Annotated in this window: 47 protein-coding genes (1 of these 47 running past the window's edge); 19 read left to right on the top strand and 28 right to left on the bottom strand. The window is 71.5% G+C overall.

Annotated features, from left to right (window positions below):
* A protein-coding gene (locus ADX84_RS05975; protein WP_049568755.1) for an HNH endonuclease family protein crosses the window boundary here: on the bottom strand, positions 1-544 show its 5' portion. The gene continues 113 nt to the left of window position 1, outside the view; 544 of the gene's 657 nt are visible here — the first part of the coding sequence; its start codon is at positions 542-544; the stop codon falls past the left edge of the window.
* 529 nt (positions 545-1,073) lie between these two features.
* Here ADX84_RS05975 and thpD point away from each other — a divergent pair.
* Positions 1,074-1,979, top strand: a complete 906-nt coding sequence (gene thpD / locus ADX84_RS05970) for an ectoine hydroxylase (RefSeq protein WP_234003851.1) — start codon at positions 1,074-1,076, stop codon at positions 1,977-1,979.
* 51 nt (positions 1,980-2,030) lie between these two features.
* On the opposite strand, the gene ADX84_RS27025 is transcribed toward thpD, so the two are convergent.
* The 4 genes from ADX84_RS27025 to ychF form a co-directional block, all read right to left on the bottom strand.
* Entirely contained in the window at positions 2,031-6,326 is a 4,296-nt protein-coding gene (locus ADX84_RS27025; protein WP_053107253.1) for a TcpE family conjugal transfer membrane protein, read from the bottom strand.
* Positions 6,327-6,344: 18 nt separating this feature from the next.
* Positions 6,345-6,668, bottom strand: coding sequence for a hypothetical protein (locus ADX84_RS05960; RefSeq protein ID WP_049568747.1), 324 nt, complete (start codon positions 6,666-6,668; stop codon positions 6,345-6,347).
* Positions 6,669-6,747: 79 nt separating this feature from the next.
* Complete coding sequence (locus tag ADX84_RS05955) at positions 6,748-7,713, bottom strand: conjugal transfer protein (RefSeq protein WP_049568744.1); 966 nt, start codon at positions 7,711-7,713, stop codon at positions 6,748-6,750.
* Between the two features lie 677 nt (positions 7,714-8,390).
* Complete coding sequence (gene ychF / locus ADX84_RS05950) at positions 8,391-9,476, bottom strand: redox-regulated ATPase YchF (protein ID WP_049568742.1); 1,086 nt, start codon at positions 9,474-9,476, stop codon at positions 8,391-8,393.
* Between the two features lie 203 nt (positions 9,477-9,679).
* Here ychF and ADX84_RS05945 point away from each other — a divergent pair, with 203 nt between their 5' ends.
* Entirely contained in the window at positions 9,680-10,651 is a 972-nt protein-coding gene (locus ADX84_RS05945) for an FkbM family methyltransferase (protein WP_049568739.1), read from the top strand.
* Between the two features lie 9 nt (positions 10,652-10,660).
* Here the strand turns inward: ADX84_RS05945 and ADX84_RS05940 are convergent, their stop codons facing one another.
* Positions 10,661-11,359 (bottom strand): alpha/beta fold hydrolase, encoded by a 699-nt coding sequence (locus ADX84_RS05940; RefSeq protein ID WP_049568737.1) that lies wholly within the window; start codon positions 11,357-11,359, stop codon positions 10,661-10,663.
* Between the two features lie 260 nt (positions 11,360-11,619).
* Between ADX84_RS05940 and ADX84_RS05935 the strand changes: the two genes are divergently transcribed.
* Together ADX84_RS05935 and ADX84_RS05930 are read left to right on the top strand one after the other, a co-directional pair.
* Positions 11,620-12,978: a DNA recombination protein RmuC gene (locus ADX84_RS05935; protein WP_049568735.1), complete on the top strand. Its 1,359-nt coding sequence runs from the start codon at positions 11,620-11,622 to the stop codon at positions 12,976-12,978.
* 191 nt (positions 12,979-13,169) lie between these two features.
* On the top strand, positions 13,170-13,736 hold the full coding sequence (locus ADX84_RS05930) for a DUF6542 domain-containing protein (RefSeq protein ID WP_049568732.1): 567 nt from the start codon (positions 13,170-13,172) through the stop codon (positions 13,734-13,736).
* A 105-nt stretch (positions 13,737-13,841) separates the two neighbouring features.
* Here ADX84_RS05930 and ADX84_RS05925 read toward each other — a convergent pair whose 3' ends face one another.
* From ADX84_RS05925 to ADX84_RS05915, 3 genes are all read right to left on the bottom strand, one after another.
* Positions 13,842-14,084, bottom strand: a complete 243-nt coding sequence (locus ADX84_RS05925) for an exodeoxyribonuclease VII small subunit (RefSeq protein ID WP_049568729.1) — start codon at positions 14,082-14,084, stop codon at positions 13,842-13,844.
* A gap of 2 nt (positions 14,085-14,086) precedes the next feature.
* Positions 14,087-15,424 carry an exodeoxyribonuclease VII large subunit gene (xseA, locus tag ADX84_RS05920; protein WP_049568727.1) on the bottom strand — a complete coding sequence of 446 codons (1,338 nt, stop codon included), beginning with the start codon at positions 15,422-15,424 and terminating at the stop codon, positions 14,087-14,089.
* Positions 15,425-15,578: 154 nt separating this feature from the next.
* Complete coding sequence (locus ADX84_RS05915; RefSeq protein ID WP_049568725.1) at positions 15,579-16,235, bottom strand: hypothetical protein; 657 nt, start codon at positions 16,233-16,235, stop codon at positions 15,579-15,581.
* Positions 16,236-16,530: 295 nt separating this feature from the next.
* Between ADX84_RS05915 and ADX84_RS05910 the strand changes: the two genes are divergently transcribed.
* Positions 16,531-17,502 (top strand): 4-hydroxy-3-methylbut-2-enyl diphosphate reductase, encoded by a 972-nt coding sequence (locus ADX84_RS05910; RefSeq protein WP_199776484.1) that lies wholly within the window; start codon positions 16,531-16,533, stop codon positions 17,500-17,502.
* A 392-nt stretch (positions 17,503-17,894) separates the two neighbouring features.
* On the opposite strand, the gene ADX84_RS05905 is transcribed toward ADX84_RS05910, so the two are convergent.
* Entirely contained in the window at positions 17,895-18,494 is a 600-nt protein-coding gene (locus ADX84_RS05905; protein WP_049568718.1) for a DUF4245 domain-containing protein, read from the bottom strand.
* Positions 18,495-18,820: 326 nt separating this feature from the next.
* Positions 18,821-19,432 (bottom strand): TetR/AcrR family transcriptional regulator, encoded by a 612-nt coding sequence (locus ADX84_RS05900; protein WP_049568817.1) that lies wholly within the window; start codon positions 19,430-19,432, stop codon positions 18,821-18,823.
* Positions 19,433-19,821: 389 nt separating this feature from the next.
* Here ADX84_RS05900 and glpX point away from each other — a divergent pair, with 389 nt between their 5' ends.
* Both glpX and ADX84_RS05890 read left to right on the top strand, forming a co-directional pair.
* Positions 19,822-20,847, top strand: a complete 1,026-nt coding sequence (glpX, locus tag ADX84_RS05895) for a class II fructose-bisphosphatase (RefSeq protein ID WP_049568715.1) — start codon at positions 19,822-19,824, stop codon at positions 20,845-20,847.
* A 151-nt stretch (positions 20,848-20,998) separates the two neighbouring features.
* The gene (locus tag ADX84_RS05890; RefSeq protein WP_369801057.1) at positions 20,999-22,753 is read left to right on the top strand and encodes a hypothetical protein; all 1,755 of its coding nucleotides are present in this window, start codon (positions 20,999-21,001) and stop codon (positions 22,751-22,753) included.
* A gap of 72 nt (positions 22,754-22,825) precedes the next feature.
* Here the strand turns inward: ADX84_RS05890 and ADX84_RS05885 are convergent, their stop codons facing one another.
* Together ADX84_RS05885 and ADX84_RS05880 are read right to left on the bottom strand one after the other, a co-directional pair.
* The gene (locus ADX84_RS05885) at positions 22,826-23,647 is read right to left on the bottom strand and encodes an ABC transporter permease (protein WP_049568710.1); all 822 of its coding nucleotides are present in this window, start codon (positions 23,645-23,647) and stop codon (positions 22,826-22,828) included.
* Entirely contained in the window at positions 23,644-24,573 is a 930-nt protein-coding gene (locus tag ADX84_RS05880; RefSeq protein ID WP_049568708.1) for an ABC transporter ATP-binding protein, read from the bottom strand. Before ADX84_RS05880 ends, ADX84_RS05885 begins: the two co-directional genes overlap by 4 nt.
* Positions 24,574-24,981: 408 nt before the next feature.
* On the opposite strand from ADX84_RS05880, the gene ADX84_RS05875 reads away from it, so the two are divergent.
* The 5 genes from ADX84_RS05875 (at position 24,982) to ADX84_RS05855 (ending at position 30,105) form a co-directional block, all read left to right on the top strand.
* A complete protein-coding gene (locus ADX84_RS05875) occupies positions 24,982-25,365 on the top strand; it encodes an RNHCP domain-containing protein (protein WP_049568705.1) in 384 nt (127 codons plus the stop codon).
* Complete coding sequence (locus ADX84_RS05870; protein ID WP_049568702.1) at positions 25,362-25,802, top strand: RNHCP domain-containing protein; 441 nt, start codon at positions 25,362-25,364, stop codon at positions 25,800-25,802. Before ADX84_RS05875 ends, ADX84_RS05870 begins: the two co-directional genes overlap by 4 nt.
* 119 nt (positions 25,803-25,921) lie before the next feature.
* A complete protein-coding gene (locus ADX84_RS05865) occupies positions 25,922-26,491 on the top strand; it encodes a DUF1707 domain-containing protein (RefSeq protein WP_049568699.1) in 570 nt (189 codons plus the stop codon).
* A gap of 143 nt (positions 26,492-26,634) precedes the next feature.
* On the top strand, positions 26,635-28,026 hold the full coding sequence (locus ADX84_RS05860) for a class II fumarate hydratase (protein ID WP_049568696.1): 1,392 nt from the start codon (positions 26,635-26,637) through the stop codon (positions 28,024-28,026).
* Positions 28,027-28,209: 183 nt separating this feature from the next.
* Positions 28,210-30,105, top strand: coding sequence for a serine/threonine-protein kinase (locus ADX84_RS05855; protein ID WP_049568693.1), 1,896 nt, complete (start codon positions 28,210-28,212; stop codon positions 30,103-30,105).
* 77 nt (positions 30,106-30,182) lie between these two features.
* Here ADX84_RS05855 and ADX84_RS05850 read toward each other — a convergent pair whose 3' ends face one another.
* Together ADX84_RS05850 and ADX84_RS05845 are read right to left on the bottom strand one after the other, a co-directional pair.
* On the bottom strand, positions 30,183-30,830 hold the full coding sequence (locus tag ADX84_RS05850; RefSeq protein ID WP_199776483.1) for a lytic transglycosylase domain-containing protein: 648 nt from the start codon (positions 30,828-30,830) through the stop codon (positions 30,183-30,185).
* 58 nt (positions 30,831-30,888) lie between these two features.
* On the bottom strand, positions 30,889-31,587 hold the full coding sequence (locus ADX84_RS05845) for a lytic transglycosylase domain-containing protein (RefSeq protein WP_049568687.1): 699 nt from the start codon (positions 31,585-31,587) through the stop codon (positions 30,889-30,891).
* Between the two features lie 434 nt (positions 31,588-32,021).
* On the opposite strand from ADX84_RS05845, the gene ADX84_RS05840 reads away from it, so the two are divergent.
* Positions 32,022-36,932 carry an SCO7613 C-terminal domain-containing membrane protein gene (locus ADX84_RS05840; RefSeq protein ID WP_049568684.1) on the top strand — a complete coding sequence of 1,637 codons (4,911 nt, stop codon included), beginning with the start codon at positions 32,022-32,024 and terminating at the stop codon, positions 36,930-36,932.
* Positions 36,933-37,195: 263 nt separating this feature from the next.
* Here the strand turns inward: ADX84_RS05840 and ADX84_RS05835 are convergent, their stop codons facing one another.
* The 3 genes from ADX84_RS05835 to ADX84_RS05825 all read right to left on the bottom strand — a co-directional run bounded on the left by ADX84_RS05835 (position 37,196) and on the right by ADX84_RS05825 (position 40,327).
* The gene (locus tag ADX84_RS05835) at positions 37,196-38,554 is read right to left on the bottom strand and encodes a PhoH family protein (RefSeq protein ID WP_049568681.1); all 1,359 of its coding nucleotides are present in this window, start codon (positions 38,552-38,554) and stop codon (positions 37,196-37,198) included.
* 306 nt (positions 38,555-38,860) lie between these two features.
* Positions 38,861-39,622 (bottom strand): isoprenyl transferase, encoded by a 762-nt coding sequence (locus tag ADX84_RS05830; RefSeq protein WP_049568677.1) that lies wholly within the window; start codon positions 39,620-39,622, stop codon positions 38,861-38,863.
* A 93-nt stretch (positions 39,623-39,715) separates the two neighbouring features.
* Entirely contained in the window at positions 39,716-40,327 is a 612-nt protein-coding gene (locus ADX84_RS05825; protein ID WP_049568674.1) for an RNA polymerase sigma factor, read from the bottom strand.
* 314 nt (positions 40,328-40,641) lie between these two features.
* On the opposite strand from ADX84_RS05825, the gene ADX84_RS05820 reads away from it, so the two are divergent.
* On the top strand, positions 40,642-42,009 hold the full coding sequence (locus tag ADX84_RS05820; protein WP_049568670.1) for a serine/threonine-protein kinase: 1,368 nt from the start codon (positions 40,642-40,644) through the stop codon (positions 42,007-42,009).
* An 88-nt stretch (positions 42,010-42,097) separates the two neighbouring features.
* On the opposite strand, the gene ADX84_RS05815 is transcribed toward ADX84_RS05820, so the two are convergent.
* From ADX84_RS05815 to mca, 5 genes are all read right to left on the bottom strand, one after another.
* Positions 42,098-44,131 carry a thioredoxin domain-containing protein gene (locus ADX84_RS05815; RefSeq protein ID WP_049568667.1) on the bottom strand — a complete coding sequence of 678 codons (2,034 nt, stop codon included), beginning with the start codon at positions 44,129-44,131 and terminating at the stop codon, positions 42,098-42,100.
* Positions 44,132-44,175: 44 nt separating this feature from the next.
* Positions 44,176-45,180: an ornithine cyclodeaminase family protein gene (locus tag ADX84_RS05810; protein ID WP_049568663.1), complete on the bottom strand. Its 1,005-nt coding sequence runs from the start codon at positions 45,178-45,180 to the stop codon at positions 44,176-44,178.
* 95 nt (positions 45,181-45,275) lie between these two features.
* Positions 45,276-45,974: a GntR family transcriptional regulator gene (locus tag ADX84_RS05805; protein ID WP_049568660.1), complete on the bottom strand. Its 699-nt coding sequence runs from the start codon at positions 45,972-45,974 to the stop codon at positions 45,276-45,278.
* 83 nt (positions 45,975-46,057) lie between these two features.
* Positions 46,058-46,342, bottom strand: coding sequence for a hypothetical protein (locus ADX84_RS05800; RefSeq protein WP_049568657.1), 285 nt, complete (start codon positions 46,340-46,342; stop codon positions 46,058-46,060).
* 5 nt (positions 46,343-46,347) lie between these two features.
* Entirely contained in the window at positions 46,348-47,226 is an 879-nt protein-coding gene (gene mca / locus ADX84_RS05795; protein ID WP_049568654.1) for a mycothiol conjugate amidase Mca, read from the bottom strand.
* A 156-nt stretch (positions 47,227-47,382) separates the two neighbouring features.
* Here mca and ADX84_RS05790 point away from each other — a divergent pair, with 156 nt between their 5' ends.
* Positions 47,383-47,799: a DUF4307 domain-containing protein gene (locus ADX84_RS05790; protein ID WP_049568648.1), complete on the top strand. Its 417-nt coding sequence runs from the start codon at positions 47,383-47,385 to the stop codon at positions 47,797-47,799.
* Between the two features lie 148 nt (positions 47,800-47,947).
* A complete protein-coding gene (gene greA, locus ADX84_RS05785) occupies positions 47,948-48,448 on the top strand; it encodes a transcription elongation factor GreA (RefSeq protein ID WP_049568645.1) in 501 nt (166 codons plus the stop codon).
* Between the two features lie 129 nt (positions 48,449-48,577).
* Here greA and ADX84_RS05780 read toward each other — a convergent pair whose 3' ends face one another.
* Together ADX84_RS05780 and ADX84_RS05775 are read right to left on the bottom strand one after the other, a co-directional pair.
* Positions 48,578-49,939 carry a hypothetical protein gene (locus ADX84_RS05780; protein ID WP_049568643.1) on the bottom strand — a complete coding sequence of 454 codons (1,362 nt, stop codon included), beginning with the start codon at positions 49,937-49,939 and terminating at the stop codon, positions 48,578-48,580.
* Between the two features lie 132 nt (positions 49,940-50,071).
* Positions 50,072-51,226, bottom strand: coding sequence for an FIST N-terminal domain-containing protein (locus ADX84_RS05775; RefSeq protein ID WP_199776481.1), 1,155 nt, complete (start codon positions 51,224-51,226; stop codon positions 50,072-50,074).
* A gap of 192 nt (positions 51,227-51,418) precedes the next feature.
* Between ADX84_RS05775 and ADX84_RS05770 the strand changes: the two genes are divergently transcribed.
* Positions 51,419-52,840 (top strand): sigma 54-interacting transcriptional regulator, encoded by a 1,422-nt coding sequence (locus ADX84_RS05770; RefSeq protein ID WP_049568813.1) that lies wholly within the window; start codon positions 51,419-51,421, stop codon positions 52,838-52,840.
* Positions 52,840-53,994 (top strand): VWA domain-containing protein, encoded by a 1,155-nt coding sequence (locus tag ADX84_RS05765; protein WP_049568637.1) that lies wholly within the window; start codon positions 52,840-52,842, stop codon positions 53,992-53,994. The genes ADX84_RS05770 and ADX84_RS05765 overlap by 1 nt, the downstream gene beginning before the upstream one ends.
* Positions 53,995-54,026: 32 nt before the next feature.
* On the opposite strand, the gene ADX84_RS05760 is transcribed toward ADX84_RS05765, so the two are convergent.
* A complete protein-coding gene (locus ADX84_RS05760) occupies positions 54,027-54,836 on the bottom strand; it encodes a GntR family transcriptional regulator (protein WP_049568634.1) in 810 nt (269 codons plus the stop codon).
* A gap of 8 nt (positions 54,837-54,844) precedes the next feature.
* Positions 54,845-55,576, bottom strand: coding sequence for a GntR family transcriptional regulator (locus ADX84_RS05755; protein WP_049568630.1), 732 nt, complete (start codon positions 55,574-55,576; stop codon positions 54,845-54,847).
* Positions 55,577-55,876: 300 nt separating this feature from the next.
* Here ADX84_RS05755 and ADX84_RS05750 point away from each other — a divergent pair, with 300 nt between their 5' ends.
* Complete coding sequence (locus ADX84_RS05750; RefSeq protein ID WP_049568627.1) at positions 55,877-56,122, top strand: hypothetical protein; 246 nt, start codon at positions 55,877-55,879, stop codon at positions 56,120-56,122.
* A gap of 105 nt (positions 56,123-56,227) precedes the next feature.
* On the opposite strand, the gene ADX84_RS05745 is transcribed toward ADX84_RS05750, so the two are convergent.
* The gene (locus ADX84_RS05745; protein ID WP_049568624.1) at positions 56,228-57,373 is read right to left on the bottom strand and encodes a cystathionine gamma-synthase; all 1,146 of its coding nucleotides are present in this window, start codon (positions 57,371-57,373) and stop codon (positions 56,228-56,230) included.
* Positions 57,374-57,671: the final 298 nt, after the last annotated feature.

Below are 57,671 nucleotides of genomic sequence, written 5' to 3'. Positions count from 1 at the left end.
CCGTGTTGGTGGGCATCCACTCCGAGGGGTCCTTGTCGCCCTTGGCGCTGTTGCTGGAGGGGGTGGCCAGCCACAGCTGGGAGCTGGTGACGTCGTTGGCGAAGTCGGCGCGCTGGCTGGTGGACCAGTCGGCGGCGCCGGTCTTCCAGGCCTCGCTGAGCGGGACCAGGTGGTCGACGCTGATGTCGCCGGGGACGTCGTTCACCCACTCGTCGTCGAAGGCGCTCCACCAGCTGCCCGCGGTGGGCTGGCAGTTGGAGTCGGTGACGACGTCCTGCCCGTCGCGCTTGAGCACGACCTGGCGGGCGGTGCAGGGGCTGTCGACCACGTTCCAGTGCGGGAACAGGCTTCGGTCGTAGCCGGACTGCGGGCCCTTGGCGGCGACGGTGAGCGAGTTGAGCTGGGTCTGGGCCGCGGAGTCGCTGGGGATGTTCGGGGGCAGGGTGTCGGCGGCGGCGGGTGCGGCCCAGACGAGGACCATGGCCACCGCGGCGGCCGAGACGGTCGCGGCGGTGCGTGCGAGCACACGGGGGAAGGGGGGCACTGTGTTTCTCCTCTTGAGCGGGTCGAGGAAATCCGGACCCCACTACTGTGGAGTAACGAAAGCCCGCACGCCAGCCCCCACGCGAGAATTCCGGGTGAATCGGAGGTCACTTGGGAATAACGACCGGAGCGCGGCCGTGTTACGTTGCACCGAGCCCTGCGTCAAATGCTCGTGAAATAGATCACACGATCTCGGCCCGACCAACACACAAAGGGTTGAGCGATTCGTCGAGCAAGGCGATGAGCTGCAATGATGGCGCTCCGTGAGGGGAACTCGGCGACGCGCGGCCCAGGCGGGGGATCACGCAGGTGAACACCCGAGAAGAAGCCAACCAGCGATTCGGAGCCCGAAAGCGTAATCTCCGGGTCGCCGTTTTTCGCCCATATAGTAGACGAGTAATACCCAGATGGTGAACTCGTAAACACGGCGGAAGGAACTCGACCCCCTTTGTGAAATCCGGGTTTGTTAGGTTCACATGTCGTACGAGGAACCCCGAGCCGAGAGGAGCACCCCAGCCGAGGGGAGCGCCATGACTCTGCAAATGGAACTTCCGACCGCGGACGACTACCCCACCCGTAAGGCCCCCGAGCCCGCGCTGCTCTACCGCCGGGACCCCGTCGTCTGGCCCGGTGCGGCCGACGGCCCCTTCACGACCGAACAGCTCGACGGCTACGACCGCCGCGGCTACACGCAGGTCGAGTCGATCGTCAATCCGGTGGAGATCGAGGCCTACCGCGCCGAACTCCGACGTCTGAGCGCCGACCCCGCCCTGAGGGACGACGAGCGCGTCGTCGTCGAACCGACCTCCGACCAGGTGCGCTCGGTGTTCGAGGTGCACAAGGTGAGCCAGGTCTTCCACGACCTCGTGAACGACCCCCGTCTCGTCGACCGCGCCCGGCAGATCCTCGGCTCGGACGTGTACGTGCACCAGAGTCGCGTCAACTACAAGCCCGGCTTCGGCGGCGGCTCGTTCTACTGGCACTCCGACTTCGAGACGTGGCACGCGGAGGACGGCATGCCCCGGATGCGCGCGGTCAGCTTCTCCGTGGCGCTCACCGACAACTACACGCACAACGGCGCCCTGATGATCATGCCCGGGTCCCACCGGACCTTCGTCTCCTGCGTGGGCCGGACCCCGGACGACCACCACCGCTCCTCGCTGAGGAGCCAGCACGTGGGAACACCCGACCAGGCGTCACTCAACCTGCTGGCCGACCGGCACGGCATCGACGTGCTCACCGGCTCGGCGGGCGACGTCACCGTGTTCGACTCCAACTGCATGCACGGGTCGGGCGGCAACATCACGCCCTACCCGCGCTCCAACGTGTTCGTCGTGTTCAACAGCGTGGACAACGCGTGCGCGAAGCCGTTCAGCGCCAGCCGGGCCCGTCCGGAGTTCCTCGCCGCGAGGGATACCACCCCCGCCGGACGCTGACCCCGGGGCGACACCGTGGCCCGCACCCGACAGCGGATGCGGGCCACCGTGTCAGGTGGCGGGTGCGAGGGCGTTGACCAGGACCCCGCCCAGGGCGCCGTGGGCCCGCTTGGTGGCGGGCCGCAGGGCGCCGACGTCGATCTTCGTGTACGAGGAACCCAGGTGGTCGTCCCAGGGGATGCGGACGATAGCCCGGCAACGGCCGCGCGCCACCCGCTCGGCGGCGTCCACGTCCTGGAGGCTGCGCTTGCTGACCCCGTTGACCACCAGGATCGAGTTGGCCCGCAGCGTCGCGTACCCGTTGCCGTCCAACCACTCGAAGGTCATCGACACCGCGCGCTCGGCGTCCGCACTGGCCGGAGCGACCAGGACGAGGCCGTCGGCGACCGGCAGGGCCCGGGCCACGCCGGTGGCCGCCGGGTCCAGCAGCGTCACACCGTAGAACCCGCCGAGCAGCCCGGCGAGCTGCCCGTAGTCGCGGTCGTCCAGGGTCTGGACGTAGGGGTCATCAAGCGTCTGCACGACCTCCAGTCCCGTCCCGGCGCGGCCCGCGTAGGCGCGCATCCGGTCGTACTCGTCCACGGAGTCGGCGTTGGCCAGCAGCGCGGTCAGGGTCTCCGGTGCCTGGGCGCCGACGCGGCGGGACAGGCCGTTGGGTCCGGGGTTGACGTCGACCGCCACCACCCGGTCGTCACGGTGCGCGGCGAGGGTGTGGCCGATCATCAGAGCGGTGACCGTCTGCCCCGCGCCTCCCGTGCAGCCGAGGACGACCAGGGACCTGGGTTCGGCCAGCGGGGTGCGCAGCCGTTCGATGTCGCTGGTGGGCAGGTCCGATCGGACCGGCGTCGCGCCCCCGGTGACGACCTTGGCCAGTCGGCGCCAGCCCCGGGTGCCGCCGGAGGTGCTGGGGTCGCCGGACTCGTGGTCCACCTCCTCCGCACGCGGAACCGGTTCGGGCCGGGGCCGCTGTGAGGGCACCCCCTGGGGGGTGTCGCCCAGCCGGGCCTGTTCACCGGTGCCGTGGTCCAGTTCGAGGTCGGGTTTCGTGGTGTCCTCGGAGGACCCGGAGTCGCCGCTCGCGCGTGGCTCGGGCTCCTCACCCGGGGTGGGCTGTCCGAAGAGCTGACCGATCCGACGAGCGTTCTGGGCGACCCGGTGGAAGACCCCGTCGTGGGGGTCGTGGGTCTCCGAGCCGCCAGCGGCCTCGTTCTCCCGCTCGGACGGCTCCGGGGCCGACGCTGCCTCGACGGGCTCTTCCTGAGCGGCCTGGGCACGGCGGGACCGCAGTGCCGCTGCTTCGGCCTCGGCCAGCTCGGTCTCGGTGGGCCGGTCAGCGGAGTCCTTCGCCGAGGGACGCGGGGTCGGGCCGCGGGGGTCCTTGCGGACCTCCACGAAGCTCACGAGTTCACCCGTGCCGTGGTCCAGTTGGGTCGGCGGCTTGGGCCCCTCGGTGAGGACCACGGAGCGTGGTCCGGGCTGCTCCCGCGTCCCGGTCTCCCCAGCCCCGTGGGGAGTCTGTGCAACTCGGTTGGCGGCCTCGGCCCCCGCACGGTCAGCCCGCTCGGGGGTCTCCCGAACTCCCTGGGCATCCCGCGACGCGTCAGCAGCAGGAGCCGCCTCCGCACCCTGGAACTCCGCAGCCTCACTGGCGGCGTCGTCCTCGTTGGCGTCCGCGCTCCCGGCCTGCTCTGGCTCCCTCTCGGTCACCTCAGTTCCCACTGACCCCTGGGGCTCAGCGGACTCGCCGGAGGTACCGGGCTCGGTCCGCCCCGACGTCTCCTCAACTCCCTGGGCAACCTGCGCCACGTCAGCAGCAGGAGCAGCCTCCGCACCCTGGGACACCGCAGCCTCAGCAGCAGCCTCGGCCTCACGCGCCTCAGCACTCCCGGTCTGCTCCGGCTCCCTCTGGGTCACCTCAGTTCCCACCGACCCATGGGGCTCAGCAGACTCGCTGGAGGTACCGGGCTCGGTCCGCCCCGACGTCTCCCGAACTCCCTGGGACCCCGCAGCCTCACCGGCAGCCTGGGCCTCACGCGCCTCCGCGCTCCCAGCCCGCTCGGGCGTTTCCTCAGTCCCCAGAGTTCGTTCGGCCTCTCGGGTCACCGAGGCGTCGTGCGCACCTTGAGACTCCAGAGCCTCTTCAGCCGTCTGCGCAGCCTGGGCGGCCTCCGGAGTCACAGAAGCCTTCTCCGACTTCTGGGTCTCCTCCACATCCTGGGATTCCTGGACCCCATCAGCACCATGTGGATGCGCAACGTTCGGCGCCGTGTCGCCCGCAGAAGCCGTCTCCGTCTCCTGGAGCTCCCCGACCTCTCCGGTGGACTTGGCCTCGCGGGCCTCAGCACTCCCAGCCCGCTCGGGTGCCCTGCTGGTCTCCTGAGTTCCTACCGCTCCCTGGGACTCCTGGGGATCCTCGGGCGCCTGCTTCCCGGCTTCCCTGCGCCTGGCCTCCTGCCGGGCCTCGGCGGCGGCGCGGCGCTCCTCGCGGAGCTCGCTGACCACGATCACCGGGTTGTCGCGGTCCCCCACCTTGGGCTGGTCCGGGTGGCGGCGCTTGCCGTCGTCGAACCAGTCCGCCGGGTCGCGGCGCTCGCTGTCCCGCTCCTTGCTCGGCACGGCGTCGGCGAACTTGGGCCGGGGCGGAGCCGGGGTGTCGGCCTTGATCAGGTGGCGGTCGAGCACGGACATGTGCTCGTTCCACCGGGTCCCGTGCTCGGCCGCCTGCCCGCCGCTCTCCACCGGCATCGCCTCGTGCTCACCGGTGCCGTGGTCCAGCTGCAACGGCGGCTTGGGCGCGTCCTCGGTGGCCGGACGCACCAGGCCGTGGGTGGCGTGGGAGACCTGGGGTCCCGCCTCGGAACGGCCGATCGGCTCCTGCTCCTCGGGGCTCTCGGGTTCCTCGGGGGTCGCCGCGGCCGGCGGCAGCCACGGAGCGGCCGACACGCTCCCGGCCGACGAGGGACGGCCCGTCGCGGCGGCGAAGCGGGCGGCGTAGTCGGACAGGTCCGGGTAGTCGGTGCGACTCCCGCCCTCGGGTTCGAGCGCCCAGGGGGTGGCGTGGGGCCGCCCCTCGCGGCGCTGCCGGGCCGGGCGGTCGTCCTCGGTACCGGCGGTGTCCGGCAGGGCGGTCCCCCGGGCACGCTCGGGCCTCGCGGGCGGGGCCTGCCGGGCGCGTTCGCGGGCGGGCTCGGGCTCATCCCGAACCCTGCGGTCGGCGTGGTCCCTGGCCACCTGGATGCCCTGGGTCCGGCCGCGCAGTCGGCGGGCGGCGGGCGACTCCTGCTCCAGTGACGCGGCCGTCATCTCCTCGGCGCGGCGCCGGGAGGGGTCGGGCTCGCGGGGGCCGACCGCCTCGGCGAGCTCCGCGCTGCTCATGGCACCGGTGTCGCTGTCGGAGTAGGCGCTCTTGGAGGTCAGCCCCAGGGGTGTCTCTCCGGAGGAGGCGCGCAGTCGGGCGAACCACTCGTCGCGGTCGCGCTGCTCGTCCTCCTCGGTGACGTACAGGGGCTCGTCGAAGGAGTCGCCGGGTTCGCCCGCGCCCTGGTCGGAACGCGCTTCCTCCTCGGCGGGCGCGGCGGACAGGCCGAAGCCGAAGTAGTTGAGGACACGGCGGCCGACGCCCCTACGGGGCTCCTCCGAAGTGTCACTGGCCATCGCAGGGTGCTCGGACCGGCCCTCGTGCTCCGCCACGGCGTCGTCCTCCTGGGTCGAGGCGGTGTCGGTTCCGAGTCCCGCGGCGACGGCGACCGGAACCTTCCGCGCGGGGGTGTACTCGACGGAGTCGTCGTGTTCGACGACGGGGGCGGTCTGGCGTGCGGGCACGCCTCGCAGCGGAGGCGCGGCGCGGGGACCGCTCTCCGGGACGGGCGCCTCCTCGACCTCGGTCGCGGGCGCGGCCTCCAGGACGGCGGCCTGCTCGGCCTGCGCCCTGCGGGCCGCGCTCCGGGTCAGCGGCAGCGGCCCGGCCTCGGGGTCCCGGTGCCACACGCGCACCGAGACCCTGATCTCGGCGGGCTCGTACTCGGGTGCGAGCCGGGTGAACACGCGGGCCTCGGTGAGGAACCGGGCCTGCGAGATGAGCAGCTCCGTGAGGCGCTTGCCCTCGATCACCGGCCGGGTGGCCAGCACGGTGATCACCCCCGGCGGGACGACCCAGAGCACCAGGTGCCAGCCGTTGCCGAAGTCGAACGGGGCGTTGAGGATGCTGAGCAGCACCACCCACAGCGCGAACACGCCCAGGGCGACCCCGAAGGTCCCCACCGGGAGCGGCATGGGCAGCCGGAAATCGTAGAGCTTGTACAGCCGCTTCTCGATACGCCAGATGTTGGTGTACGTGGGCAGATCCACGATTCCGGCCTCCCTCGCCTATTCCGTCGATACGCCCATCGCTCGGGCGAGCGCCACCGCGATGACCTCGATGATGCCGGGCACGTAGAACACGATCCCGATGAAGATGGCCAGGATGATGAACTGCATGAAGCGGGTGATCTCCCTGGTGAACAGGAAGAAGATCGCCACGATGGACACGATGACGAGGAACAGCGGCCCGAAGAAGCCACGCAGGAAGTCCGCGAGTCCGCCGGTGTCGGGGGCGTTCTGCGCGGGGGTGGCCTCGACCGCGAGGGAGATCGGGTCGGCGGCGCCGAGGGCCGTCATGGTGTCGGCGGTGGCGGACAACAGGGGGAGCATGTCAGGCGCCTTCCTCCGCTGTCGTTACTGGTGTGCGCATGGTTCGTCTCGTCTCCTTGCCTACAGGCCCCGTCGTCGGTTAGTCACCGAACGAGTGCGGGGCGCCCTGGATGTCACGCACGTACCACTCGTTTCCGGAGTTCACGACCGTGACCAGGTAGTTCTGCACCATCTGTCCGGCTTCACCCGCGCCGTCGTCGGCGTCGGCGGAAGGGAGGCCCCAGACCACGGTGGTCGCCACCTGTCGTACGTCATCATCCCCGGTCGAGGACTGGGATGGCACCGGCATAACGGACAGTTCGCTGAATTCGACACTGTTCGCCGGAAGTGGGGTGACAGTGGCACCCGGTTCCACGTAGCGGTCGAGGTGGCCGGCTTCCTCGGCGTAGGCCTCGAAGAAGCCGGTCAGCACGTCGCCGAGCTGCTCGGCGGCCTGGGGGTCGGTGTCGAAGGAGGGGCCCGGGGGCAGTTCCGCCTGGCTGGGCGCGGCGAGCAGCGCGGGGCGTCCGGAGAGCACCAGGGAGGCCCCGTCGCTGTACACGGGCACCTCCAGGCTCATGGCCTCGTCGTTGACGTCGGCGCGGATGGCCACGACCGCATTGTGCTCGTCGCGCACGTCCACGGCGATGACGGTGAGGTTCTCACCGGCGAGGCTGTCCGCGGGGAGGTTGAGCTGGCTGACCTGTCCGTCGGGGACGAAGGCCGCGAGGGAGGTGAGTCGGGCCTCGGGGTCGGAGGTGTCGAGGTAGGACTCGGCGAAGCGGAGGGCGAAGGCCGCGGCGGAGGCCTCGGGGAAGTCGAGGCCGTCACTCACCTCGGGTTCGGCACTGCTGCTGGGAAGGGAGAAGCCGTTGCGGATGGGGAACCAGATGCCGTTGAAGATGACGACGATGATGAACGCCCAGAGCAGCACGCGGCCGACGCCGACCCACCAGCGGCCGCCCGCCCCGGCGCGGGGCCTTCGGGGGCGCGGAGCGTCGAGCTCGTGCTCGACGTCGTCCACCCGGTCACGCACCGCGGTGTCGCGCCGCGCCGTCTTGGCCATCCCCGCCTCCTGGTCCTGCACACAGTGACGCGTCGGCCATAGTGCCGACGCTCGGACTTCCGCGCGCCGTCGCCGACGCCTTCCGCCATGCCCTTGTCTACCCCATCCCTATAGTGAGGCATTGTGCGGGTTGGGAGCGGCCAGGACGGGTCCGTGTTTCCGGACCGGGACCACATTGACCCGGGTGAAGGAACCGCCTAAAAGGTGCAGAGTACGGCAATTCACCACTGACCACTTCCTAAGGATGTGCACGTCAGAGCCTTTCTGGCCGGACCGTAAAGGGATTGGTCACCGCTTGGTGAGCAAGATGTGTCCTGAGTGGTCAGGAAACCGTTGACCGGATGTAACCAGCGACACTCGGGCCCCACGCGGGTCCGCCCAGCGCCGAGGCCCGGGCAACGGGCCCCAGGGCACGTCCGCCGACCGCCGGGACCGGGCAACGGACCGTCCCCCGGCCGCCGAGACCGGGGCAACGGGCCCCACCCCGCTGCCCGGGATCGCGCGCGATGACCCCCCACGCTCCCCTGGCGCGGGCCGCGCTTGTCCCGTTCGCCAACCTCGACGCGTTGGGCCGAGTCGCCCGGACCAGCGGCTCCGCTCACACCCAACGGGACCGGGGCGAACACGAAGGGGGCGGGCCGAGAGAACTCGGCCCGCCCCCTTGGGGTTCGTGCGGGTCAGACGTTGAAGCGGAACTCCACCACGTCGCCGTCGGCCATCACGTAGTCCTTGCCCTCCATGCGGACCTTGCCCGCGGCGCGGGCGGACTGCATGTCCCCGGCCGCGATCAGGTCGTCGAAGGAGACGACCTCGGCCTTGATGAATCCGCGCTGGAAGTCGGTGTGGATGACCCCGGCTGCCTCGGGGGCGGTGTCACCCTTCCTGATCGTCCAGGCGCGGGCCTCCTTGGGCCCGGCCGTCAGGTACGTCTGAAGGCCGAGAGTGGCGAAGCCCACCCGCGCGAGCTGGGCCAGGCCCGACTCGGTCTGCCCGAGGGACTCCAGCAGCTCCTGGGCCTCGTCGTCCTCCAGCTCGGCCAGCTCCGCCTCGATCTTGGCGTCGAGGAAGATGGCCTCGGCCGGGGCGACCAGGTCCTGGAGCTTGCCGCGCAGGGCCTCGTCGGCGAGCTCGTCGCTGTCGAGGTTGAACACGTAGATGAACGGCTTCACGGTGAGCAGGCTCAGCTCGCGCAGCCGGTCCAGGTCCACGTCCTTGGCCTGGGACAGGGAGACGCCCTCGTCGAGGATCTCCTGCGCCGCCCGGGCGGCCTTGAGGAGCTCCTGGGAGTCCTTGTCCTTGGCGTTGCGCTTGGCGTCCTTCTCCAGGCGCGGGATCGCCTTCTCCAGGGTCTGGAGGTCGGCGAGGATCAGCTCGGTGTTGATGGTCTCGATGTCGCGGGAGGGCTCGACGTCGCCGTCGACGTGGGTGACGTCGGCGTCCTCGAAGGCCCGGATGACCTGGCAGATCGCGTCGCTCTCGCGGATGTTGGCGAGGAACTTGTTGCCCAGGCCCTCACCGGTGGAGGCGCCGCGCACGATGCCCGCGATGTCGACGAAGTCCACCGTGGCGGGCAGGATCTTCGCCGACCCGAAGATCTCGGCCAGCTTCCCGAGCCGGGCATCGGGCACGCCCACGACTCCGACATTGGGCTCGATGGTGGCGAACGGGTAGTTCGCCGCCAGAGCGTCGTTCTTGGTCAGCGCGTTGAAGAGGGTGGACTTGCCAACGTTGGGCAGGCCGACGATCCCGATAGACAGACTCACAAGGTCAGAGTCTATGCGGACCGGCGGGTGGGCCGACCCGGGCACGTGCGGCCAATCATGGAAACAGAGTGCGCTGGAGCGGACACGCAGAGTAGGTTCGGGGTGCGGCCGGGCACCACGAGCAGGGATCGAGCCGACAGGACAGCGTCGAGCAGCTCCCGGCAGCAGTCATCACGGCTCCGTTCTCTTGGGGGGAAGACACCGTGGTCCAGGACCAGTTGCGCGCACTCGTTCACCGGTATCCGCTCGTGCGCTTCGCCACCCGACAGCTCCGCGTGCACCTGCCCAGGCGGTTGGGCGGCCTGGACCCGGCCCGGGTGCCGCCGCGCAACCGCAGGTTCACCCTGGACCTGCCGCGCCCCGAGGACGACCGGCGCCGGGTGGGAGCGGACACGATCACCCTCCAGCTGTCCGGCGACCTCACGGTCCCCCGCCGCCTCGCCGCCTCGGGTCTGTCCGGACACGAACCCGACAGCCTCGCCAGCTTCATGGCGATCCTCGACCACACCCGCCCCGGGGCCGTCCTCGACGTCGGCGCGGGGGTCGGTGTGTACTCGATGCTCGCGGCCGCGCGTACGCCCCGACCGGTCTTCGCGTTCGAGCCCACTCCGGAGCTGGCCGCCGCCGCGCGCGCCGTCTCCGCCTCCGGCGACCTCGGCTTCGGCGTCGTCGACCTGGCCCTGAGCAACCACAACGGCAGCGGGCACCTGCGCCGCGCCCTGCACAACGACATGTGCAACCGGCTGGTGAACTCGACCCGGATGGGGCTCTCGCACATCACCGTGCGCACGGCCACGCTGTCGCGGTGGAACGAGACGGCGACGACCTTCCCGACGGTGGTCAAGATCGACACCTCCGGAACCGAGCCGGACGTGATCGCCGGGGGGCTGGAGGTGCTGCGCCGCTTCCGGCCCTGGGTGATGGCCAAGGTGCGTCCGGACCGGGGCGTGGAGGAGCGGCTGATGGCCCTCATGGACCCGCTGGAGTACCTGTGGTTCCCGATCAGCGGCGACCCTCCCTACGAGGCGCGCTCGGAGATCTCCGGCCGGGCCTCGCCCGCGTGGGAGCGGATGTGGATGTTCGCACCCGAGGAGCCGACCAGCGGGTTCTGGGACTCCGTCACCGTGTGGCGTACGGCCCTCGGTTCGTGCCGGGGAGCCCCCGCGGACCTGTGAGACCGCCGCTCAGATCCAGCCTTCCAGGGCCGCGAACAGCCCCGGGAGGTCGTCGCGGTGGACGTTGTGCCCGGCGCCCTCCACCGTGCGGACGGTGAAGCCGCGCTCGGCCAGGGTGCGGGCGCCCTCGGGACCGATCGGCGAACCCACCCCCGCGATCACCGCGAGGGAGGGCACCTCGGCGGCCTTGGGGAAGTTGTCCACACCGGCCAGGTGGTCGGTCACCCACGCGTGGAAGTCGGGGTCGGTGGCGGCGAAGCCCGCCAGCTCGATCCGCACGTCCTCGTCGCTCCACCCCGGGTGGAGTTCGCGCACCTGGTCGGCGTCGGCGGTGGCCAGCACCGCGCGCAGCCGATCGCCGGCGCCCTCGGGCTGGGGCGGGACGCGGAAGGCCGGGTCGACGTGGACGGCCTTCGCCGGGCGCAGGTGGTCCAGGGCCAGGGACAGCGCGAGACAGCCGATGGCGTGGCCCACGACCAGGTCGGCCCCCGTCGGGAAGGTGTCCACCAGGTCCTGGCGCAGGGCCTCGGTCGTGTACTCGCCGCGCGGGCTCTCGCCGTGGCCCCGCAGGTCCACCCCGGTCACCCGGTAGCCGCGCCGGACGAGCCGGTCCTCGACCGCGTGCCAGGTCCGGTGGAGGGACGTGCCGCCGTGCACGAGGAGGGCGAGGCGCTCCCCGGTTCCGCTGGTGTGGGTGGCGAGGCGCATGTGGGTGACCTTTCTCGGGGCGCCGCGTGGTGTGCGCGGTTGCCCCCGGTGTCGCGCCCCCGACGTCACCGGGGTTCCAAGCGTGGGTGTTGGCTCCCCCTCCGACAACCCCCGCCCGTGGCCGGTTCCGGTCAGGGCCCGCCGGTGGTCGGGCCTCGGGTTCGGCGCCCCGCCCGTGGAGGCGTGCCGTGGATCACCGCACGGTTGCGGTCCTGCGCGTTGGCGGGCACACGACCCCCGGGGGTTGAGAGCATGGCGCCATGGACGCCCTCGCACTCGTACTCGTTCTCGTCATCGGTCTGGTCATCGGCGCCGCCGTGGGCTGGCTGCTCGCACGCGGTCGCGACGCCGAGGCCCGCGCGGACGCCCGGGCGGCGGAGGAGCGCGCCGCCTACGTGGAGGAGCAGCTCGCGGACCGGTTCCGCGCGCTGTCCGCGCAGGCTCTGGACCAGACCAACCAGCGTTTCCTCGAACTCGCCGAGGGCCGGCTGCGTGCGGTCAGCGCCGAGGCCGGGGGCGACCTGGACGAGCGGCGCCGTGCCGTGGAGCGGATGGTGGAGCCCCTGACCGCGACCCTGAACCGGGTGGAGACCCAGCTCCGGGAGGTGGACGCCGGTCGGGCCGCCGCGCACGCGGAGCTGGCCAAGCAGGTCGAGTTCGTGCGGGAGGGCTCGGAGCGGCTGAGGGACCAGACGCAGTCTCTGGTGACGGCGCTGCGCAGGCCCGAGGCACGCGGCCGGTGGGGTGAGCTCCAGCTGCGGCGGGTGGCGGAGCTGGCAGGGATGTCCGCGTACTGCGACTTCGAGGAGCAGGCGGTGTCGGGGGCGCAGCGGCCGGACATGGTGGTGCGGCTGGCGGGCGGCAAGAACATCGTGGTCGACTCCAAGGTGCCACTGGCGGCCTACCTGGACGCCGTGGAGGCCGGGGAGGGGGCGGCCTCGGAGCAGCGGCTGCGGGCGCACGCCAAGCACGTGCGCACCCACGTGGACCAGTTGGCGGCGAAGTCGTACTGGTCGGCGTTCACCCCGGCGCCGGAGTTCGTGGTGCTGTTCATCCCGGGTGAGGCGTTCCTGGCCCCGGCTCTGGAGTACGACCCCGGACTGCTGGAGCACGCGATGGGGCGGCGGGTGCACATCGCGACTCCGACGACGCTGATCTCGCTCCTGCGGACCGCGCAGTACGCGTGGCAGCAGGAGGCGCTGAGCGAGAACGCCCGTGAGGTGTTCGACCTGGGCAAGCAGCTGTACTCGCGGCTGGCCAAACTGGGCGGGCACGTGGAGGGGCTGGGCCGGGCGCTGAACAGGACGGTGGGCGCCTACAACCAGACCGTGGGGTCGTTGGAGAGCAGGGTGCTGGTGACCGCGCGGCGGTTCGGCGAGCTCGGGCTGGTCGACGGTGACCTGGACCGGCTCTCCGGGGTGGAGGAGCGGCCGCGTACGGTGGCGGCACCGGAGCTGACGGAGGCGTCGGCGGGGATCGCGGAGCCGGAGGCGCGCGAGACGGACGTGTCGGACCTGAAGGTCGCGAGCGCGGCCGAGTACGGCGGTATTCGGCATGGGGATAACGGCCACAACGGTTCGACCCAAAAGGAACCAGAGGGAGTCGTTCGCGGCGAGTGACGCTCGGCCACCTCTCCGGAACCAGCCGGAACCAGGAGGGGAGATCTCGGCGTCCAAGGGGTGGAAGCCACGATCCCCCCGGAAGGGGCAAGTGGCCGAAATGGCGACACGATCCCAGGAATGACCCCCGAAGTTTCACGAGAAGTGACAGACTGAACACTGTGAGTAACAAACTGGGGAGGCGCACGACCATGCCCCCGCGCAAGTCGGACGGTCCGGAACCCGGACAGGCCCCGTACTTCGTGCGGTCCAACGGTCGCGGTCGGGAGGCGGCGGGCGCGGACAGGCCCGCGCGCAGCCACCCGAACCCGGACAGGACAGCGCGCAGTCACCCGAAGACGACGGCCGCCCCCTGGCGCCCGCCACGGCTGACCGGCCGGGGCGGAGTGCTGCTCATCGTCGTGTCCAGCTTCGCCGGGACCATGATCGCCCACCTGATGTCGACCCCCGCGGCCCCCGGGCTGGCCTTCACCCTCGCCTGCCTGGTCACCGCGGCCCTGGTCAGACCCGGCGACCTGCTGTCGCTCTCGGTGAGCCCGCCCATCGCCTACTTCGTCGCCGTGGTCGCCGCCGAGAGTCTGCTGGCCCTGGGCAACGAGGGGTTCGCCCGGGTCCTCATCCTCGGCCTGGCCTCCCGGCTGGCCGACGTCGCCCCGTGGCTGTTCCTCGGCACGGCGCTGGTGTTGGTGGTCGCGGTCTTCCGTGGCCTGCCCGGCAACCTGCGCAACCTCGGCGACGAACTCAACGGCCGCAAGTAGGTCCCACCCGGGCCCGCGACGCCCACGGAGGCCGGAGGCGGCACGGCACCGGCGGACCGCTCACGAGGCCGGGACTCCGCCCCGGGACCAGTGGCGGAACGGACCTCAGAACGGGGTGTCGTCGTCCCCCGGCTCGTCGGCGCGGCGTTCGTCCATGGCCGCGGCGAGCTTGGCGCGGGCCCCCTCCAGCCAGTGCTCACAGACACGCGCGAGCTTCTCGCCGCGCTCCCACAGCTCCAGGGACTCCTGGAGGGTGAGGCCGCCAGACTCCAGTCTGCGGACGACGTCGTTCAGCTCCTCCCGGCTCTCCTCGTAGCTCAGTTCCGGGGCCTCGCTCTGGTCGGCCATGCCTACTCCCCCTCTGTGGTGGCTGCGTTGTCCGTGGTGTCCTCGGCGGCGGGCGCCGCCTTCTTCTTCCTGCCGCGCGAGCCGCCCGTGGCCGACTTCTTCCCGGCCGGGCGCGCTTCGGGCTCCTCCTCGCCGTCCAGGGCGTCGACGGTGGCCCTCAGTCCGTCCTCGGCGAACCGCACGCGCAGGGTCTCCCCCAGCGCGGGTTCGGTGGCGGAGCGGACCACGGAGCCGTCCTCGCGCTGCACGATCGCGTAGCCGCGCGCCAGCGTGGTGGCCGGGGAGAGCGCGTGCAGCCGGGCCTCGGTGTGGACCAGGGTGTCGGCCGCGCGGTCCACCGAGGCGGTGAGGCTCCGGCGGGCGCGGTCGCGCAGCTCCAGCACCTGTTCGGTGAGGCGCTCGGTCTCCCGGACCGGATCGGCCAGGACCGGGCGGGAGCGCACGCTCGCGAGCCAGGCCAGCTCACGGTCCACGCCGCCCCGGATCACGCGGCGGGCCCGGTCGCGGAGCTGGCGGATGATCTCCAGCTGCTCCCCGACGTCCGGGACGGTGCGCTTGGCGGCGTCCGTGGGGGTGGAGGCGCGCACGTCGGCCACGTGGTCGAGCAGCGGCGCGTCCTGTTCGTGGCCGATCGCGCTGACCACAGGGGTGCCCGCCGCCGCCACCGCCCGGACCATGGCCTCGTCGGAGAAGGGCAGCAGGTCCTCCATGGAGCCGCCGCCCCGGGCGATGACGATGACGTCGACCTCGGGGCGGGTGTCCAGGTCGCGCAGGGCCTCGATCACCTCGCGGGTGGCCCGGTCGCCCTGGACCGCGACCTGGCGCACCTCGAAGCGCACGGCGGGCCAGCGGCGGCGGCCGTTCTCCAGCACGTCGCGTTCGGCGGCGGAGTCGCGGCCGCAGATCAGGCCGACGGTGTTGGGGAGGAAGGGCAGCGGTCGCTTGCGGGCGGGGTCGAACACGCCCTCAGCGGTCAGGGTCCGGCGCAGCTGCTCCAGCCTGGCCAGGAGTTCTCCGATCCCGACGTGCCGGATCTCCCTGGCGCGCAGGGAGAAGGTGCCCTTGAGCTGGTAGAAGTCCGGCTTGGCGTGGATGACCACGCGGTCGCCCGGGCCGGGGGCCGGTTCCTGGCGGCGCAGGACGGAGGTCTCGCAGAGCACCCGGATGGAGGCGTTGGCGACGGGGTCGCGCAGGGTCATGTAGGACATGCGGCCGCGCGAGTTGAGCTCGGCGATCTGCCCTTCGACCCAGATGGCGCCCAGTCGGTCGATCCAGCCACCGACCGCCTGGAGTACGGTCCTGACCGGCTGCGGGGACTCCGCCGAACTCTCCATACCCATGGCTCCAGAGCCTAGGCCAGGGTGCGGACACTTCGGTGAAGGAGGGGGCGCGCGGCCCCGGAGACGGTGCGTTCCCGGACGTGTGTCCGGACCTCGGCCTCCGGGGCTGGCACGGCGGGGGTGGTTCGGGACGCGCCCACGGACGCGACCCCGCTCAGACCTCGGACTCCAGCTTGGCGATCCGGTTGTCGTACATCTTGATGAACTCGGGGCGGGCCTCGTGCGCGACCTCGTAGGCGCGCAGGTCGCGGACCTGATCCATGGTGAGCTTGCGCAGGCGGGCCCGGATGGACGGCAGGCTGAGCTCGTCGTAGGTGGGCACGGCCAGGTCCTCTGCGGCGGGCGCGGCCTCCTTGCGGACCCGCTCCAGGACGTCGTCGCTGGCGACCGTGGTGTGGGCCTCGGCGGCCTCGAGCTCCTCGGCCAGGGCGGAGCCGTCCTCGGGGAGGTCGGCGGTCGCCGGGACGGAGGGCTCGTCCCTGGGCTCCTCGACCAGCGGGGCGGCGTCGGAGGTGGTCTCGGCGGGGGTCTTCGGGGCGGCCTCCGGGGCTGCGTCGGCAGCGGTCTCCGAAGAGGTCTTTGCGGGGGTCTCCGGGACGGCGTCCACAGGGGTCTCGGCGGTCGCCGCGGGGGCGGTCTCGGCCTTCTCCTCGGCCTGCTCGGCCTGCTTGACCGTGTCCTCGGACGTCGCGTCCGTGGCCGCGGGGGTCTCGTCCTTCTTGTCCTGCACGGTCGTGACGACCGGGTCCTTGCGCCCGAAGATGCCCCTGACGAGGGTGGTCAGCTTCGTGACGATGGTCGGGTTCGACATAGGACGGGGGCTCCTGGTGCTCTCGGCGTGGGCCGGCGGCGCGCGTCCAGCGAACAAGGCAAGGCCGAGTTGAGGGCGAACCGCCTCATAACAGATGCGATGGTGACCCAGGATAGAGGAGGGAGGAACAGCATGAGCGGGCGAGAAGTGAACGATTTCGCCACTTCGACGCCGGATCGCGTGCGTTCGGTCGCGCCGACGTCACCTGCCTGCGGTCCCGCCGTGGATGTACCCACGTCGGTGCCCTTTCCCACACCCGGACCCACGGCGCCGGATCACACCTAGGATGTGTCCCATGAGTGCGATGACGACTGCCACGAACCAACGCCGTGTGCTTCTCGCCAACCCGCGGGGGTACTGCGCCGGAGTCGACCGGGCGGTCATCACCGTCGAGAAGGCACTGGAACAGTATGGCGCCCCGATCTACGTGCGCAAACAGATCGTGCACAACACGCACGTCGTGCGCACCCTGGAGGAGCGCGGCGCGATCTTCGTCGAGGAGACCGAGGAGGTGCCCGAGGGCGCCATCGTGGTCTTCTCCGCTCACGGTGTCTCGCCCGCCGTCCACGAGCAGGCCCAGCGGCGTCAGCTCAAGACCATCGACGCCACGTGCCCCCTGGTCACCAAGGTGCACAAGGAAGCCCAGCGCTTCGCCTCCGAGGACCGCGACATCATCCTCATCGGCCACATCGGCCACGAGGAGGTCGAGGGCACCAGCGGTGAGGCCCCGGAACACATCCAGATCGTGGAGAGCCCCGACGAGGTCCACAAGGTCGAGGTCCGCGACCCCGACAACGTGTCCTGGCTGTCCCAGACCACCCTCTCGGTGGACGAGACCAACCAGACCGTCGACGCCCTCCGCGAGCGGTTCCCGAACCTGCTCGACCCGCCCAGCGACGACATCTGCTACGCCACCTCCAACCGCCAGGACGCCGTCAAGGCCATGGCGCCCGAGTGCGAGCTGGTCATCGTGGTGGGCTCCGACAACTCCTCGAACTCCGTGCGCCTGGTCGAGGTCGCCCTGGACGCCGGCGCGAACGCCTCGTACCTGATCGACAACGCCACCCTGATGGACGAGGCCTGGCTGGAGGGCGTCACCACGGTGGGCGTGACCAGCGGCGCCTCGGTGCCCGACATCCTGGTCCGTGAACTGCTCGACAAGCTGGCCGGGCACGGTTTCGGCTCGGTGAGCCCGGTGACGACCGCGGACGAGACCCTGACCTTCTCGCTGCCCAAGGAGCTCCGCCGGGACCTGCGCGCCGAGTAGGCGCCTCCTGACGCTCCCGACATCGAGGGCCCCGCCGAACCGGACGGTTCGACGGGGCCCTTCGTGTGCGAGGTGGACCGTGGGCCTGGGGGGTGTTCTTCGGATCGCTCCGCCCACCCGTGGCCACCTCAACGGACTCCTGCGGCGAGGTGTTCTCGCGTCACCACCAGGCTGCTCACCGCACAGATGAAGCTCGCGCAGCGCACCCTGGGCGGGCCCCGCCGTGCGGCTCCGCGGAGCCTGCGTGGCAGCGCACAGTGGCGGCGGTCCCGCTCCACGACCTGCGAGAGATGGCGGCCCCCCGTTGTGCTTGCGTGGCAGCGCACATCAGGGGACACGGCAGCTCCCGGCGGTGGGGCTCCGCCGCCACCGGCGAAGGCATCCGAAACGCTCTAGGAGTCGGCGTCCGCTGCCTCGGAGGCCTCGGCGCCGTCGCCCTCCTCGGTGTCCTCGGTGTCCTCGGGATCCGGGACGGGGAAGGTCTCCAGGTGCTCGGCCAGCTCGGCGAACTCATCGACTCCGGCGCTGCCAGCGACGACCAGGGTCCGGTCCTGCCCGCGCAGCACGAGCGCGCCCCAGTCATCGGACTCCAGGTGCTCCCACTCCTGGTCGCCCACCATGACGGTGCCCACCGGCTCGGCGTCCTTGACGCTGTCGCGCACCACGGTGTCGGGGTCGTCGTCACTCTGGACCAGCCTGGCGTGGCTGTCCTTCGGGGTGGCGAACCCCACCGTCCACTCAACCGGGCCGTTCAGGTCCAGGGTGGAGCTGGTGGGCGTCCAGCCCTCGGGGAGGTCCTCGTCGGGGGCGGTCACCGGATACTCGGCGCTGCTCCTGAGCACCTCGATGTCCGGGCGGAACTGCACTTCGGGGATGCGTTCACCCGATCGTGTGGAGACCACGAACGCCATCACCAGGATGATCGCGACGACGACCCCGAGGGAGATGGCGTAGTTCTTGAAGGTGGCGTTGGCCCGGCTGTATGAACTCATGACAAGACCAGCTTGCCCCAGCTCCCGGGCCACTTCGACCTGGGGTGCGGTTAGCGGGCGCGAGCGGCGACCGGCCCCGGACGGGAACCGGGGTCGGCTGTCCGGGCTTCGTCGGCGCGGCGGGGGCAGCCTGGTGGGTGACGCGAGGGCACCGCGCCGCAGGCGTCCGTTGAGGGTGGTGGAGGGTGACGAAGAGGGCGAGCACCGCGCCGCAGGCGTCCGTTGAGGGTGGTGGAGGGTGACGAAGAGGGCGAGCACCGCGCCGCAGGCGTCCGTTGAGGGTGGTGGAGGGTGACGGGCGGGCGGAGGGAGCGAAGAAACCCGCCCTAGTCCCGCTGCCGGTGGCGCGGTTCGAGTTCGGTGAGCAGCCCGGTGATCTCGTCCGCGAGCCGGTGGGCGTCGGCGTCGTCGCGGCGCACGACCTCGGCGACGGCGAGGAGCATGGATCCGCTCACCACGATCAGCAGGGCCTCGTCGACGGGCTCGTCCGCCTTGCGGAACAGGGCCACGTTGCGGTCGGTCCACTGGGTGAGCCGCGACCGCAGCTGGTAGTCGAACCCGGGCGGGCCGTCGCCGCTGAAGAACAGCCGCGCGGTGTCGCGCTCCTCGATGCACCCGAGGAGGTAGGCGTGCGCGGCGATGTTCATCAGCCGTGTGGGATCACTCTCACCGTCGGACCGGGCGTCGCGGACCGCCTGGTGGGTGCGTTCCTGCTGGCGCTGCTGGAACTCCTCGTACAGGGCGACGTACAGGTCCGCCTTGCCGGTGAAGTGGTGGTAGAGGCTGCCGACGCTGGCCCCCGCGACCGAGACGACCTCGCTCACACCGGCCTTGGCGAACCCCACCGTGCGGAACACCTGGGCCGCCGCCTGCAGCAGGGCACTGCGGGTGGCCGCGCCACGCGGCGAGACCCGCGCGGGCCTGTCCGTCTTGTCCACTGTCACGCCCTCACTCCTGTCCGGGTCCCCACGAGCCTGGAGCGTTCCCCCGGGAGGCCCCGGGAACTCCCCCCTGCCTCGCGGCGGCGGGCTTGACGCGACCGGCGCGCCTGACGACTGCTCTCCCGGCAGCCGGGACCGCCACGGCGTGGCAGATCCGGGTCAGGTGCACGATGTTACGGGCCACGTCGCGCTCGGTGATACCCGACCACCCGCACCCGGATCAGCCGGGCGCGCCCGTGATCGGCCCCCGCTCGGGCGTTCGTCCGGCCGGGTGGCGTCCGACACGCGCGCCGTGCTCCCCGGGGACCGCGATAAACGGAGGTCACGTCGGGTGACTACCCTAAGAGAGAACCCCACCCTGTTTCCTGACGGAAGGTGTCACGTCCATGTCGCAGCCCAGTAACCCGTCCGCGCAGCACTCGGCGCCCGACCGTAACCTCGCGCTGGAACTGGTCCGCGTCACCGAGACCGCCGCGCTGGCCGCGGCCCGTTGGGTCGGCAAGGGCGACAAGCTCGGCGCCGACGGCGCGGCCGTGCGAGGCATGCGCCACATGATCAGCACCGTGTCGATGAACGGCACCGTGGTGATCGGCGAGGGCGAGAAGGACAACGCCCCCATGCTCTACAACGGCGAGCGGGTCGGCGACGGCGGCGGCACCGACTGGGACGTCGCGGTCGACCCGATCGACGGCACCACCCTGACCGCCATGGGCATGCCCAACGCCATCGCGGTGATCGCGATGAGCCCGCGCAACACCATGTTCGACCCGTCCGCCGTGTTCTACATGGAGAAGCTGGCCACCGGCGCCGAGGCCGCCGACGTGGTGGACATCGCCGCGTCGCCCGCCGAGAACATCCGCGCGGTGGCCCGCGCCAAGGGCAAGTCGCCGCAGGACGTGACGGTCGTGATCCTGGACCGTCCGCGCCACAAGCAGCTGGTCCAGGACGTGCGCGACGCGGGCGCCCGGATCAAGTTCATCAGTGACGGCGACGTCGCGGGCGCCATCATGGCGGCGCGCCGGGGCACCGGTGTGGACCTCATGCTGGGCATCGGCGGCACGCCGGAGGGCATCATCACCGCGTGCGCCATGAAGTGCCTGGGCGGGGTCATCCAGGGCCGTCTGTGGCCCAAGGACGACCAGGAGCGCCAGAAGGCGGTCGACGCGGGCCACGACCTGGACCGCGTGCTGCTCACCGACGACCTCGTCTCCTCGGACGACGTGTTCTTCGCCGCGACCGGCATCACCGACGGCGAGCTGGTGGGCGGGGTCCGCTACGAGTCGACCGGTGTGACCACCGACTCCCTCGTCATGCGCGGCCGCAGCGGCACCGTACGCCAGGTCCGCAGCGAGCACCGGCTGAGCAAGCTTTCGGCGTACAGCGGCGTGGACCTCACCTCCGCCCCGGAGTAGTCACCGAGCGACGGCGGTGCCTCGTCCTCCTGGACGGGGCACCGCCGTCGTGCTCTCGCGGTCCTGTGTGAACAACTCGGTGTTTCCCCGCATCAGACTCGTTGTTGGCCCCGCGCCCGCGCCTGTCCCGAACACCCTCGTCGGAGGTCCGATGTCCTACCCAGATCCCCAACAGCAGCCCCAGTGGCAGCCGCCGCAGCAGCCGGGCCAGGGGTTCCCCCAGCAGCAGGGCCCCGGCCAGCCGCACTTCGCCCCGCACCAGCCCGCTCCGCAGCCTCCCGGCGGCCAGTACCCGGGGCAGCAGTTCCCGGGCCAGCAGTACCCGGGCGCGGGTGGACCGCCCCAGCAGGGGCCGGGCGCTCCGATGGGACCCGGTGGACCCGGCGCCCCCATGGGCCCCGGCGGTCCCGGTCAGCCGCCCTACGGCGGCCAGTACTCGGGGGGCCAGGTCCCGCCCTCGGGCGGAAACGGCCGCAAGTGGCTGATCCCGGCCGCGGCGGGTGTGGCCGTCGTGGTCATGGGCGGCACCCTGTGGGCGGCCGTCTCGCTCGTCGACTTCGGCGGACCGCAGCCCGAGTCCGTGCTGCCCGGCAACTCCGTGGCCTTCGGCAAGGTCGACCTGGACATCGACGGTTCCCAGGTCATGGACCTCATCAGCTTCTCCCAGAAGCTCCCCGCCGAGGTCACCGAGGAGACCGGTGAGGTGGAGGAGGACACCACGGGTGTCTTCGCCGGGGCGTTCGCCGAGACCTTCGAGGTCGAGGAGTCCGAGGTGGAGGAGTGGATCGGGCAGAAGGCCGGTGTCGCCGCCTGGCCCGCCAGCGACCCCGAGGCCGCCGTGGAGGACGACATGGCGCTCGTGCTGGCGCTGTCCGTGACGGACGCCGGTGCCGCCGAGGGCACGCTCGGCGGGCTCCGCGAGGACGGTGACCTCGACTACACGATGGTCGACGACTTCGTGGTCATCGCCGAGGACGAGGTCCAGATCTCCGAGTACAACGACCAGATGTCGGCCCACGGCGACCTCGAGGGCAACGACACCTACACCGGAGACCTGGGCGACGTTCCGAGCGGCAGCATCGCGCTGGCCTGGATGGACCTGGGCGCGTTCAGCGAGCTGACCGGGATGGACCAGGAGCTGGCGGCCGAGTTCGGCACCGGGCTCGACTCCGCCGTCGAGGGGCGCATGACCGCCTCCGTGCGAGTGGACGGCGACTACCTCGAGGCCCGGATGGACGTCTTCGGCTTCGAGGTGGAGGACGAGGCCCTGACCTGGCTGGCCGACGCCCCCGGCGCGAGCATGGAGGCCATGGGCGGGCTGCCCTCCGGCACCGTGGCCGCCTTCGCCGGAAGCGGCATGGACCAGTCCCTGAGCACCGCCTGGGAGAACGACGACCTCCCGTTCCTCAACGAGGGCGACCGCACCGAGATGGAGTCGTTCTTCAACTCGGTCGGCGCTCCGCTGCCGGACGGGTTCACCTCCCTGCTGGGCGGCTCGACCGCCTTCGGCCTCACCTCGTTCGACCCGGACGGGTTCTCGGATCCGTCCTTCCAGTACCACGCTGTAGGCGGGGACCAGCAGGCGATCGAGGGCTTCCTGGACGAGGCCTTCGGTGGCCCCTACTCGACCGCCCAGCAGCCCGAGGTGAGCATGGACGGTGACACGGTGGTCGTCACCCACGGCAGGGCCGGTTCCGGCCAGCTGGCTGACGACGCCGTCTTCCAGCAGACCATGCAGGAGATGGACGACGCCGTGATGGCGGGCTTCTTCGACCTGCGCGAGCTGCTGGTCGGCGGCGAGGTGAAGGCGCCCGGCGAGTGGGGCGCGGTCGGTGTCGGCGTGAGCGTGGTCGAGGAGGGCCAGCGGGCCGTGGTCGAACTGCGTTGGGCGCCCAGCGGTGGCTGATCCCCAGCAGGGGGACCAATGAGAGCGGCGGCGGCGGGGGGGGTGGCCTCTCCCCCGCCGCCGCCGTTCCCGCTAGTTGACGACCCTGCGCCGCATCTGGAAGGCGGCCAGGTTCCACATCAGCACCACGAAGGCCAGCAGAACGCCGACGTGGCCGAGGGCGGCGAGGGCGTCCAGCCCGCCGAAGACCGCTCCCCGGATGAGTTCGACCGCGTGGTAGAGCGGGTTGACCATGGCGGCCGTCTGGACCCAGTCGGGCAGCTCGGTGAGCGGGAAGAACGTGCCCGCCATGAGGAACAGCGGGGTGAACAGTCCGCTGAACACGTAGTCCATGGAGCGCACCGAGGTGATCACCGCCGAGATCCAGATCCCGAAGAGCGCGAAGGCGAACCCGGCGAGGAAGGCGATGAACGGCACCAGCAGCATCCCGGGGCCGGGCTTGAGCCCGAACCCGATCGCCACCAGCAGCGGCACGCACCCGTAGACGCCGGACCGCAGCGCCAGCCACAGGGCCTCTCCGGTCACGAGTTCGCGCACGTCCACGGGGGCGGCGAGGATGCCCTCGTAGGTGTGCAGGAAGCGGCGTTTGATGAAGGTGTTGATGACGGCGGGCATCATCGACTGGAACATCACCGACACCGCGACGATCCCGGTGCCCAGGAAGTCGATGTAGCTGAACCCGGCGAGCGTCCCGATGAGGGCGCCCATGCCGAACCCGAAGCAGAGCAGGTAGAGGGTGGGTTCGACCACGGCGGCGAAGGTGGTGGCCCGCCAGGACTGCCCGTAGAGGATCCACTCGCGGGCGACCACTCCCCTGACCGCGTCGGCCTCGAACCGGCCGGGCCGGGCGTGCCGTTCGGGGCGGGCGTCCTCGTGACGCTGTGACAGGCTCATTCGACGGACTCCCCGGTCAGGGTCACGAACACGTCCTCCAGGTTGCTGTCCCTGCGGTCGGGGGTGCCCAGCTGGTCCCGGACCGACTCCGGGAGCTCCTCGGCGCGCAGCACGGACACCGTGGTGCCGGTGCGCCGGGTGGTGAAGCCGTGGCCGCGGAGCAGCCGTTCCAGGGCAGCCGTCCCGTCCGGGCCCGGTGTGTACTCCTCCACGCTGGCCCCCGCGTACTTGGCGACGAGGTCGGCCGGGGCTCCCCGCTCGACGACCCTCCCCCTCGCCATGAGGGCGACCTCGTCCGAGAGGCGCTCGGCCTCCTCGATGTAGTGGGTGGACATCAGGACGGTGGCGCCCTCGTCGCGCAGCGCGGTGATCACGCCCCACAGCTCCTGCCGCACCTGCGGGTCCAGGCCGACGGTGGGTTCGTCCATGAGGACCATTTCGGGCCGGTGCAGGAGAGCGCGGACGATGAGCAGGCGGCGGCGCATCCCGCCGGAGAGGTCGTCGACGGGGGTGTCTCCGCGGTCACTGAGCTGCGCCAGGCGCAGGGTGCGGGCGATGGCCTCCTTACGACGGGCCCGGGGGACCCGGTACAGGAACGAGAACATCCGGAGGTTCTGCTCGACGGTGAGTTCCTCGTCGAGGTTGTCGTGCTGGGGGACGACGCCCATGCGGGCCCGCGCCCACTTGGACTCGGCGGGGATCTCGTGGCCGAGGATGCTGATGGTCCCCTCGTCGGCGATGGACTGGGCCGTGAGCATCTTCATGGTGGTGGACTTGCCAGCGCCGTTGGGCCCGAGCAGTCCGAGGACGATTCCCTGGGGTACCTCCAGGTCGAGTCCGTCGACGGCCGTCAGCGATCCGAAGCGCTTGACGACGCCGCGCAGGTGCAGGGCTGGCACGGTGGAGTCCGCCTCGCGGGAGGTCATGGCGGCGCTCCCGGGGACGGCCCGACCGGGCTCTGGTGTGGTCATGGGAACACGGTAGGCAGCGGAGCGCGTGAAAATCCATCGTTTATCCGCACGTGCCGGACGCACACCGGACGGGCGCGGGACAGGCGCTGGGCGGCGCGGGACGGACGCCGAAAACCCGTTGCGCGGGTTCCGGGGGCCTCCCTACCGTGGAGGGGTCGGAACCGAACACGTACGCGCGGGCGTGAGCCCACGCAAGAAGGACTGAGGTCCATGCCCCGGAACGCGCCGAGCGCGCCTCACAGCCGCGCGGGACTCCGCATGCCCCGACACCCTTCGGACGTCTGAACGGACCCCGCCCCACGTCGAGAACCGCTCGGCGCTCTTGCTGTCGACTCTTCACCTCTCCAGCAAGGAGCCTCCGGGTTGTCCCATCACGATCCCGACCCCAGAACCACCGTTTCCGACCACGACGCGCGTGCCGTCTTCGGCTGCGTCCTTTGCGGCCTGTCCGTCTCCCTCCTGGGTTCCGACGGCACTCCGCGCGACCACTGCCCGAGCTGTCTGACCTCGCTCCACGTCCACGACCAGGTCGAGGGCGGCGTCTGCGACTGCGAGGGGCGCATGACCCCGATCTCCGTCGTCGTCGCGCGCGACGGCCGATGGAGGCTGGTCCACCGCTGCGTGCGCTGCGACGAGCTCTCCGAGAGCGCCGTGGCCGCCGACGACAACCCGTTGGTGCTCATGCGGATCGCCGTGCGCCCGCTCGCCGAGCCGCCGTTCCCGCTCGAGATGCTCGGGGAGGTGTGAGCGTGGGTCGCGGTAGCCACCGGCGCGCTCAGCGCAGAGAGCAGCGCCCCAAGACCGTCCTGCGGTCCCGGGGGGAACAGGGGCGGCGTCACGGCCCGGCCGCGGAGTCGTTCCGGTGCGCGCAGTGCCGGTTGGACGTCCCGCTGCGGGCGCCGGGTACGGCGCACCGCAATCACTGCCCGCACTGCCTGACCAGCCTGCACGTGGACGGGCGGGTCCCCGGCGACAGGGCCGCCGGCTGCCGTGGCCGGATGGAGGCCGCCGGTGTCAGCGCCCGCCCGGACGGCGAGTGGCTGGTCGTCCACCGCTGCCTGGCGTGCGGCGAACTCAGCGCCAACCGGGTCGCGGGTGACGACAACGCCCGCGCCCTGGTGCGGATCGCGGTGCGGCCGCTTTCGGCCGCCGCTCCGGCGCGGCGCGCGCTGACACTCCTCTGACCTGGAGTGTTCGAGTGATCGGTCGTGGGGTCGGGCTCGCCCGGCCCCACGACCGCCGCCACCGTGAACGTCGCTCGCCTAGGGTGAGTGGCGTGAGTGAGGAAGTCTCCCCCGCCCGGATGAGGGCCTCCAACAGTGACCGCGAACGCGTCAGTGAGGTCCTGCGCTCCGCCGTGACCGACGGCCGGATCGACATGGAGGAGTTCGAGGAGCGCCTCGACCGGGTCGAGGCGGCCAGGACCCTCGGGGAACTGCCGGAGATCACCGCCGACCTCCTGCCCGCGGAGGAGCAGCCGATCCAGCTCGACCCCGAACCCATGGTCAGCTGGTTCACCACCCTCACCCGTCGGGGGCGCTGGGTGGCGCTCCCCGACGAGCTGGCGGGGGCCGTGTGCGGGCGCACCGAGATCGACATGCGTGAGGCCCTGCTCACACACAACCACCACCGGATGAGGGTCAGCACGTTCCTCGGCCGGGTCGTGATCGACGTCCCCGAGGGCGTGGAGGTGCGGCTCAACGGCTGGTCCTTCCTCGGCCGACGCAGCACCAACGCCCGGGACAGCACGATGTCCCGTCCGCCCGTCCTGGAGATCGACGGCTTCTGCCTGTTCGGGACGGTGCGGGTGCGCGCGCCCAGGCGCCGTCTCCTCCTCGGCCTCCGCGGGGCCCGCCGCCGCCTCGAACGCTGACGGAGCGCCCGACTCGGCCTTGGTGACCTGCGCGGATGTCAACATGACACGCGCAACACCGGGAACCCAGGGTGAGGTGCGTTGTGTCCTGCTGCGTCTGGCAGGCTTGAGGTCACAGGTTTTCCCAGGAGAGATGGGTTGCAATGAGTGAGTTCCGTATCGAGCACGACTCGATGGGTGAGGTCCAGGTCCCGGCCAAGGCCAAGTGGCGGGCCCAGACCCAGCGTGCCGTCGAGAACTTCCCGATCTCGGGCCAGGGGCTGGAGAACGCCCACATCGCCGCGCTCGGCCAGATCAAGGCCGCCGCGGCCAAGGTCAACGCCGAGCTCGGCGTGATCTCCGACGACCTCGGCAAGGCCGTGCGCGAGGCCGCCCTGGAGGTCGCCGACGGCAAGTGGAACGACGAGTTCCCGATCGACGTCTTCCAGACCGGCTCGGGCACCTCCAGCAACATGAACACCAACGAGGTCGTGGCGACCGTCGCCAAGGAGCGCACCGGCCTCGACGTCCACCCGAACGACCACGTGAACGCCTCGCAGTCGTCCAACGACGTGTTCCCCTCCTCCATCCACATCGCCGCCACCTCGGCCGTCCAGAACGAGCTGATCCCGGCGCTGCGCCACCTGGAGGGCGAGCTCACCCGCAAGTCGATCGAGTTCGCGGCGATCGTCAAGAGCGGCCGCACCCACCTGATGGACGCCACCCCGGTCACCCTGGGCCAGGAGTTCGCCGGGTTCGCGGCGCAGGTCCGCTACGGCGTGGAGCGCCTGGAGGCCGTCCTGCCGCGCGTGGCCGAGCTGCCCCTGGGCGGCACCGCCGTCGGCACCGGCATCAACACCCCCGAGGGCTTCTCCGCCAGGGTCATCGCCGAGATCGCCGCCAACACCGGCCTGCCGCTGACCGAGGCCCGCGACCACTTCGAGGCGCAGGGCGCCCGCGACGCCCTGGTCGAGCTGTCCGGCCAGCTGCGGACCATCGCGGTCGGCTACTGCAAGATCGCCAACGACATCCGCTGGATGGGTTCCGGCCCGACCACCGGCCTGTCCGAGGTCTTCCTCCCGGACCTCCAGCCGGGTTCGTCGATCATGCCCGGCAAGGTCAACCCGGTCCTGTGCGAGGCCATGCTCCAGGTCTCCTCGCAGGTCGTCGGCAACGACGCCGCCGTGGCCTTCGGCGGTGCCTCCGGCAACTTCGAGCTCAACGTGCAGCTGCCGATGATGGCGCGCAACGTGCTGGAGTCGATCCGCCTGCTGGCCAACGTCTCCACGGTCTTCGCCGACCGCTGCGTGGCCGGGATCAGGGCCAACGAGGAGCAGTGCCGCGTGTACGCGGAGTCCTCCCCGTCGATCGTCACCCCGCTCAACCGGTACATCGGCTACGAGGAGGCCGCCAAGGTCGCCAAGCAGTCGCTGGCCGAGAAGAAGACCATCCGCGAGGTCGTGCTGGAGCGCGGCTACGTGCAGGACGGCAAGCTCACCGAGGAGCAGCTCGACTCCGCCCTCGACGTCCTCAAGATGACCAACTCGCAGCAGTAGTCTCCACCGGTCCACGGGACCCCCGGGGCACCTCGCGAACGCGGGGTGCCCCCTCGTGCGTCACCGACGTCACCTTCACGACGTGCCACCGAGGGCCCGGAGGCCGGAACCTTCCCCCTACCGTGGGCGTCGGACCCAGTAGTCAGAACTTCCCGCAGAGTGCCCGCTCCGAGAGGGCGACAGATGTCGAGTAACAGCCAGCCGACCATCGCGAACCGCTACGTCCTGCGCCGAGAACTCGGCCGTGGCGGCATGGGGATCGTCTGGGAGGCGCACGACACGGCCCTGAACCGGGTCGTGGCGATCAAGCAGGTGCTGCTTCCCGGCCACTTCACCGAGGCCGAACGCGCCGACGCGCACGCGCGGGTCCGGCGGGAGGCCCAGTCCGCCGCGCGGATCAACCACCCCACGGTCATCACCATCCACGACGTGTTCGAGTACGAGGACGACCCGTGGGTGGTCATGGAGCTGGTCGAGGGCGGTTCGCTCCAGGACCTGCTCAGCGGTTCGGGGCCGCTGCCTCCGGAGGAGGTCGCCGACATCGCCGAGTCGCTGCTCAAGGCGGTGCGCGCGGCGGACGCGGCCGGTGTCCTGCACCGGGACATCAAGCCGGGCAACATCATGATGTCCTCCGACGGCCGGGTCATCCTCACGGACTTCGGGATCGCCACCATGGAGGGCGGTCCGAGCATCACGCGGACCGGTGCCCTGATCGGTTCGCCCGAGTACATGCCGCCCGAGCGGTTGGAGGGCGGACCGGCGGAGCACCGCGGCGACCTGTGGAGCATCGGCGTGACGCTGTACGCGGCGGTGGAGGGGAGCTCCCCGTTCCGCCGCGACTCCATCACCGCGGCGATCGCCGCGGTCATCTCCGCCCAGCTGCCGCCGATGACGCGGGCGGCGTGGCTGGAGCCGGTGGTCACCGGTCTGCTGGAACGCGACCCGGACCGTCGACTCACCGTGGAGCAGGCCCTGGATCTGCTGAAGCGGTGCCGCGGCGGAGGCGGGGCGGCCTCCGGAGGCACAGCGGCGGGCGCGGCCGGAGTGGCCGGAGTGGCCGGTGCGGCCCTGGGCGCCGCCGCAAGCGGTCCACAGACCCCCCACCCGGCCTCCCAGCCCTCCGGTGACGGCTACTACGGGCAGGGCCCCTACCCCGGCCAGGACCAGTACGGTCAGCACGACCAGGAGCACTACGCGCACGCGGCGGGCTCGGTCGATTACGACCAGGGCGGGTACGACCAAGGCGGATACGACCAGGGCGGGTACGGCCACGGTGGTCCCGGTTTCCACGGCGGGCACGGGGGCGGCCACAGCGGGCCCCAGATGGGCATGGCCCACGGGGCGAGCGCACCGCGGTCGCGCCGCCGCGGCTGCGGCCTGGGGACCGTGCTGGGACTGGGAACGCTGGCCGTGGCGGTCCTGCTGGTCATCGGCATCGTGATGGCGACGGCCCTGCGATCCGGCACGTCCCCCGGGGTGTCCGACAACCCGGTGGTCGAGCAGCCCGGACGGGCCGAGAGCCGCGAGGAGGTCGAGGACACACCGGAGGGCGGTGTCCGGGTCGACGGGATTCCCCCCGAGTACGACGAGGACGACCTCCAGACCTTCGACTCCGAGTGGTTCTCGATCTCCTACCCCGGAGGCTGGTCCCCCGACGACAGCCAGATCTCCGAGTCGATCGCGCTGTTCGTGGCTCCGGGGATGGAGCACGAGGTCATGGTGGAGGGCTGGGAGGAGACCGAGTTCACCGGCACCGCCGAGCAGTTCCTCGCCCAGACCGACGGCGGCACCGACATCGAGGACGCCACCAGCGGCTACGAGGTGCGCGACACCGAGGACTTCGACCGGGACGACTTCGAGGGCGGTCTGGCCGGGCTGGACGTCGCCATGGTCGAGGCCGACCTGGTCAACACCAACTGGGGCCAGTCGGAGCGGCGGCTCTGGGCCTACGCGGTGGTCCTGGAGCAGGGCGACCACCGGGTCTTCTACCTGGTGAGCGTGAACGTGCCCCGGGAGGAGGCAGGTGACTTCGACAACGTCCACGAGGACGTCGTCGAGACCTTCACCCCGCACAAGTAGACGGCAGGGTTTCGGACAGCGAAACGGCCCCGCGCGAGGTGCGCGGGGCCGCTTTCGTTGTTCGGGGGACCCAGTACCTAGTACCAGCCGACGGACTGGGAGTGCGCCCAGGCCTCACAGGGGGTGCCGTAGCGGTCCTTGATGTAGCTCAGGCCCCAGGAGATCTGGGTGGCGGGGTTGGTCCGCCAGTCGGAGCCGTGGGAGGCCATCTTGTCGCCGGGGAGCGACTGCGGGATGCCGTAGGCACCGGAACTGGAGTTCTCCGCCTGGTGGTTCCAGTTGCTCTCCTTCTCCCACAGGGGCTCGAGGCAACCGTCGAACTGGTCGGCGCCCCAGCCCTCGGCGGCGACCATCTGGCGGGCGATGCCCTTGGGGTCGCCCGAGAACACCGGCTCCTCCTCCGCTTCCTCCTCTTCTTCCTCTTCCTCCTCGATGTCGCTACCGCTGGCCAGGGTGGACTGCACCCCTTGGCCCTTGGCAGCGTCTCGCTGGTCCTGCGCCTGCGCGCGGAGCTCCAGGAGTTCGTCCTCGGTCAACTGCTCCGAGGCCGAGAAGAACTCGTCGCCCTCGGTTTCGGTGTCGGCCGCGGGTTCCTCGGACCTCGGCACGGCGGCGCTGGCCGCCATCTCCGGGTCCACACCGTCGTCCGCGAACGCGGAGACGGCGAACGTCGCACCGGCGACCAGGGTCGCCGCACCGACCGCCGCGGTACTACGCAGCGACATTCGGTTGAGTAGCACGATTGCCTTTCCCAAAAGGGGGTTAATGGCAGGGAAAAACCTATTAATACCAGTTGTTGGCCTGAGAGTGGGACCAGGCGCCGCACGGGTTCCCATAGCGGTCCTTGATGTAGCTCAGGCCCCAGGAGATCTGGGTGGCGGGGTTGGTCCGCCAGTCGGAGCCGTGGGAGGCCATCTTGTCGCCGGGGAGCGACTGCGGGATGCCGTAGGCACCGGAACTGGAGTTCTCCGCCTGGTGGTTCCAGTTGCTCTCCTTCTCCCACAGGGGCTCGAGGCAGCTGTGGAACTGGTCGGCCTCCCAGCCCTGGTCGAGGACCATCTGGAGCGCGATCTCCTTGGCGGAGCCCGCGGGGACCGGGGCGGCCGGGGTGGAGTCGCCGGAGGAGCCGGAACCCTCGGAGGAGCCGGTGTCGGGGGTCTCCTCCTCGGGCTCGGGTTCGGGCTCGGCGATCTCCGCGCCGGTTCCGCTGGTGGACTGGACGGCCTGCTCGGCCGCGGTCCGTACGTCGTCCCGTCCCTGGTCCCGCTGGCTCTCGCGCTCGGCGTCGTCGACGGCGGGAGGGCTCGCGAAGAACTCCTCCTGGGGCGCCTCCGGCTGCTGTGGGGTGGCCGCCGAAGCCGCCTGACCGGGGTCGAGGTCGCCGGTCTGCGCGAAGGCCGAGACGGAGAACATGCCGCCCGCGACCAGCGCGGCGGCTCCGACCGCGCTCATCTGGCGCAGTGAGATCCGGTTGGCTATCAAGATCGCCCTTTCACGTTGACGCACGCGTGCCCTGGTTCGGGATCTCGCGTGGTGTGGGTCGCCGCCAGGGGCCGCGCGGCCCTTCGTGTGCGCCGTGGAGGGGACGGAGTCGCCGTTCGACCGTCCACGGGGTGGGGCTCCCACACGGGAGGGGGGATTCTCGGTGCAGCGCCCTCAGCCTGCATCATCGTCACGGTGAAGTAACGCCAGTTTTGCCGTGTCCTGACTCACATCACGGAATGTGCCCGCATCGCGGACTTGTGACCTGCAAGGGAACACAAAGAGTCAGGGTGCTCCACGTCCCTCCGGGCTGTGTCACTCGTCTCCGGCTCGGGCCGGAGGAGGCCGCCGTCACCGGATTGCGCCCGAACCGCTCCGGCCGACTGAGTACCCGTACTGATGTGCCGAGGCGCACGCGCGAGGAACATGTCGGTATGAACGCCCACGGACTCCCCCAGCCACCGCCCGGCCCACCACGCCACTGCCCCGACTGCGCCGCGCCGCTCGGCGCGGCCGGTCGGGCGTGCGGGCGCTGTGGGCTCAGTCTCGTCGGGCCGACGGCGCAGCGCCTGTGGTGGATCGACACCGAACTGGACGCCCTGCGCGGACGGGAGCGCGCCCTCTCACAGGAGCGCCCCCTCGTGCTGGGCCGCCTGCGCCGGGAATCCGAGGAACTCGCACGCCGGGCGGTACCCGCACCGGCTCCCCCGCCTCCGGTCGCGGTCCGGGCACGGGCCCAGGCCCCGATGGTCGTCGAGGTTCCGACCGCCGCGCGGCAGGAGTTGGCACCGGGCCCCGCCCCAGGTACCGCGTCCGCCGCCGGACCGGCGCCCGAGCGCACCCGAGAGGTGAGCCAGCGCTCGGCCCAGAACGTGATCCTCGGCCTCGGCGGACTGCTCATCGGCATCGCCGCCCTGGTCTTCGCCATCTGGACCTGGAGCGACATGAGCACCGGTGCCCGCGCCGGCGTGCTCGGGCTGACCACCCTGACCTTCGCGGGCCTGGCCCTGCCGCTGTACCGGCGCGGACTGCGCGCCACCGCCGAGACGTTCGGCGCCGTGGCCGCCGGTCTGCTCTGCGTGGACGCCCTCGCCCTGTGGCTGCTGAGCGACCGGATCAGCAACGGCCCCGGCTACACCGCCGCGGCGCTGGCGATCATGAGCGCGCTCCTGCTGCTGTACCCGGCGCTGGTGCCGCTGCGCTCACCGCGTGTCCTGGCGGTCGTGTTCGCGCAACCCGTGCCGCTGCTGCTGGTCGTCTCGCTGCCCAGCGACGGCAACCCCGGCTGGCTGCTGCCCGTGGTCACCGCCACCGCGCTCGCCGACCTGGCGGCCGTGCGCCTCCTCGGCGCTCCCCGTCCCGGTGTTCCGGTCCGCACGTTGTGGGCAGCGGCCGTGGTCCTGTGGTCCCTCGCCCTGGTCGTCGCCCTCGTGGTGGTTCTGGCCGCCACCGGCTACTCAGGCACCGACCCGCTGGGCTGGTGGTCGATGGCGACCACCCTGTTCCTGGCCGGGGTCACCGGTCTGCTGGCCGACCGCTGGCGCCGGTCCGGAACGGTTCCGGCACCGGGCACGTTCTCCGCGTACACGGTGATCGGCCTGGGTTCCCTGACCCTGGCCCCGCTGGTGGCCGGTCCCGCCCACCTGCCGGTCCTGCCCCGCCTCACGGCCTGGCCGTGGAGCCTGGAGCCGTCCGCGATGACCCTCCCGGCCGTGGAACTCCTCCAGTTGGAGCGGGCCAGCACGCTGCCGCCGCTGAACCTCGTGTACCTGGCCGGGGTCCTGGTGGCCGCCGGGTTGGCCGTGGGAGCGGTCTGGCTGCTGCGCCGCTCCGCCCTGCTCGTGGCCCTGGCCCTCGTCGCCCCCGCCGCACTGCTGGCGCCGCCGCTGCTCCTCGGGCTGCCGCAGGTCGTGGCGGTGGTGTGGGCCCTCATCGTCGGTGGCGGCCTGGTCCTCGGCTCCGCCCTCCTTGGCCGGTGGGCCGGGGCGATCCCGGTGGTCACCGGAACGCTCACCCTGGTCACGGGACTGGTCTGGGCCCTGCCGGAGCGGTACATGACCCTCGCGGCGGTGCTGATGCTGGCCGCCACCGCGCTGGTCTGCGCGGTCGGGGCCCGCCTGTTCTCCGCCGCCGAGGGCCGTCCCGAACCGGGCGGCCGGGCCTCGACCCTCTCCATGGGCGGCACGCTGCTGTGGGCCCTGGCGCTGCTGGCGGGGATCGCCTTCCTGATCGGGAACCGGGGCGCGGACGGCACGGTCCAGGCCCAGTGGTGGCTGCTGACCGCCGCCGCCCTGCTGTCCGCGGCGACCGCCCTGACCTTGGGCCGGGTCGCTCCTGCGGTCCCGAGCGGGCCCGTCCCGGGCCGCGAGCAGCCCGCTTCCGACCCGCGCTGGCTGTTCACGCTGGTCGGTCTGGCGCTGCTGCCCGTGGCCCCGCTCATGGCGCTGCCCGGGGATGCTCCGTCCCTGCCCCTGATCCCCGGAACCGCCCCGTGGTCGGCTCCGGTCGGAGCGATGTGGGGTCCGGCGCACGCGGCGCTCGGGGTGCCCGCGCAGCCCGACCCGCTCACCGCTCTGGGGATGGCGCTCGGCGTGCTCGTGGCGGGCGCCCTGGTGCTGGGGTTGGTGGCCGTCATCGACCGCCGCTGCCTCCCCGCCGGTGTGGCCCTGGTCGCACCCCCGGCCCTGGTTCCCGTGCCGGTGCTGCTGGGAGCGCCGCTCATCATGGCCGTGGTGTGGACGGCGCTGGTCGGCGCGGGCCTGTTCCTGTGGGCCTCGCGGGTGGGCGCGTCCGTCGCCTGGCTCCCCGGGGTGACCGGTCTGGCCACCATGCTGCTGGCGCTGGTGTGGTCCCTGCCCGAGCAGCACACCACCCTGGTCACGCTGTTGACGGCCTCCGTGGCGGTGGCGGTCTCCGCGTGGGCGCACCAGGGCCTGCGGGCCTCCCCCACCGGTGTCCGGAACGGAGGGGCTCCCGGTGCCACGCTCGTGCGCGAGCTGACTGTCGCGGCGTGGAGCACCCTCCTTCTCCTCTCCTTCGCCGCCCTGCTCGTCTCCGCCGGGGCCGGAGCCCCGGGCATGGCGCCCTGGTGGCTGCTGGGCACCGTCACCCTCGTGCTCGGCTCGTGCGCGCTGGTCCTGGGACGAACGGACCGGGGCGGGGAGAGGGGCACCGGCGGAACGTGGTCCGCGTTCGGTGTCGCGGGCCTGGTCCTGCTGGCCGCGGTCCCACCGCTGGTGGGCCCCAACGGCTTCCCGACGATCCCCGCGCTCGTCCCCGGGGGCGGCGCGTTCACCTCCCCGGTCAGGGCCATGGGCGCGCCCGCGAGCACGCTCGTCGGGCTGCCGGTCCCGTCGGACACCCTGACCTCACTGCTCATGGCGGCCGGGCTGTTGGTCTTCGGAGCTCTCTCCCTCGGCGCCGCGCTGCTCCTCGACCGCCGCCTGTTCCGGCCCGCGATCGCCCTGGTCGCGCCGCTCACCCTGGTCCCGCTGCCGGTGCTGCTGGGCGCACCCCTCATCGTGGCCGTGGTGTGGACGGCACTGGTCGGCGCCGCCCTGTTCCTGTGGACCTCGCGGGTGGGCCCGTCCCTGGCTCCGCTCCCGGGGGCGACCGGACTGGCCACGATGCTGCTCGCCCTCGGCTGGGCACTCCCCCAGCAGCACACGGCGCTGATCGTCCTGTCGCTGATCGCCGCCGTCACGCTGGTCTCCGCCCGCCTGCGCCACGGCCTGGCCCCGCAGGCGGCGCACTCCCCCGAACGGTTCGTGTACGGGCTGACCGTCGTCGCGTGGTCCCTCGCCCTGTTCTCCGGATGCGGACTGTTGATCGGGTCCGCCACCGTGGGCGCCCCCGGCCAGGTCCCCTGGTGGCTGCTGGGCGCCGCCGCCCTCGTGCTCGGTATGACTGCCCTGGTGCTGGGACGCACGGACCGCCTGAGGGCGGCGAGGCCGGGAACCGACGCACCGGTTCCCTTCGGCGGGGCGGGGGTGCTGTTGTTGGCGCTCGTGCCGCTGGTGGCTGGCCCGCCCGGGCTCCCGGCCCTGGCCCTGTTCGCCCGGACCCACGCCGTCGGCGGGGCACCGCTCTCCGCCCTGCTGGAGCCCGCGCACGTGTTCGTGGGTGTGCCCGGGCCGTCCGACGCCCTGGGCGCGCTCACCGTCTCGGTGGGACTGCTGGCCGCCGGGGTGCTGGCCCTGCTCGCGGTGTTCCTCGTGGACCGGGCCATGCTGGTACCCGTCGCCGCGCTGGTCGTTCCCCTGACCCTGCTCCCGCTGCCGGTGGCGCTGGGCCTGCCCTTCCTCGTCGCCCTGGTGTGGACCCTCGCGGTCGGTGCCCTCCTGCTCGTCGGGGCCGCACTGCTCCGCGACGACCGGCTCTCCTGGGCGCCTTGGGCGAGCGGGCTGTTCTCGCTCTCCCTCGCGTTCGGTTGGGCGCTCTCGGAGCGGCACAGCGCCGTGGCGGTCCTGCTGGCGGCGGCCGCGGTGCTCTCCGTGGTGACCGCGTTGGCCCGGACCCGGTTCGTGGCGATCGCCTCCACCTCCGTCTCCACGGCGGCCACCGGGGGGTTCGCGCTCGCGCTGCCGCTGGCCCTGGGCGCGCCGGTCGAGTACGCGGCCTTCGGCCCCCTCGCCGTGGTGGCCGCCGTGGCGGCGGTCGCCCCGCGTCTGGGCCACCCCCTGGTCACGGCGGCCGAGGTCCCCGCCGCCTCGTGGGCCGGGGTCACTCTGCTGCTCACCGTCCTGAACGGCGGACGGCTGGAACTGGTGGCCACGGCCCTGGCGGTGGTCGGGGTGATCAGCCTGGCCAGCGCCGTCCGGCCGCACCGGCGTTGGTACGCGGGGGTCGGCGCCGCGCTGATGTTCCTCGCCCTGTGGACGGCCCTGGCGTCCTGGGAGGTCACCGTCCCGGAGGCGTACACGGCCCTGCCCGCGCTCGCCTTCCTGGTGATCGGCTGGGAGTGGTCGCGTAAGGCGGCCAGGACCCCGTCGAGCTGGCTCGCCTACGGCGGCGGGCTGGCGCTACTCCTGGGCCCCACCGTGTGGGAGGTGCTGACCGGGGACGACATGGTCTGGCGGGTGCCGGCCGTACTGGCGGCGGGTCTGGCCGTCACCGTGTGGGGGCTGCGCCAGCGTCTGAGCGCCGCCCTGGTGCTCGGCGGCCTCGCACTGCTCGTCACGTCGCTGCGCGCCTTCGGGCCGCCCCTGTGGGAGCTGAGCCAGCTGACTCCCAACTGGCTCCCGTTCGCGGTGATCGGCGCCGTGCTGCTGTTCGTGGGTGCCCGCTACGAGGCCAGCCTCACCCGCCTGCGCCAGGTCGGGAGGTACCTCTCCCAACTGCGGTAGGCAGCGGTCGAGTGCTGCCTGCGCGGGGGTGCGCCCGCCCCACGTTCAGTGGGACGGGCGCACCCGACTGCTCGGTCCGGTTCCGGGGACCCGGCTGGGCCGTGTCCGGCGGAAATGCTGACCGTTGCGCACGGTGCACCCAGGGGTGCTTGGAAGAGCCGAAGAAAGTGTCTTCGGCCCCGGTTCGGCCGTCGACTGGTGAGAACGCCCCGCCGACGCCGCCTGGGCGACGCGCGGCGGGGCGTGGTCCGCCGAACTTGCCCCTAGGCCTCCAGCATCTCGGTGACCAGGGCGGCGATGGGTGAGCGCTCGGAGCGGGTCAGGGTCACGTGGGAGAACAGCGGGTGACCCTTGAGCTTCTCGATCACCGCGACGACCCCGTCGTGGCGGCCCACCCGCAGGTTGTCGCGCTGGGCGATGTCGTGGGTGAGGACCACCCGCGAGTTCTCACCCAGCCGGGACAGCACGGTCAGCAGCACGTTGCGTTCCAGGGACTGCGCCTCGTCGACGATCACGAAGGCGTCGTGCAGCGAGCGGCCCCGGATGTGCGTGAGCGGCAGGACCTCCAGCATCCCCCGGTCCACGATCTCCTCGATCACGTCCTCGCTGGTCACGGCGGACAGGGTGTCGTGCACCGCCTGGCCCCAGGGCGTCATCTTGTCGTTCTCGCTGCCCGGCAGGTAGCCGAGCTCCTGGCCGCCCACCGCGTACAGCGGCCGGAACACCATCACCTTGCGGTGCTGGGCGCGCTCCAGGACGGCCTCCAGACCGGCGCACAGCGCCAGCGCCGACTTCCCGGTGCCCGCGCGGCCACCAAGGGAGACGATGCCGACGTCCGGGTCGGTGAGCAGGTCCAGCGCGATCCGCTGCTCGGCGCTGCGCCCCTTCAGACCGAACACGTCCCGGTCCCCGCGCACCACCTTGACCGACTTGTCCGCCTGGACCCGGCCCAGCGCCTTGCCCTGCTCCGAGACCAGGACCAGACCGGTGTGGCAGGGCAGGTCCCTGGCCTGCTCGATCTCGCTCTCACCGGCGGAGAACAGTTCGCCGATGTTGTGGGCGGGCACGTCCAGCTCCGCCATCCCGGTCCACCCGTGCTCGATGGCGAGCTCGGCCCGGTACTCGTCGGCTGGGAGACCGATCGAGGAGGCCTTGATCCGCATCGGCAGATCCTTGCTCACCAGGACGACCGAGCTCTCGTCCTCACCCTCGGCCTGGAGGTTGCGGGCCACCGTGAGGATCCGGGTGTCGTTGTCACCGAGCCGGAATCCCGCGGGCAGGATCGTCGGATCGCTGTGGTTGAGCTCCACCCGGAGCGTGCCGCCCTGTTCGTTCACCGGGACGGCCACGTCCAGGCGGCCGTGGGCGACCCTCAGGTCGTCCAGTCGACGCAGGGCGCTGCGAGCGAAGTATCCGAGTTCCGGGTGGTGACGCTTGCTCTCCAGCTCGGTGATCACCACCACGGGGATGACGACCTCGTGTTCGGCGAACCGGGCCATGGCCATCGGGTCGGCGAGCAGGACGCTGGTGTCGAGCACGTAGACGCGCTTACCCTCCACCGCCTCCACATCGGGGGCGGTGGGGGGCTGGGTGTCGCGGTGATCGGTCGAGGAACTAGCCACTCGTTCTCCCCTTGGGCACCGCGTGGGTGCCCTGCTGTCACGGGATCATGGAGGACCGGGACCAGGCCCACGAGGGCCGGGTCCGGCCCTCCTCTTCGACATCCCGCCGTGGCGGAGAAGATCAACGAGACGGGGCCTCCCGAACGGATGGACGAACGCCATCCGCTGTTTTCGACGCTACGCGGCCGAGAGCCCGTTTTCCAGGTCCCTTGCCCACCAACCGGTGAACTCCGCGTTACGGACCCGCCGTGGACAGACACGGCGCGCCCCGCGGAACGGGGGCGGGTGGGAACGTGGGGCCGGGGTTCAGGAGCCGAAGCGCCGGTTGCGCGCGCCGTAGGCACGCAGCGCGCGCAGGAAGTCCACTCTGCGGAACGCGGGCCAGAAGACCTCGCAGAAGTAGAACTCCGAGTGCACGCTCTGCCAGAGCATGAAACCCGAGAGACGCTGCTCACCGGAGGTACGGATGAGCAGGTCCGGGTCGGGTTGTCCGCGCGTGTAGAGATGCCGGGCGATGTCCTCGATGTCCAGGCGCTCTGCCAGCTCCTGGATACCGGTGCCCTTGGCCGCCTCCTCCTGGAGGAGGGACCGAACCGCATCAGCGATCTCACGTCTACCTCCATACCCGACGGCGACGTTGACAACCAGACCAGGGTTGCCGGATGTGGCCTCTTCCGCCTCTTTCAGGGCACGGGCAGTGGAATCGGGCAGGACGTCGAGCGCTCCGACGGGGCGCGTGTTCCAGCCCTCCTGGCGCAGCCGCGCGATGGTCTCCTCGATGATGCGGACGAGCGGACCCAGCTCGTTCTCGTCACGGGTGAGGTTGTCCGTGGACAGCATCCACAACGTGACGACCTGCACACCGACTTCGTTGCACCAGCCGAGCACCTCGAAGATCTTGTTCGCCCCGGCCTGGTGACCTTGCTCGGCGCCCGGGAGACCGCTGCTCTTGGCCCAGCGCCGGTTGCCGTCCATGGCCACACCGACGTGCCTGGGAATCTCCTGGCTGGTCAGGCCGCGTTCGAGACGCCGCTCATAGAGCCAGTACAGGGGGTCACGGAGCCCCATTGGCGAAACCTCTCAGAGCTGGATCATGGGACGGCGCACTCCTGTGACGGATGGGCCGACGGGGATTCCTCCAGAGTAGTTCGCCCGTGGACGTCACGTCACGGCGAGCGATTTACGCACGTGTTTGCGCCCCTGGTGGATGCGGGACTTCACCGTTCCCAGGGCGAGGTTCAGCTCCGAGGCGATCTCGTTGTAGTCCATCTGGCACAGGTCACGGAGCACCAGCGGGGCCACGAGGTTGGGGCGGTCCTTCTCCAGCTGGTCCAGCGCCTCCAGCAGGTCGATCCGCGAACCGGCGATGACGCTGGTGGTGCGCGGGTCCTGCTGGTGCGGCATCCGCTCGGCCTCGGTGGGGAACTCGGCGGAGCGACGCTTCATGGAGCGGTAGGTCTGGCGGGCGGAGTTGGACACCACGGTGTAGAGCCACGTGGTGAAGAGGGAGTCGCCCTTGAAGCTGTCGATCTTGCGGGCGACCCGCAGGAGCGCGTCCTGGCAGGCCTCCTCGGCGTCCTGGCGGTAGGGAAGGAACCGGGCGCAGCGACGCAGCACCTCGGGCTGGATGCGACGCAGGAGGTCGTCCAGGGCCACGGCGTCACCGTGTTTGGCGCGGCGCGCGAGCTCCTCCAGTTCCTCGTCCACGTTGCTGGCCACCCGACGTCGGGGGGTGGGGGTCTCCTCGTTCTCCGAGTTGTCACTACTGTGCATGGCTCATTCTCTTCCTGGCTTGCGACAGACGTCCGATCGTCCGCACGAACGCGTACGCGCCCACTTATGAGAGGGTCACACGTCAATGGGACGTCTATGAGCCCCGTTCGGCTCCCGCCTCACGAATCCTCACGATCTCCGCCCCGTGGTGCACATGGCGCACGGAACTCGAAGGGCACCTCCAGTCTCCATGCCCCGAAGGCGTCGACGATACCCGGGGGAGGGGATCATATCCACGGAAGTCAACGTGAAGGCGCAGATGGTGTATTAGTGGGCAACGACCGCGTATTCACCCCCGACAGACCGAGGCGAAGATGAGCCAACCGGAGGCCTTCGGACGTTACCGCGTCATCAGGCGCCTGGGTTCCGGTTCCTTCGCCACAGTCTGGTTGGCGCAGGACGATCTGCTGAACTACCCGGTGGCCATCAAGGTACTCGCCGAGAACTGGGCGCACCAGATGGACATCCAGCACCGGTTCCTGGAGGAGGCGCGCATCCTGCGCCAGACCGACTCCACGTGGCTGGTGGCCGTCCACGACGTCGACGTGCTGCCCGACGGGCGCCCGTACATGGTGATGACCTACGCCGACCAGGGCAGTGTCGCCGATCTCGTCCACCGGGGCCAGCTGCCCCTGGACGAGGCGCTGCGGCTGCTCACGGAGATCGGCCAGGGCATCACCGTGCTGCACGGCCACGGCACGATCCACCGGGACATCAAGCCCTCGAACGTGCTCCTCCAGTCCTCCCCCGTGGGCCAGCGCGTGCTCGTGGCCGACCTCGGCTTCGCGAAGGCGATCGACGAGGCGTCCGGTTTCACGGCGGCCGCGGGAACGCCCGGGTACATGTCCCCCGAGCAGAGCATCCCCGGCGGCGACCTCGACGTGCGCTCCGACGTGTACTCGCTGGGCGCGGTCGCCTACGAGCTCATCACGGGTCGGCCACCGTCGCGGCCTCCGGTGAGGGTGGCGCCTGGCCGGATTCGGCCAGGTTTGCCTCCGGCGCTGGACGAACTGATCCTGTCCGCGCTGTCCGTGGACCGGGAGAGCCGCCCGGCCGACGCCAAGACCTTCACCGACCGCGTCCGTGCCATCCGTATGGCGCCCAACATGCCCGAGGACTCGTCCTGGTGGCGCCGCTACCGGATGCCCTGGCAGCGGGCGGGCGCCCTGGTCCTGGCCTGCGGGCTGCTCGTCGCGGGGGTCAGCTCGTCCCTGGGGGCGCCCGGCATGGCGCTGACCACCGTGCGCAACTCCGCCATGGAGATGCGCGTGGACGTGCCCTCCGTGTGGGCCCGGGAGTTCCACACCGACCACGACGCCCGCGACTCCGTGACCGACGCCGGAGCGGGGCAGGGGTTGCTGGCCGCCACCGACGTGGACGACTGGCACTCCACCGACGTCCCCTCGTACGGGGTGTACGCGACCGTGGTCCCGGGTGCGCCGAACCTGGACACCGTCGCGGACACCAAACCCTGCCCGGGGCAGCCGGAGGAGCGGGCGATCAACGACGGCGACTGGCAGGGAATGGTCTGGGAGTGGCCCGAGTGCAACGGCAACGGCGCTTTCGCCTCCGTCGCCGTGCACCCGCCGGACACCCCCAGGACCGTGTACCTGGAAATCCGTCAGCCCGACTACCGTCCCGACGTCGTGGACGAGATCGTCGAGGGCATTGAGCTGCTGTGACCCTTTGGGGTCCGCCTCTTCCCCTGGAAATGCGGCGCATCGGACGAATGTGGTTCACATTTCAACCAAAAAGCCGACTTGAGGCCGACTAAAGGGTCAGCTGCGCCCTGAGTTCCTCCGGAGTGGTGACGGGGAGTTTGCAGACGAAACCCTCGCAGACATAGGCGGTGGCCCTGCCGCCGACGCGGACTCGTTGTTCGAGCAGGGGCACTCCCCCGCTGTCGTTTCCGTCTCCCCGGGAGAGCACCGTGCCCAGGGGCGCCGACCGCAGCACCGTACGCACCAGCTCCTCGGTCTCCGGGTCACCCGGCTCCCCCACCACGGCGACGGCGCGCGGCCCGCTGAGCAACGCCTCACCGGCGGCCAGGCCCCAACCGGCGAAGCGCGGGGCCTTCTCGGCCAGCAGCGGAACCACGGCCAGTGCGCCCTCGGCGGCGGCCCGGTGGCGCTCACCGCCGGTCAGGGCCGCGTAGGAGAGCAGCGCGGAGGCGGCGGCGAACCGGCCCGAGGGTGTGGCGTTGTCCGTGGGGTCCTGGGGGCGGCTGAACAGCTTCTCGGCGTCGTCTGCGGTGTCGTAGAACCCGCCGTCGTCGTCGCCGAAGTGGTCCAGGACGGTGTCGAGCAGGCTCCCGGCCTCGCGCACGTAGCGGGCCTCACCGGTCACGCCGTGCAGGGCGATCAGCCCCTCCGCGAGGTCGGCGTAGTCCTCCAGCACCCCGGCGCTGGGCCCCGGGCGACCGTCCCGGGATGTGCGCACGAGCCGTCCGCGGATCACGTGGGTGTCGAGGACGAGGTCGGCCGCCTCCCGAGCCGCCCGGATCCAGTCGGGGCGCTCCAGCAGGGCGCCCGCCTCGGCCAGCGCGGCGATCGCCAGCCCGTTCCACGCGGCCACCACCTTGTCGTCGCGGGCGGGCGGGACCCGGTCCGCGCGAGCGGTGAGCAGGGCGGCGCGCACGCGGTCGTAGCGCTCGGGGTCGTCGGGGTCCCGGCGGAGCTGGAGCACCGAGGTGCCCTGCTCGAAGGTGCCCTGCGGGGTCACCTCGAACAGTTCGGCGGCCCAGGCGCCGTCCTCCTCCCCCAGGACCTCGGTGAGCTGATCGGGGGTCCACACGTAGTAGGTGCCCTCCTCGCCCTCGCTGTCGGCGTCCAGGGCCGACGCGAACCCGCCCTCGGCGGTGCGCAGGTCGCGCAGCATCCAGTCGGCGGTCTCCTGGACCACCCTGAGCATGAGGGACCGTCCGGCCACGGCGGCGGGGTCGGTGCCCACCGGGCGCCGGGAGAGGCGGGCGTAGGCGCGCAGCAGGAGGGCGTTGTCGTAGAGCATCTTCTCGAAGTGCGGGACCACCCACGCGCCGTCGACCGTGTAGCGGGCGAAGCCGCCGCCGATCTGGTCGTACATGCCGCCCCTGGCCATGGCCACGGCGGTGCCGCCCGCCATGAGGGCGGCGGGCGTGGGCTCGTCGGCGCTCTGGAACGGGAAGGTCCGCTCGTGCTGCGCGGTGAGGAAGGACAGCAGCATGGACGGCGGGAACTTGGGCTCGTCGCCGTACCCGCCGTTGACCACGTCGTAGTCGCGGACCAGGGCCTGCACGGCCAGGTCGAGGTCGGCGGCGGTCGGCGGCGGGGAGGAGGCCAGGCGGCGCGGGGCCGCCAGCGCGTCCACCACGCGGCGGCCCTGGTCGAGGAGGTCGGCCCGCTTGTCCCGCCAGGCGGAGCCGACGCCCTCGAGCAGCCGCTGGAAGTGGTCGCGGGGGAAGTAGGTGCCGCAGTAGAACGGCGCGCCGTCGGGGGTGGCGAACACGGTCATGGGCCAGCCACCTTGGCCGGTCATGGCCTGGGTGGCCTCCATGTACACGGCGTCGACGTCGGGGCGTTCCTCGCGGTCGACCTTGACGTTGACGAACAGCTCGTTCATCCGGTTCGCGGTCTCGTGGTCCTCGAAGGACTCGTGGGCCATGACGTGGCACCAGTGGCAGGCCGCGTAGCCCACGGAGATGAGGAGGGGGACCTCGCGGCGGCGGGCCTCGGCGAAGGCCTCCTCGCCCCAGGGCCACCACTCCACCGGGTTGTCGGCGTGCTGCAACAGGTACGGGCTGGTCGCGTCGCTCAGGCGGTTGGACATGGTTCCACTGTGCCACTCCGGCGCCGGGTGCGCGGGCCCCGGTCTCAGGAGGAGAGGGTGATCTCCGTGCCCAGCCCGCGCTCCCGGGCGGCGTCAAGAAGGAGACGGCCGACGGCGGCGTCCTCCAGGCCGACGCCCACCGAGTTGAACACGGTGATCTGTCGGTCCGAGGTGCGTCCGGGGTGCTGGCCGCCGACCACCCCGGCGAGTTCGAGGGAGCAGTCCTCGGCGGTGATCGCGCCCTCGGCCACGGCGTGCGCGACGTCCCCGGACTCGTGCAGGGCGGCCGGGGTGGAGTCCACCACGAGGAGGCCGGAGTCCCGCGCGGCGGCGAGGACGGCGGCGTCCACCTCGCGGTTGTCGGTCCTGGGCGGCGATCCCACCACGTTCAGGTGCTGTCCCGGGCGCAGCCAGGCACCCTCCACCAGCGGTTCGCGAGACGGGGTCACCGTGCAGACGACGTCGGCGCCCTCCACCACCTCGCGGGGGGAGGCGGCCCGGACCACCTTCAGGCCGGGGGCCTGAGCGGCCACCGTCTCGCGGAGCGCCTCGACCGTGGCGGCCGAACGCGACCACACCAGGACGCGGTCCAGCTCGCGTTCGTCCGCGAGGGCGACCACATGGGCGGCGGCCAGGGGTCCGGCGCCGACGATCCCCAGGGTGTCCCAGCCCCGGCGGGCCAGGTGTCGGGTGGCCACGCGGGTGGTGGCCGCGGTGCGCAGCCGCGTGGGGACCGCGCCGTCCAGGATCGCCAGCGGCTCTCCCGTCTCGGCGTCGGCCAGGTGCACCACCGACTGCTGGGCGGGCAGACCACGCGCCCGGTTGCCCGGGATGTCACTGAGGAGTTTGCTCGCGGCCAGGCCTGCGCTCCCGAGGAGCCCGACCATGGGGACGAACTGGGCGTCGTGCCCGGCCAGTCGCGCGGGTTCCGCGTGGGGCTGCGCGGCCCGACCCTCGGCGAGGTCGGCGAAGGCGGTCTCCACGGCGTCGGCCACCTGGCGCGGTGTGACGAGTCCGGTGAGTTCGGAACGGGTGAGGATGAGCGTCATCGTTGCCTTCTCCGTGGGTCCACTGCGGTCCATTAGCGGTATACCACTGATCCGGGCACGGGGACACCCCTCGTACGGCGCCCCAACGCGGGGCTCTACCTCCGTTGACGGGTGCGGGTGACGTCCACCGGATCGAACCGCTCCCAGGTGTCGGCGACGGCCAGCGTGGGTTCGAGTCCGGCCGCGATGTGCGCGCGGTAGAGCGCGGCTGCGCCGTCACCGTCACCCGCCTCGATCAGTTCGAGCAGGCGGACGTGCTCGTCGCGCTGCTCGCGGGTGTCACGGTGCTTGGTGAGGTGGAAGAGCCACTGCACACGGGAGTCCAGCGGGGCCATCATCCGCTGGAGGAGGGGGTTGCCGCAGGCGGCCACCACGGCCCGGTGGAAACCCGCGTTGGCGGCGGCCGTGGCGGACTCGTCGTCCGCCTTCAGGGCGCGCTCGGCGTCGTCCAGGAGGTCGCGCATGCGACGCAGGTCGGCGTCGGTGCGACGGGTGGCCGCGAGGCGGGCGGCCAGGGTCTCCAGCTCCTCGCGGACCTCGAACAGGCGCTCGATGTCCTCACGGGACCAACTGGCCACCATGGCGCCCTGCCGGGGAACCAGGACGACCAGTCCCTCGGCCTCGAGCAGCCGCAGCGCCTCGCGCAACGGGACCCGGGAGACGCCGAGTTCGGCGGAGGCCTCGCGCTCCGTGATCCGGTGTCCGGGGAGCAGTTCGAGGTCGATGATGCGCGACCTGAGCTGGTCGTGCACCCGGTCGCGCAGGGAGGGGGCTCGGGAGGGCTCGGGCTGCATCCCCCCATGGTAGGCACTCCCCCGCCGGGGGGCGTGCCCGCCGAGACCGCCCCCGCGGGTGCGCGGCGGGGGCGGAACCGGGGTCAGGCCCTGGCGGAGGGGTCCTCCGTGGAGGACGATCCGCCAGCGGTGGCCTCCACCCCGGAGGTCACCTCCTGGCCGTCCCTCTGCGCCGCCTCCTCGGCCTCCTCGGCCTCGGCGCGGGCCGAGACACCGCGCAGCTTGCCCATCAGGCTGCGCATCAGGAAGTACAGGCACACACCGATCGCGAAGATCGCGAGGAAGCCCATGACACCGGGTGTGACGGTGTCCTTGTCCAGCGCGAAGTCCTGGGCGAGCACCGTGGTGGACGCGAGAAGGGTGTTCATGTCACTCATACTCTCATTGCCTCGCGGACACCCGCGAAGAGGTCCTGCTCAGGGACCTCCGTGTCCACGAGGGATCGGACCAGGTGGTAGTCCTCGGTCGGCCAGGCCTCCGCGACGACCTCGTTGGGCACGGCGAACCAGAAGCCGTTCGGGTCGATCTGGGTGGCGTGCGCCCGGAGGGCGTCGTGCGCGGTGTCGAAGTACTCACTGCAGCTCACGCGCGTGGTGATCTCCCAGCGAGGCCGCTCACGGTCCTTGAGGCGCTCCATCCACTCCGCGAAGGGGTTGTCCAGGCCGCGCTCGACCAGGATCTTCGCCAGGGCCTCGAACCGCTCGGGCGGGAACGAGACGAAGTAGTACAGCTTGAGGGGCTGCCAGGGGTCACCGGCGTCGGGGTAGGCGTCCGGCTCCGCGGCGGCGTCGAAGGCGTGCATCGACACCTTGTGGGTCATGATGTGGTCGGGGTGCGGGTAGCCGCCGTTCTCGTCATAGGTGAGGATGACGTGCGGGCGGAACCGGCGGATCGCGGCCACGAGGGGCTCGGCGCCCTCCTCCACCGGAAGGGTCGCGAAGCTGCCCTCGGGGAGCGGGGGAAGCGGGTCGCCCTCGGGCAGGCCGGAGTCGACGAAACCGGCGAACTCCTGCTCGACGCCGAGGATCTCGCGGGCGCGGTTCATCTCCTCGCGGCGCACCTCGGCGATGTTCTCGCGGATCTCGGGGCGCTCCATCGCGGGGTTGAGGATGTCACCGCGTTCGCCACCGGTCATGGTGACGACCAGCACTTCCGCGCCCTCGCGCGCGTAGCGCGCCATGGTCGCGGCACCCTTGCTGGACTCGTCATCGGGATGGGCATGGACGGCCATAAGCCGCAGACGCTCGGTCAACGAAGGCTTCTCCTTGGCTCGGTCGACGGCCACTGCACGCGGCTGTCCGACACCACCCCGGGTCACGGCGTGGACGACTCACGTGCGGGCCGCGTAGGGGGGCTGTCAGGTCGGGGATATCTTAGACAACACCGTCCCCTTGCTCGGAGATTCCCAATGTCAGCGACCCCGGAAGATGATGCCGTGAACAGTGCCGACACCGCGCCAGCGCTACGCAAGCGCCACGGCAACGGGCCCGTCTTCTTCGTCGTCGCGACCATCTTCGCGGTGGCCGTCAGCATCGGCTGGGGCTACTCCGTCATGAGCTACACCGGGCTGAGCGGGGGCGTGTACCACCAGGTGGTCGCCGTGACCGCGCCCACCGGGAGCGAGGCCCGGATCGACTTCGAGGTGAACAGCAAGAACGGGGCCGAGTGCCTGCTCCGCGCGCTGGACAGCCAGATGGTCGAGGTCGGCACGGAACGCGTCGAGGTGGAGGGCGGGAACCGAATGGTGAGCCAGACCGTTGAGACGGTTCGTCAGGCTTCCACGGTAGAAGTGGCCTCGTGCAGGGAACAAGGTTCGCAGGACTGATCCACCGAGCTTTCCCCCTGTCCGGCACAGGTACCGGAGCGGGCCCCCGAGAGTCGTGTCACCGGTGCGCGATCGCGCACGGTGATATTCTCGTGAGTTCAGCTCTGGCCGCCTGGTGGCCATTGCTACTAGTACACAAGGAGTTCCCGTGACCCAGACCCGCGATGAAAACGTCACCTGGCTCACCCAGGAGGCGTACGACCGGCTCAAGGGAGAGCTGGACCACCTCTCGGGGCCCGGGCGCATCGAGATCGCGGAAAAGATCGAGTCCGCCCGGGAAGAGGGTGACCTCAAGGAGAACGGTGGCTACCACGCCGCCAAGGAGGAACAGGGCAAGATGGAGGCCCGCATCCTCCAGCTCACCGAGATCCTGCGCACCGCGCGGGTCGGCGAAGCGCCCCGCACCGAGGGCGTGGTCGGTCCCGGCATGACCGTTACCGTCAAGTTCGACGGCGACGAGGACGAGGTCACTTTCCTGCTCGCCTCGCGTGAGGAGAGCGGCTCTCCCATCGACGTGTACTCCCCCAAGTCCCCGCTCGGCTCCGCCATCAACGGCAAGGCGGTCGGCGAGACGGTCAGCTACAACCTGCCCAACGGCAAGAGCCTCGGTGTCGAGATCATCGAGGCGGTTCCCTACAGCGGCATGTGACATCGCCGTGCGGCCACCGGGTGGACCAGGCACGTAGTACGACAGGGGCGGCTCCGGCCGCCCCTGTCGTGTGTGTGCCGTGCCCCCGTGTCCTTGCCTGATGGTCCGGGTCCTGGCGGGGCTGGTGCGCTAGCTCCTGGCGCACCTGGGCGCGTCCGCGCCGCCCTCGGCGAAGGCCGCCGGAACGTAGTGGCCCTGGCCGATGCGGTACCAGACGTCCGAGGTCCCGGTCGGCCCGGTGGCCCGGTCGCCGGTGGTGCGGCAGGCCACGTCCACGTTGGCCTTGTGCGCGGCCAGGCCCACGGTGTCGAAGTCGGTGCCCGGCCCCTCTCGCACGATCACCGGATCGGTACCGGAGGCCGTGGTGATCTCGGCGCGGGCCCGGTACTGGGCGGTCCACAGGTAATCGACCCGCACCCATCCGTTGGTGGGGAGCTGGAGCCCCTCGTGGAAGGCGCCGTCGGCGAGGTCGATACCCGCGGGGTTGAGCACCTTGCGGCCGAACCCGTCCAGACCGTTGTTGTGGTTCTCGCTGTAGGCGGCCTGCGCCTGGGGGCGTCCCCGGTCCAGGTCGCGCCAGGACTCGCGGTCGGCGTTCCAGTGGTCGTCGGTGATGTTCCACGGCCCGACGTCCCACACCGGCAGGTAGGCGCAGCGCGGGACGTGGTTCCTGGTGTCGCCGCTGGCCTCGGGGCCCAGTGCCCCGGTGCTGCACACCCGGACGGTGTACTCCCCGCCGCCCCGGTTGGACAGGCCCCTCCGGGAGGGCAGTGCGGCGAACTGGTCGGCGGTCCGGACCTTGTGCCCGTTGGCGGTGGTGTTTCCGACCAGGCCGATTCGGGTGGCGAACAGGCGCGCGGAGAAGGGGCGCGGGACGTCGTCTCCCCGCGCCTGCTCACCGGAGCCCTCGTCGGACCCCTGCGTCTCCCCGACCTCCGGCTCCGGGGACGGAGGCGTTCCGGTCCCCTCGACAGCGCGGACGCGGACGTCCGTGACGGAGGTCCGCTCGGCCCGCACCCGCGACACGGACCCTAGTGCCGACTCCACCCCGATCCTCAGCTGGACCTCGCTGACCGCCTCCGGGAGGGTCACCCGGCCGCCGCCCGGGCCGGTCGGGTGCCACTCGGTCCACATGCCGTCGGAGCGCACGCCCCGGGCCTCGGTGAGGACCTCCTCGGCGTCCCCGGTGACGCGCACGGCCACGTCGATGGTGTCGGTGGCCTCCCCCAGCTCCTGTTCGGGGAAGGTCGCCAGCCCCGCGTGGCGCAGGGACGGGTCCAGGCGCGGTGAGGCGCCGAGCTGGGTGCGCTCACCCGGGTTCAGGCGCAGCCCCCCGGCGTCCAGGGCCAGTCCGATCCGGTCCGCGGAGGACAGGTCCTGCTCCAGCCAGGCGGAGTCGGCTAGGGCCGCCGTGGGTGTCGCCAGCGGAGCCAGGAGGGCGAACGCCCCGAGGGCCACGAGGGACGTGGTCGTGCGCCGGAAGTCGGCCATCGTTCCTTCTCTCACCAAACACGCAAAGTGATGAAAACAGTCACTCTTAGTAATCACCCTGGTGTGCGCACACTCAAGCAGGTTGGTCAGGGTGTTGGTGATCCGAGGGTAAAAGTCCGACTTGGGCGGGTGTCAGGCGGCGAAGGCCAGGAGACAGGCCGTGAAGCCGTGGACGTGGTTGACTCCGGCGACCGGCCCGATCTCCCCCGCCGCGAAGAAGCCCGCCACCGGGCCCGCACCGAGGATGCGCCGGACCGCGAGGACGTCGTGGTCGGCCTGGGTGAACAGCGCCTCACCCCGGCCGTTGCACGAGAACAGGAGACCCCCGCCCACAGCGTGCTCGGTGCCGAAGTCCGTCAGCTTGCGGGCGAGGTCCTCGTCGGCGGTGCTCGCGTCGCGGACCTGGAAGCGGACGGTCTGGCCCACCTCCACCATCTCGTCGATCGTCAGCGCCCCCAGCTCGGGATCGGCGTCGCTGAGCGCGCGGATGAGGAAGTCGCCCTGTTCGTGGTGGTCCGCGTACTCGTCCATGGCGATCCCGATGTGCAGCCCCCGCGCGGCCAGCTCGCGGTCCTCCTCGGAGAGCTCCTCGACCAGGCTCTCCAACCGCTCGTAGGCGTTGGTCCCGGCCAGCTCCAGCACGAGGTTGCCCTCGGCCTTGGTGATGGTCATGCTCGGCCCGACCGGGCGGCAGCCCTGGCTGACCACCGTGCCCAGCACCCCCTCGCCGCCGATCAGCACACCGATGGCGCCGTTGTCGGCCACCTCGCCCTCGCAGAAGAGCCGCACGGACTCCTCGCCGCGCAGACCGTCGGCCATGCCACCGATCAGCGGAAGCCCGTCGAGCGCCGCCGTGGTCTCCCGGACGAACGCCTGGGTGGGGAACTCGTAGGGATTGGTGAGCAGGATGCCGGCCCGGTCACGCGGGGACGGTTCCCGCATGCCCACGACGGCCAGCTGGTCGCCCTCGACGACGGTGTCCAGGCGGAAGGGGGTCAGCTCGACACCGGGCAGGCGGGCGCTCCACACGCTGACCGCGCCCTGGCCCTCCACGCCCCTGCCGCCGCCGACCACGCCGGTGGCGCTGCACCCCAGGGTGAGCGCGTCACCGGCCAGCTCCATGACCCGCCTTCCGGCGAGTGTGACCTCGTCCGGGTCCGCCCCGCTGACGAAGAAGCAGACCAGGTCGGCCGGGCCGTCCATCTGCTCCAGGGCCTGAAGCACGGCGCGCTCGGCCGCGTTCACGAGGTCGGCCCCCGTCGTCAGTGCATCCCCGAACCTAGCCACCAGCTGCCACCCCCGCCTTCACCGGTCACCGGACCGGTCCTGGGAACCTTGCCGTCCCATTCTTCCATCCAGACTCCCAACAGGAGCTTTCCTCCTGATGGCCCCTCAAACGCCTCCGCCCCGGCGCGTGTCCGACGAATCCCCTTCCCCGTGGGCGGGCGGCACCTGCCGGGCACGCCCTACACTCCCCTTGTGACCCATGCCGCACCTGCTCCGAGCGGGCTCCCGCGCACCCGCGCCGCGCTGCGCGAGTCCGGCCACGTCCACCGCACCACCACGGCGGAGGTGCGCGAGAACCTGCTGGCCCGGATGGCTTCGGGCCGCCCCCGTTTCCCCGGGGTGCACGGGTTCGACGACACCGTCCTGCCCCAGCTGGAACGGGCCCTGATCGCCGGGCACGACGTCGTCCTGTTGGGCGAGCGCGGCCAGGGGAAGACCCGGCTGATCCGCACGGTGGCCGGTCTCCTCGACGAGTGGAGCCCCGTGGTGGAGGGCTGCCCGGTCAACGACCACCCCTACGCCCCCGTCTGCCCCGGCTGCCTGCGCCGGAGCGCGGCCGAGGGCGACGACCTGCCGGTGGCCTGGCGGCACCGCGACCTCCGCTACGGGGAGAAGCTGGCCACACCCGACACCGGCACCACGGAACTGATCGGGGACGTGGACCCGGCGCGGCTGGCCGAGGGGCGCTCCCTCGGCGACCCGGAGACGGTCCACTACGGGCTGCTGCCGCGCGCCAACCGGGGTGTGTTCTGCGTGAACGAACTCCCCGACCTCCCCGCGCGCGCCCAGGTGGCCCTGTTCAACGTGCTGGAGGAACGCGACCTCCAGGTGCGCGGGTACACCCTGCGCCTCCCCCTCGACCTGTTGCTGGTCGCCAGCGCCAACCCGGAGGACTACACGAGCAGGGGGCGGATCGTCACCCCGCTCAAGGACCGGTTCGGCGCGCAGGTGCGCACGCACTACCCCCCGGACCTCGACGACGAGCTGGCCCTGATCCGGCAGGAGGCGGACCTGCCCCCGGGCACGACCGTCCCGTCGCACCTGCTGGAGGCGGTCGGCCGCTTCACCCGGCTGGTGCGCGCCTCCAACCGGGTGGACCAGGGATCGGGGGTGTCCGTGCGCTTCTCCGTGGCGGCCGCCGAGACCCTGGCCGCCTCGGCGCTGCGCCGGGCGGCGCTGGTCGGCGAGGAGGTGCCGGTGGCCCGGGTCTGCGACCTGTCGGGGGTGGCCGAACCGCTCCTGGGCAAGGTCGAGTTCGAGGCCGGGGCGCAGGGGCGTGAGGCGTCGGTCCTGGAGACCCTGTTGCGGCGGGCGGTGGCCGAGACCTTCCGGGCCCGGCTGGGCGACGCCGACCTGGAACCGCTCAGCGACCGGTTCGCGGGCGGCGGGACGGTGGAGAGCGGCGACCTCGTGGGGGCGGCCGAGCTGCTGCGCCGTGTGGGCACGGTGCCCGGGCTGTCGGGGCTGATGGAGCGGGCCGCGCCGGAGTCGGCGGACGGACCGCCCACCCCGGGGTTGGCCGCCGCCGTGGTGGAGTTCGCGTTGGAGGGCCTGTACCTGGAACGTCGGCTGTCCAAGGACACCGTGCCCGACGGGGGTGTCTACCGCTTCTGATGAGGTTCCGGTACCGGGAGTACATGGGTGGCCCCGACCCTCTGGCCGAGACCGATCCGCCCCCTCAGGAGGCGGTGCGGTCCGCCGTGGGCCTGTTGGAACTGATCGCCGGGGCGCGCGCCGAGGAGGCCGGGCGGGCGGGCACCACGGAGGAGGACCCTCCGGAAGCGGCGCTCGCCGCCGCCGAGGAGGCACTGACCCGCTACGCCGACGGCGACCGCGACGCGCTGGTAGGGCTGGACACCGCGACGCTCCGGGGCACCCTGGGACCCGCCGCGTACGGCCCGCTGGATCGACTGGACGCCGCCGACCACGAGTTGACCCCGCGTGAGCTGCGCAGGCTCGGGGAGGTGGCGCTGGGCGACATCGAGGCGGCCGGGCGAGCCGCGCCCGGGGGCCACCTGGGCGGGGACGGGGCCGGGGACGATCCCACCGGGGCCGCCGTTCCCCATGACGGCCTGGAGCGGACCCTGGACGCCGTCGCGACCCTGCGCGAGGCCATGCTGCGGCGGGCCGCCGCCGGTGGGTCCGGCGCGGCGTTGCGGGCGGAGGACGTCCGGTACACGGAGACCGAACCCGCCGGGGCCGCCGCCGTGTGCCTGCTGGTGGACCTGTCCCACTCGATGGTCACGCGGGGCCTGCACGAGGCCGCCACCCGCACGGCGCTGGCGCTGCACACCCTGGTGCGCACCCGGCACCCAGAGGACCGTGTCATGCTGATCGGCTTCGGGGACCACGCCCGCGAGATGACCCCCGCCGACCTGGTGGAGCACGACTGGGCGCGCGTCCCCGGCACCAACCTCCAGCACGCGCTGCACCTGGCCCGGCGGCACCTGCGCCGTCACCGGGGTCTGCGTGCGCTGGTCCTGGTGGTCACCGACGGCGAGCCCACCGCGCACCTGGGCGAGGACGGGGACGCGCGGTTCGCCTGGCCGCCCGCGCCGCGCACGGTGGAGGTCACCGCGGCCGAACTCGACGCCGTGCTGGGCGAGGGCGCCACGGTGACGTTCTTCCTGCTCGCCGACGACCCCCGGCTGCGGGAGTTCCGGGCGCTGCTCGAACGCCGCCGTGGCGTGGGCGTGGTGAACGCCGACGCCGACGCTCTGGGGCCGTCGGTGATCGACCGGTACCTGAGGCGGCGGCCCGGGCCCTGAGGCGACGGCCCGGTACCTGAGGCGGGGCCGGGTCAGTGGTCGAAGACGTTGACGTCGGAGTCCATGACCGGCAGGTTCTCGGGGGCGTCGCCGCCCGCGTACAGGAGCTGGTGGCGGTTGGCGGGCATGAGCGTCTCGGTGTAGCGCAGCGGGCGCTGGCCCTCGTAGGTCACCCGCTCCTGCACCAGCAGCGGGATGCCGGGGCCCAGACCGAAGGCGTCCGCCTCGTCCTGGGAGGGCATGCGCGCACCCACGACGTCCCAGTTCCAGTCCTCGTGGAACCCGAGGCCACGCATGGCGGTGCCGATGCCGTTCTCCAGGTACTCCGGAGACATGAGCGGGGTGTTGTTGGCGATCCCGAAGGGGAAGTAGGTGACGTGGGACTGCCACAGCCCGCCGTCCACGTAGTGCTCCGAGGAGCGGATCACGACCAGTCCGCCGCCGGCCGCCCTGCCGTCGACGGCGTCGATCAGCCTCTTGGCCACCTTGGGGCGCATGGTGTCCAGGCTGACCTTCACCTTCTCGTCGATGTTGCTGTACCCGGCCTGGCGTAGGCGTTCGTGGTACCCGAGGTCGAACCGGGAGGGGTCGTCCGAGGCGTCGGGGGTGGCCTTGTGCATGACCGGGTGGTGGTCGGCGACGAAGGCGCCCCGACCGACGCGGATGGAGACGCGGCCCTCGTCCTGGAGGATGCGCATCCCCAACCGGGCGGTGGCACGGGAGACGTCGAGTTCTTCGGCGAGTTCCTCCTCGCCGGGCAGACGGTCGCCCGGGCGGTAGTCGCCCCTGGACAGGGCCTCGCGGAGGTAGTCAGCGACCACGGTCTTCTTCGTCGCGCTCATTGGCTGGATCAGTCCCGGTGGTAGGCCTGGAGGTTGCCGTGCTCGAACTGGTAGCGGATGCTGTGCCCCGCGTGGACGGTGTGCACCATCCGGAGGGGACGGTCGTCGGAGTAGTCGGTGCGGTGGACGTCGAGGACCGGGACCCCCGGCGGGAGTTCGAGCTCGGACGCCTCCTGCGGGGTGGGCATGCGGGTCTCCAGCTCGTCCACGTAGCCGACCTGGCGGTGCCCGTGCTCAAGAAGGACGCTCAGGGCGCTCTCCACGTTCTCGGGGAGCATCAGTGAGGTGCCCTGGACCAGGTCGACCGGGTAGAAGGCGGAGCTGATCGATCCGGAGCGCTCCCCGGAGAAGCGGTGCATGCGCCGGACCACCGTCATCTCGCCCTCCGGGACGCGGAGTCGGCTGGCGATGTCGGGGGTGGCGCTGAGCAGCTGGAGCTCCTCCAGGGTGAGGCCGCTCATGTTGAACTCGTTGAGCCCGTCGGGGCCGCCCGCCTTGCGGGTGGCGTAGAAGATCTCGGGGACCACGTCCTGGACGAAGTGGCCGCGCCCGGGTCTGCTCACGATGAGGCCCTGGTTGCGCAGCATGCCCAGGGCGAGGCGGATCGTGTTGCGGGAGGCCTCGAAGCGCTCCTCCAGCTGCTTCTCCGAGGGGAGTTGCCCACCCAGGGGCAGGCTCCTCTCCTGGATCTCCCGCCGTAGGACACGGGCGATCTGTCGATATCTGCTCTCTGCCCGCATAAGTCCGCCCTAGGAGGGGTAAAAGACCAACATCACAGCTTGTACCAACAAGCTAAGTGCTACACCAGCCGAACAGGTTCGCCTGGTTCTCATGAACCCATCCTAGAGGAAGGTGACCCTCAGTACAGGGCACCCCCGGGCCCGAAACGGAGACCCCCGTGATGCGCAGACCCCTCCAGGACCACCCGCCCCATACCGCCACAGGAAGCGACCGCCGATGAATCCCGGCAGTACCCTCCCCCGGCTCGCCAGGGGGCCGCTCAGGATCTGACCACCCACCACACAGAGGACCACTTCCCCATGCAGCAGATCGCCTTCGTCATCCTCATCCTCGCCGGACTCCTCCTGTTCGGACTCGCCACCGGATTCCTCCTCGCGGTCTCCATCGGCATCCGCCGCGCGGACCGCAACCGCACCTACCGTTCCCTGCGCCGGAACGGCAACGACAACGCCCTCTCCCGCTCCAGCCGGGCCGTCGTCGGCCTGCGCTTCCGGGACGACCGGGGCGACCTTCCGGACCGCGGCCGTACCCCCACCGCTGTCTGACCCGGACACACGTCCGAGGAGCACCACCGAATCAGGGGCCGCGGCGGGCCCGGCACACGGCCGGGGGACCCGCGCGGCTCGGCGCGGGCACCCCAAGCCGCCGTGTCAGCCTTCGAGGGCCTGCGTCAGGTCGGCGACGAGGTCGTCACCGGACTCGATGCCCACGGAAATCCGGACCAGGTCGGCCGGAACCTCCAGCGGAGAGCCCGCGGTGGACGCGTGCGTCATCCGTCCCGGGTGCTCGATCAGGGACTCCACCCCGCCCAGCGACTCGCCCAGGGTGAACACCCTGGTCCGCTCGCACAGCTCCAGGGCGGCCTGCTCCCCGTCACGCAGCGCGAAGGAGACCATGCCACCGAACGAACGCATCTGCCGCTCGGCGATCTTGTGCCCGGGGTGGCTGTCCAGGCCCGGGTAGTAGACGCGACGCACCGCGGGGTGGCCCTCCAGTGCCGCCACCACTCGCTCGGCGTTCTCGCTGTGGCGGTCCATGCGCACGCCCAGCGTCTTGACCCCCCGCAGCGTCAGCCAGGAGTCGAACGGGCCCGGGATGGCGCCCATGGTGTTCTGGTGGAACGCCAGGCGCTCGCCCAGCTCGGCGTCGGCCACGACCAGGGCGCCGCCCACGACGTCGGAGTGACCGCCGATGTACTTGGTCGTGGAGTGCACGACCACGTCGGCGCCCAGGGTGAGGGGGCGCTGGAGGTAGGGCGAGGCGAAGGTGTTGTCCACCACGTGCAGGGCACCGCCCTCGTGGGCGATCTGCGCGACCGACTCGATGTCGGTGATCCCCAGCAGCGGGTTGGTGGGCGTCTCCGTCCACACCACCTTGGTGTCGGGGCGCATGGCGGCGCGGACCGCCTCCACGTCGGTCTGGTCGACGGCGTCCCAGCTGACGCCCCAGCGCTCGACGACCTTGGAGATGAGGCGGAACGTGCCGCCGTAGGCGTCACCGGGGATGATGACGTGGTCGCCCGGGGAGAGGACCGCGCGCAGCAGGGTGTCCTCGGCCGCCATGCCGGAGGCGAAGGCCAGACCGCGCGCCCCGGACTCCAGGGCCGCCAGGCACTCCTCCAGCGCGGTGCGCGTGGGGTTCCTGGTGCGGGAGTACTCGTACCCCTGCCGCATCCCGCCCACGCCGTCCTGGGCGTAGGTACTCGTCTGGTAAATCGGCACAACCACGGCGCCGGTACCGGCGTCCGGCTCCTGCCCCGCGTGGATGGCCAGCGTTTCAAAACCGTCGAACTTCATGGGGCCAGCCTAGTGCCCCGGAACGGCCTGGAACCCGTTGTCAACAGGCACATCTCAGGATGTGGTCACCTCGGTCCGCGTGCCCGCGCGGCTGTCCGGCCCACCTCCGGGGCGGCCCGCGGCGACGACCCTCGAACGTATGCGACGTCCGGGGCCGATCCCGGACAAGCGGCGCCCTCACCTGGAGGGTTCCGCAGCTTCGGTCGCCACGACCAGGCGGCACGGTACGGCACGAGGGCTCCGTCCCGCGAGGCTCGCTCAGGCCGGGGGGAAGCGGGTGGGCGAACCGGGTTCGGGG

The sequence above is a fragment of the Nocardiopsis sp. SBT366 genome (assembly GCF_001083815.1).
GTDB lineage: Bacteria > Actinomycetota > Actinomycetes > Streptosporangiales > Streptosporangiaceae > Nocardiopsis > Nocardiopsis prasina.
The sequence above is the reverse complement of the archived record's forward strand: the minus strand, read 5'-3'. Positions and strand labels throughout refer to the sequence as shown.

Bases quoted from the DNA above. Each gene is read 5' to 3' on its own strand.
- thpD (WP_234003851.1), top strand. From the start codon at position 1,074: ATGACTCTGCAAATGGAACTTCCGACCGCGGACGACTACCCCACCCGT.
- ADX84_RS05960 (WP_049568747.1), bottom strand. From the start codon at position 6,668: ATGCTCCCCCTGTTGTCCGCCACCGCCGACACCATGACGGCCCTCGGC.
- ADX84_RS05955 (WP_049568744.1), bottom strand. From the start codon at position 7,713: ATGGCCAAGACGGCGCGGCGCGACACCGCGGTGCGTGACCGGGTGGAC.
- ADX84_RS05940 (WP_049568737.1), bottom strand. From the start codon at position 11,359: ATGCGCCTCGCCACCCACACCAGCGGAACCGGGGAGCGCCTCGCCCTC.
- ADX84_RS05935 (WP_049568735.1), top strand. From the start codon at position 11,620: ATGGACGCCCTCGCACTCGTACTCGTTCTCGTCATCGGTCTGGTCATC.
- ADX84_RS05930 (WP_049568732.1), top strand. From the start codon at position 13,170: ATGCCCCCGCGCAAGTCGGACGGTCCGGAACCCGGACAGGCCCCGTAC.
- ADX84_RS05925 (WP_049568729.1), bottom strand. From the start codon at position 14,084: ATGGCCGACCAGAGCGAGGCCCCGGAACTGAGCTACGAGGAGAGCCGG.
- xseA (WP_049568727.1), bottom strand. From the start codon at position 15,424: ATGGGTATGGAGAGTTCGGCGGAGTCCCCGCAGCCGGTCAGGACCGTA.
- ADX84_RS05915 (WP_049568725.1), bottom strand. From the start codon at position 16,235: ATGTCGAACCCGACCATCGTCACGAAGCTGACCACCCTCGTCAGGGGC.
- ADX84_RS05910 (WP_199776484.1), top strand. From the start codon at position 16,531: ATGAGTGCGATGACGACTGCCACGAACCAACGCCGTGTGCTTCTCGCC.
- ADX84_RS05905 (WP_049568718.1), bottom strand. From the start codon at position 18,494: ATGAGTTCATACAGCCGGGCCAACGCCACCTTCAAGAACTACGCCATC.
- glpX (WP_049568715.1), top strand. From the start codon at position 19,822: ATGTCGCAGCCCAGTAACCCGTCCGCGCAGCACTCGGCGCCCGACCGT.
- ADX84_RS05890 (WP_369801057.1), top strand. From the start codon at position 20,999: ATGTCCTACCCAGATCCCCAACAGCAGCCCCAGTGGCAGCCGCCGCAG.
- ADX84_RS05885 (WP_049568710.1), bottom strand. From the start codon at position 23,647: ATGAGCCTGTCACAGCGTCACGAGGACGCCCGCCCCGAACGGCACGCC.
- ADX84_RS05880 (WP_049568708.1), bottom strand. From the start codon at position 24,573: ATGACCTCCCGCGAGGCGGACTCCACCGTGCCAGCCCTGCACCTGCGC.
- ADX84_RS05865 (WP_049568699.1), top strand. From the start codon at position 25,922: ATGAGGGCCTCCAACAGTGACCGCGAACGCGTCAGTGAGGTCCTGCGC.
- ADX84_RS05860 (WP_049568696.1), top strand. From the start codon at position 26,635: ATGAGTGAGTTCCGTATCGAGCACGACTCGATGGGTGAGGTCCAGGTC.
- ADX84_RS05855 (WP_049568693.1), top strand. From the start codon at position 28,210: ATGTCGAGTAACAGCCAGCCGACCATCGCGAACCGCTACGTCCTGCGC.
- ADX84_RS05850 (WP_199776483.1), bottom strand. From the start codon at position 30,830: ATGTCGCTGCGTAGTACCGCGGCGGTCGGTGCGGCGACCCTGGTCGCC.
- ADX84_RS05840 (WP_049568684.1), top strand. From the start codon at position 32,022: ATGAACGCCCACGGACTCCCCCAGCCACCGCCCGGCCCACCACGCCAC.
- ADX84_RS05830 (WP_049568677.1), bottom strand. From the start codon at position 39,622: ATGGGGCTCCGTGACCCCCTGTACTGGCTCTATGAGCGGCGTCTCGAA.
- ADX84_RS05825 (WP_049568674.1), bottom strand. From the start codon at position 40,327: ATGCACAGTAGTGACAACTCGGAGAACGAGGAGACCCCCACCCCCCGA.
- ADX84_RS05820 (WP_049568670.1), top strand. From the start codon at position 40,642: ATGAGCCAACCGGAGGCCTTCGGACGTTACCGCGTCATCAGGCGCCTG.
- ADX84_RS05815 (WP_049568667.1), bottom strand. From the start codon at position 44,131: ATGTCCAACCGCCTGAGCGACGCGACCAGCCCGTACCTGTTGCAGCAC.
- ADX84_RS05810 (WP_049568663.1), bottom strand. From the start codon at position 45,180: ATGACGCTCATCCTCACCCGTTCCGAACTCACCGGACTCGTCACACCG.
- ADX84_RS05805 (WP_049568660.1), bottom strand. From the start codon at position 45,974: ATGCAGCCCGAGCCCTCCCGAGCCCCCTCCCTGCGCGACCGGGTGCAC.
- ADX84_RS05800 (WP_049568657.1), bottom strand. From the start codon at position 46,342: ATGAACACCCTTCTCGCGTCCACCACGGTGCTCGCCCAGGACTTCGCG.
- ADX84_RS05790 (WP_049568648.1), top strand. From the start codon at position 47,383: ATGTCAGCGACCCCGGAAGATGATGCCGTGAACAGTGCCGACACCGCG.
- ADX84_RS05780 (WP_049568643.1), bottom strand. From the start codon at position 49,939: ATGGCCGACTTCCGGCGCACGACCACGTCCCTCGTGGCCCTCGGGGCG.
- ADX84_RS05765 (WP_049568637.1), top strand. From the start codon at position 52,840: ATGAGGTTCCGGTACCGGGAGTACATGGGTGGCCCCGACCCTCTGGCC.
- ADX84_RS05760 (WP_049568634.1), bottom strand. From the start codon at position 54,836: ATGAGCGCGACGAAGAAGACCGTGGTCGCTGACTACCTCCGCGAGGCC.
- ADX84_RS05755 (WP_049568630.1), bottom strand. From the start codon at position 55,576: ATGCGGGCAGAGAGCAGATATCGACAGATCGCCCGTGTCCTACGGCGG.
- ADX84_RS05750 (WP_049568627.1), top strand. From the start codon at position 55,877: ATGCAGCAGATCGCCTTCGTCATCCTCATCCTCGCCGGACTCCTCCTG.
- ADX84_RS05745 (WP_049568624.1), bottom strand. From the start codon at position 57,373: ATGAAGTTCGACGGTTTTGAAACGCTGGCCATCCACGCGGGGCAGGAG.